The sequence below is a fragment of the Pseudomonas sp. O39 genome (assembly GCF_045447295.1).
In the GTDB taxonomy this organism is placed as follows: Bacteria; Pseudomonadota; Gammaproteobacteria; order Pseudomonadales; family Pseudomonadaceae; genus Aquipseudomonas; species Aquipseudomonas antarctica_A.
On sequence record NZ_JBJGXV010000001.1, the window covers coordinates 344,639 to 402,309 of the forward strand.

Sequence of the window (57,671 nt, forward strand, 5' to 3'; positions counted from 1 at the left end):
ACATCGCCTTCGGCCACGTCGTCACCGCGCGCCACTTGCAGGCTATTGTCGGCAACCGTCAGCTTTTGTTCGGCACCGGCATCATTGCGCAGGGTCACTTCGGCTACGTCGCCTTTACGCACCAGTTCAATGACCGTGGAGATGTCGGCTGCACGCTGGGAGGTTTCGGCCTGATAGGCGAAGTACTGCGGTACGCGGTTCCAGCGCCATTCGTAGGACATCAGCGAGGTGGCGTAGTACAACGCGCCAGCCAGGCCAACCAGCACGACCACGGTCAGCAGGTGCCAGGGCCATTGGGCTTTTTTCTGTTTCATTTCAGCTTCCGGGATTGATGTCGCCTGTCAGGCCGCTTTCGCGAGCAAGCCCGCTCCCACATTTTGACCGCATTCTCATGTTGGAACTCGGTCAAGTGTGGGAGCGGGCTTGCTCGCGAAAGGCGCGACTCGGTATTCAGACTGGCTTATTCCATGTCCTTGAGCCACTCGGAGCTCTTGAACCACTTGTCATGGATACGATCGTAGGTGCCGTCGTTACGGATCTGGTGCAGGAAGTTGTTGATGTAGTTGAGGCTGTCGTAATCGCCCTTTTTCAGGCCGAATGCCAACGGTTCGAAGGTGAAGGGCTCGTCCAGGAACACCAGCTTGCCGTTGCCGACTTTTTTCTCGGCAACCACGTTGTACGGAGCGTCATACACAAAGGCATCGGCCTTGCCATTGACCACGTCCAGCACGCCTTCCTGCTCATTGTCATAGCCGTGGTACTTGGCTTTGGAAATCATCTTTTTGGCGATCATCTCACCCGTGGTGCCGAGCTTCGAGGTCAGGCGGTATTTCTCGTCGTTCAGGTCTTTGTAGGACTTGATGGTGCCTTCCAGGTCTTTGCGAATCAGCAACGTCTGGCCAACCACGATGAAGGGTTCGCTGAAGTTCAGGCGCAGGTTACGTTCCTGGGTCAGGGTCATGCCGCTGCCGATCATGTCGAACTTGCCGGTCAGGAACGCAGGGATGATGCCGTCATAACCGGTGGACACCAGCTCCAGTTTGACGCCCATGGACTTGGCCATGGCCTTGAGGATGTCGACTTCGAAACCGATGATTTCACCGCGCTTGTCTGTCATTTCGAACGGCATGTAGGTCGGGTCCATGCCGACCTTCAGCGTGCCGCGCTTGACCGCATCGTCGATGGCGCCAGCGTGCGCTGCAGTGACGGCGACCAGCGCGGTGACGCCGAGCATCAGCCTCGAAAGATACTTTTTCATCATCAAGTCCCCTGAACGATTTATTGTAAGGTCGGCGCGCAAAAGGGCTGCACCATTTCGGGGTGCGATCCTAACCCACTCGCTCCCCGTCACAAAGGTTTCACGGGTAAATGTTATCGGCGTATGTCGGAAAAGCCCCACAACGGTGCAGCGAAACACGGGGGATAGACACGTCTGCAGAGAGGATCGGCAACTGATTGATGTGTAAGCAGTTATGACGATCAGTCCATCTCCCCGACCCAGGCGGTGTCCTTGAACCACTTGTCATGGAGCCGATCGTAGGTGCCATCCTGCGCTATTTGATTGAGGAAATGATTGATCCAGTTAAGGCTGTCGTAATCACCTTTCTTCAGGCCGAATGCCAGGGGCTCAAAGGTAAACGGCTGCTCAAGTGCAAAAAGTGTGTGGTTTTCCGGCCTGGCCATCGCAATCAGGTTGTAGGGTGCGTCATGAATGAAAGCATCGGCCTTGCCCTCCACCACCTGCCGCACGCCTTCTTCCGGGGTGGCGAAACTGCGCAGGCGAGCGGCGCCCAGAAAACGTTGCGCCGCGGCTTCCCCCGTGGTGCCTTCGATGGCGACGATCCGGTAACCCGCCTCATCCAGGTCTTCTATGCTGGAAACCTTGCCGGCAAGGCTCGGATGCAGCAGTACGGTCTGGCCCACCACAATAAAGGAGTCGCTGAAATTCAGCTTGAGGTTGCGCTCCTGGGTCACCGTCATACCGCTGCCAATCAGATCAAACTTTTTCGCCATCAGCCCCGGCAACAACTCGGTATAGGGCACCGCCACCAGTTCCAGCTCGACGCCCAAGGCATGGCTCATCGCCTGGAGCAAGTCGATCTCAAAGCCTACGATGCGCCCCTGCTTGTCCATCATTTGAAAGGGCACGTAGGTGGGCGTGGTGCCGACTTTAAGCACTCCACGCCGAACGGCATCATCTAGGACGCCGGCATTCACCCAGCCGGTATATGCCAATGCGACAACGCCGATCAGCCACGCCGAACAATACCTTTTGATCATGAATCCCCCTGCGGCCTCGTCAATGTGGGGGGCGATGCTACCCCAGCAAAAGGCACGACAATACGTCTCGAACAAAGGTCTTTTGTTTCGAAATAACAAGGGGTTAGGGCTAAGAGGAAGAAGCGTGAAACGCTGTAGGACCAGCGCTTCGAACACCCCCGAGGTGAGCCCTCGGGGGCGTCTGAATCAGGCCAGTTGGGCCTGGGACGACAGCGGTTGCAGCGGCAGCAATGGCGCGTGCGGATCAGCTTTGATCGATTCACGCCAAGCGCCGAGCCACTCGGCGTGGCCTTCGCTCCACACCTGCTGGTGCAGACGAGCCAGGGCCACCGGGTCACTGAGCAGCGCCAGGCGCTCGCCGTTGTTGAGGCCGGCAGGGCCGACTTTCAACGCGTGGCGGACACGCTCCTGACGCAGGTGCTCGATCGGCTCCGCCTCACGGTGACGCGAGGTCGCCAGGGCGCAGGCCAAGGCGTTTTGCTGCGGGTCGACCACCGAACGCACAAACCCGTCATTGAGGGCGTGCCAACGGTTTTCGTGGGTGTACTTCTCGGTCGACAACAGGGCTTGCGGCGGATTGTATTCCTCGGGGATCAGGAACAGGCTCTCGTCGCGGGACTTGAGGCCCAGCTTGACCCGGCTGGAAATCACCGACACTGGAATCGACAGCATCAGCGAACCCACGATCGGGATCAGCCACCACAAGAAGCTTGGGTTCAACCACACCACCAACAGCGCCCACAGGAAGCCGAGCAGGGTTTGTGGACCGTGGCGCTTGACGGCCTCGCTCCATGGCGTGGAATCGTCGTCACGCTGCGGCGAGTTCCAGGTCGCAGCCCAGCCGAGGAACGCGGCGAGCACGAAACGGGTGTGGAAGATCATCCGCACCGGCGCCAGCAGCATGGAGAACAGCATCTCCAGCAGCATCGACAAGGTCACCTTGAACTTGCCACCGAACTCTTTCGCGCCCTTGGCCCAGATCAGGATGATGCTCAGCAATTTAGGCAGGAACAGCAGCACAATGGTGGTGGAGAACAGCGCCACAGCCTTGTCCGGATGCCATTGCGGCCACAGCGGGTACAACTGGCGTGGCGCCATGAAGTACTGCGGCTCCATCAGGGTGTTCACCGCCAGCAACGCCGTCGACAACACCAGGAAGAAGAACCACAGCGGCGCCGACAGGTAGGACATCACGCCAGTCAGGAACACCGCGCGGTGCACCGGGTGCATGCCTTTTACCAGGAACAGGCGGAAGTTCATCAGGTTACCGTGGCACCAGCGACGGTCACGCTTGAGTTCATCCAGCAGGTTCGGCGGCAGCTCTTCATAGCTGCCCGGCAGGTCGTAGGCAATCCACACGCCCCAACCGGCACGGCGCATCAGCGCTGCTTCAACGAAGTCGTGGGAAAGAATCGCACCGGCAAACGCACCTTTACCCGGCAACGGCGCGAGGGCGCAGTGCTCGATAAAGGGCTTCATGCGGATAATGGCGTTATGGCCCCAGTAGTGCGACTCACCCAACTGCCAGAAGTGCAGACCGGCCGTAAACAGCGGGCCGTACACGCGAGTGGCGAATTGCTGCATGCGCGCATACAGGGTGTCCATGCCCGACGCACGTGGCGCGGTCTGGATAATCCCGGCATCCGGCGTGGCTTCCATCAGGCGCACCAAGCTGGTCAGGCATTCGCCGCTCATCACGCTGTCGGCGTCGAGCACCACCATGTATTTGTAGTCACCGCCCCAACGACGGCAGAAGTCGTCGAGGTTGCCGCTCTTGCGCTTTACGCGACGGCGACGACGGCGATAGAAGATCTTGCCGAAACCACCCGCTTCGCGGCACACGTCGAGCCAGGCTTGCTGTTCGGCGATGCAGATGTCGGCTTCGTTACTGTCACTGAGGACGAAGAAATCGAAGCGATCCAGGTCGCCCGTGGCGGCTACCGATTCAAACGTCGCGCGCAGACCGGCAAATACCCGGGGCACGTCTTCGTTGCAGATCGGCATCACCAACGCTGTACGGGCATCTTTCGGAATCGGCTCGTCCCCGGCACTTTTACCGGAGATCCGGTATTTATCGTGACCGGTGAGCAATTCGAGAAAGCCCATCAGCGCGGTCCAGAAACCGGCCGACACCCAGCAGAACAAGATCCCGAACATGATCAGGATGCTGGTTTGCAGGGCGTAAGGCAGTACCTGGGTGGCGGTTTGCAGCAGGGTCTGATTGCGAACCTCGTCGAAGTCGACCAGCGACCAGCCCTGGTACGGCATGATGCCTTTCATGTACCAGCCGGCGACGATGGTCTGGCCGAGCATCAGCACCAGCAAGATATAGCGACGGATCGAACCCACGGTACGCCAGCGAGCCGCTGGCAATACACGCTCGTCCTTCGGCGGGGCCGGAGGGTTGGTACGACCGGTCATCCGGCGCCAACCGCGCACCAGGATGTTGGTACGCCAAGGCTCGGGCACCACTTTGGTCCGACGGATCGGAGGCGTGGCTTTCAGGCAAACACGGCCACTGGCGTCGAGCGCCAGCATTTCCGCATCTTGCAGCTCTTCAGCGGTGTTGAGGGTCAGCCGACGGCCAACCGACGCTTGGGCAGCGTCGGTAGGTGCGTCGAAGGTTGCGGACGACAAACGTTGGTGCAGCTCGCTGAAGGAAGTGCAGCCCGCCAGTTCGGCGCGCTGCTCTGCGGTCATCGGGAGGTGCGCCAGGTACTCGGACAGAGTCTCGGGCGTAACTTGAGAATTACTCATCGGCAGGCAACTGATAGCTCCAGGTCTCGGTCAGGACATGTTCTGTCTTGGCCTGATCTGGGTTAGAGAGTGGAGTGGCTGAGGCAGCGTCTGGCTGCTTAGCTTCCTTGTCTTTCGCGTCTTTAGCTTCTTTAGCTTCTTTAGCTTCTTTCTTGGCCTGTTTCTCGTGTTGCTTGGCCAAAAGCTTGTCGGCTTTGAGCACCTGGGTCGAGACCTTCTCAGGCTCAGGTTTCACGATGTCCTCAACCAGTGCGGCACGCATTTCGGTCGGCTTGCCTGCGTCCTTGATCTTCATGCGCAGGGTCAGGCGCCAGCCTTTGGTGTGCTCGTTGTAGCGCACACTGTTTTCAACGATTTCGGCGTTGTCGCCAACACTCACCTGGCTGCGAACCGGGGCATCCGCAGGCAGGTTCTTCAGGGCCGGGCCCTCGAAGTCCACCAGGTAAGCCACGCTGCCGTCAGGCTGACGGATCAGGTTGGATTGCTTCACGTCACCCGTGGAACGCAGGGTTTGCTTGACCCAGGCGCTGTCGGCCGGGTGCAGGGCTTTTTCGTCCATGGTCCAGTGCAGGCGGTAGCTGACGTCCAGCGGCTCGCCGACTTTCGGCAGCTCGGCCGGGCTCCAGAACGCAACGATGTTGTCGTTGGTTTCGTCGGCGGTCGGAATCTCTACCAAGTCGACGGAACCCTTGCCCCAGTCGCCTTCAGGCTCGATCCAGGCGCTTGGGCGCTTGTCGTAGTTGTCGTCCAGGTCTTCGTAGTGACTGAAGTCGCGGCCACGTTGCAGCAAGCCGAAACCACGCGGGTTCTCGACGCTGAAGTTGCTGACAGACAGGTGTTTAGGGTTGTTCAGTGGGCGCCAGATCCACTCGCCGTTGCCGGCATGGATCGACAGACCGCTGGAGTCGTGCAGTTCACGACGGTAATTAAGCACTTTCGACGGCTGGTTGGCGCCGAACAGGTACATGCTGGTCAACGGGGCAATGCCCAGCTTGGTGACCTTGTCGCGCAGGAACATCTGCGATTTGACGTCGACAACGGTGTCGGTGCCAGGGCGCAGGGTCAGGCGATAGGCGCCGGTCGCGCGTGGCGAATCCAGCAAGGCGAAGATCACCAGCTGTTTTTCGCCCGGTTTTGGACGCTCGATCCAGAACTCGGTGAAACGCGGGAACTCTTCACCGGACGGCAATGCAGTGTCGATCGCCATGCCACGGGCGGACAGGCCATAGGACTGGCCTTTGCCGACGACGCGGAAGTAGCTGGCGCCGAGCATGGTCATGATTTCGTCTTGCTTGTCGTCTTTGTTGATCGGGTAAAGCACACGGAAACCGGCGTAACCCAGTTGTTCGGTGGACTTTGGATCATATTTCACGTCGCCGAAATCGAAACGAGTCGGGTCGTATTTGATTTCATGAACGCTGTCGGTGGTCACTTCGTTGATTTTCACCGGCGTGTCGAAGTGCATGCCCTGGTGATAGAAGGACAGTTTGAACGGCGTGTTCTGGTCGGCCCATTCGGCTTTTTCGTTACGGAAACGAATCTTCTGATAGTCGGCGAATTTCATTTCGCGAAATTCGTTCGGCAGATTGCTGCGCGGAGCTTCGTATTTCTGCCCGGCCAGCTCTTTTGCCTTGGCCGACACATCATCCAGACTGAATGCCCACAGTTGACCCGCGCCGAACAGGCAAAACAGGGCAGAGCCCGTTACCAGTGCGTTTCGTAACCGTTTGGCAGACAATTTTGGTGCATTACAGGGACTAACAATCACGAGCAACCCTCGCCGAAAACAGATCAAAAAACCAACGGCCAGCTATCTATATGCCAGGTTGGCGAGCATTGTTCCGACTCCCTTGGGTCAAAATGATTCCCCAATGGTCGCCGGACAAGTCTCTACCTAAGTCAAAAATGGACCAAACAACGCTGATCCCCGTAGCGCGCGATTATCTAGTAGCCCGCGAAACAACGCATCAGGGACAACGAAGTATTTGTAGCGAAACCCTGCGTTTTTAGGCATTAAAGTCGTTTTTAATACATTCATGTCTGTAAGAGGAAGGTCACAGGGCCATCATTGACCAAATGCACCTGCATATCCGCGCCAAAACGCCCTGACGCCACCTTGCCATGCAATTGTTGCGCTTGTAACAACAAGTGTTCAAAAAGCGCTGCTCCGAGTGCCGGAGGCGCCGCCGTGGAGAAGCTCGGCCGCAGCCCGCTTTTGGTATCCGCCGCCAGGGTGAACTGCGACACCAGCAACAAACCGCCACCGATATCCTTCAAGGACAAGTTCATTTTGCCCTCGTCGTCACTGAATACCCGGTAGTTAAGCAGCTTGTGCAACAGTTTGTCGGCGCTCTCGGGCGTATCTGAAGGTTCGACGGCTACCAGCACCAACAAACCCTGGTCAATTGCCCCTACGACGTCGCCCGCAACTTCGACCCGGGCGCCACGCACCCGCTGCAACAGGCCCTTCATGCTTCTTCTGGCGGCAGATCAAGCAGGCGGCGTGCCATCTCGCCGGTCGCGCGCACCAACGCATCGGTAATGCCGGGTTCGGACGCGGCATGGCCCGCTTCGCGGATCACTTGCAGCTCACTGTTGGGCCACGCCTGATGCAGCTCCCAGGCATTGTCCAGCGGGCAGATCATATCGTAGCGGCCATGAATGATTACGCCAGGCAGATGGGCGATCTTGTGCATGTCGCGAATCAGCTGGTTAGGCTCCAGGAAGGAGTCGTTGGTGAAGTAGTGGCACTCGATACGCGCAATGGACAGCGCGCGCTGCGGCTCGGAAAAACGCTCGACATGCTGCGGGCTCGGGCACAGGCCCAGCATACGGCCTTCCCAGCCGGACCAGGCTTTGGCGGCGTGCATCTGGGCGATCTGGTCGTTGCCGGTCAGGCGCTTATGGTAGGCCGCAACCATGTTGTGGCGCTCATCCGCCGGGATCGGTGCAAGGTAGTCCTGCCAGTAATCGGGGAACATGCGGCTCGCACCTTCCTGGTAGAACCAGTGGATGTCTTGCGGGCGAGCCAGGAAGATGCCGCGCAGGATCAAGCCATGCACACGCTCAGGATGGCTTTGTGCGTAGGCCAGGGAAAGGGTCGAACCCCAGGAGCCGCCGAACAGCACCCACTTTTCGATGCCCAGGTGCTCGCGGATGCGCTCAAGGTCGGCGACCAAGTCCCAGGTGGTGTTGTTTTCCAGGCTCGCGCGAGGGGTGGAGCGCCCGCAGCCACGCTGGTCAAAGGTAACGATGCGGTAAAGGTTCGGATCAAAGTAGCAGCGGCTCTGGGCGTCGCAACCGGAGCCAGGGCCTCCATGAATGAAGACGACGGGCAAGCCTTCGGGGGAGCCACTTTCATCGACATACAGCGTGTGGGTGTCATCGACTGCCAGATCGTGCCGGGCGTAGGGTTTGATCTGCGGGTACCAAGTCTGCATTGCGCGCTCCGTAGGGTGTCGGTTCATCCCTGGGGGGACGTCTATTATTTTTTGCCGTCTGGCATCATAAACCCGAATTGTGCAATGAGCATGTCCTTGAGCGCTTAGACCTGTGTCAGCCCTTCGCTCCTCAGGTAATGCAGCAGATAGTTGTACAGTTGATCCACCTCCGGCACTTGGCCGCGCGCGCGCAAGCAGCCGTGGACCAGACCCTTGCCCGGATACAGCACGGCGGACACGCCCGCCGCTTGCAGGCGTTCGGCGTAGAGCATGCCGTCATCGCGCAGCGGGTCGAACTGGGCCACGGCGATCAATGCCTTGGGCAAACCGCTGAAATTCTCGGCCAGCAGTGGCATGGCATAGGCCGACGGATTGCCGGCGCCCAGCAGGTAGAGCGCCAGGTAGCAGTCGGTGTCGGCAGTGCTAAGCAGCGGCGCATCCATGCAATCACGGCGCGACGGCAAATCAGACGCGCCGCCCAACCCCGGATAAATCAGCACTTGAGCCAAAGGCAGCGGCTGGCCGTCATCGCGCAAGCCCAGACACAGCGCCGCAGCCAGGTTGCCGCCCGCGCTGTCACCGATCACCGCCAGGCGCTGCAGGTGGATGGCGTGCGGCCCCTCGCCTGCCTGGATCGCCTGCCACACCGCGCGGCAATCCTCGTAAGCCGCCGGGAACGGGTGTTCGGGGGCCAGGCGATAATCGATGGCGATCACCAGCACCTGCAACGCATCTGCCAGCTCGAAGCAAATGAAGTCATGGGAATTCAGCCCACCGACCACCCAGCCGCCGCCGTGCATATAAAGGAGACAGGGCCAGCCCTCCGTCGGCGCCGGAGCCGTGGGTAAGTAACTGCGCACACCTACGCCGCCCAGTGCGAAGTCCGAGACTTGCAGCCCTTCAGGCTTCGGTGGCGTGAAGGCCTGGCACATACGGTTGTAGTTGTGGCGTAAGCCCGCCAGCGACGCGTCGTCACGGGTGAAGGCGTCGGTTTTGGCGACGAAGGCGCGCATCGGCGAAGAAATAGGGTATTCGGACATACGTAAATGTCTCTGACAATGGCGATCAACCTGTGGGAGCGGGCTTGCTCGCGAAAGCGGTGTATCAGCCGCCTGATGAGTTGGTTGACCCACCGTATTCGCGAGCAAGCCCGCTCCCACCTCTGCGCTGTGTTGTTTGATCTACCGTGGCCGGCTTAAGGTTTGAGGCTGGCGTGTACGGCCGCCATACCATCGCTGCCATCAAACGCCGTCACCCCGGCCAACCAGCGCTGCAAATCCTCAGGATGGTCACGCAGCCATTGCTTGGCCACATCCTGCGGCGACTGGCGCTCCATGATCGGCACCATCAACTGACTTTCCTGGGCCGCGGTGAAGGTCAAGTTCCCCAACAAGCGGTTGGCGTTGGGGCAGCGCTCGGCGAAGTCCGGCGCGGTGACGGTAGAGACGGTCGCGCGACCTTCGTCAGCGCCAAACACGTCTTCACTGCCGGTGAGGTAGGCCATTTTCATATTGATGTTCATCGGGTGCGGGGTCCAGCCGACGAACACCACGAACTCCTTGCGATTCACCGCACGCTGCACCGCCGCCAGCATGCCCGCCTCACCAGAGGCGACCAGCTTGAAGTCGCCGAGGCCGAAGTGGTTGGTGTCGATCATTTTCTGGATATCGGTATTGGCACCGCTGCCGGGCTCGATACCGTAGATCTTGCCGCCCAATTTATCCTTGAAGCGGGCGATGTCGGCAAAGGTTTTCAACCCGGCATCGGCCACGTATTGCGGCACGGCCAGGGTGGCCTGGGCGTCAGAGAGGCTGGGCGTGTCGAAGACCTTGACCTGCTGGGCGGCCACGAACGGCGCGATATTGTTGTCCATCGCCGGTTTCCAGTAGCCGAGGAAGATATCCAGGCGCTTGTCGCGGATGCCGGCAAAGATGATCTGCTGCACGGCGCTAGTCTGCTTGCTGTCGTAGCCCAGGCCGTTGAGCAGCACGTCGGCCATGCCCGAGGTCGCGATCACGTCGGTCCAACTGACCACGCCCATGCGCACGGCTTTGCAGGAGGCCGGTTCAGCGGCCATGGCTTGTGCACTCAGGAGTGCGGCGCCGATGAGGGTCAACAGGTAACGGTTGAACGGTCTTTTCATGAAAGAGGTCTCACTCGGCAGGTTTTATTGTGGGGAGTGGCGTCTGGCGCGCCCTACTCACAACCTTACCCAGCGGGACCTCTGTTAACACGACCTGTGGCGACCGGCAGTTGCACTGAGGCGACCGTGAGGCCGCCATCGCGGGCAAGCCCGCTCCCACACTTGATCGAGTTCCAACATGAGAATGCGATCAAACTGTGGGAGCGGCGGTGCGACGGTTCGACTTGCTCGCGAACGCTATTTCAGCAGCACCGAAAATTACCGGTAGTGCTTTTGCCCCCAGTTCAGGAACCCTTCCAGCAATTGCTTCAACACCACCCGCGTCGGCTCGGCCAGATCAGGCCGATAACGAAACGGCTCGAACTCTTCCATATACGCGCTCTGGCACAACTCCAATTGCACGGCATGGATATCCTGTGCCGGGTCGCCGTAGTGCCGGGTGATGTGCCCACCCTTGAAGCGCCCGTTCAGCACATGGGTGTACTGCGGATGCGTGGCGCAGATGGCTTCCAACTGGCTCGCCAGTTCAGGGTCACAGGCAGCGCCATTGAAGGTGCCAAGGTTGAAGTCCGGCAGCTTGCCGTCGAACAGGTGCGGGATCACCGAACGAATCGAGTGCGCATCAAACAGCAATGCATAGCCAAACTCAGCCTTGAGCCGCGCCAGTTCTTCTTGCAGGGCGCGGTGGTACGGGCCCCAGATCTTTTGCAGGTAGGTGGCGCGCTCCTCTGGGGAAGGCTCCAGGCCTTCGCGGAACAACGGCACCCCGTCGAACAACGTCGCCGGGTACAGCCCGGTGGTGGCACCGGCGTACAACGGCTTGTCGTCCGAAGGCCGGTTCAGGTCGATGACAAACCGCGAGTACTCGGCCGACAAGGTGCTGGCGCCCAGCTCCTCGGCAAAGTCATACAACGTGGGGATGTGCCAGTCAGTGTCCGGCAGGCTTTGCGCCTCGGGGATCAACCCGGCCTCCACCGCGGGCGTCAGGCGCAGGCCGGCGTGGGGCATGCTGATCAGCAGCGGCACGCGGCCTTGTTTGAAGTTCAGAACCTTATCCACAGCGGTACTCCTCGTTCACAAAGGCAGCCTTAAACAGTGACATCGACGCCGTGGCGCACGACGCGTTTATCCAGCTCCCCGCCCAGCCAATAGGCCAGGTCGGCGGGACGATCAATCTGCCAGGCGACAAAGTCGGCGACCTTGCCCACCTCCAGCGAACCATGGGTCTCGCCCATGCCCAGCGCGGTGGCCGCATGTTGCGTGGCGCCCGCCAGGGCTTCTTCCGGGGTCATACGGAACAAGGTGCAGGCCATGTTCAGCATCAGGCGCACCGACAACGCCGGTGAGGTGCCGGGGTTGAGGTCGCTGGCGATGGCGATCTTCACGCCGTGTTTGCGCAAGGCCTCCATCGGCGGCAACTGGGTTTCGCGCAGGAAGTAGAACGCGCCCGGCAACAGCACCGCGACGGTGCCGGAAGCGGCCATGGCGATGGCATCTTCTTCGGTCATGAATTCCAGATGGTCCGCCGACAACGCGTGGTAACGCGCGGCCAGGCTGGAGCCGTGCAGCGACGACAGTTGTTCGGCGTGCAGCTTCACCGGCAGGCCAAGTTGCTGAGCGACTTTAAACACCCGCTCCACCTGTTCCGGGGAAAACGCCAGGTATTCGCAGAACGCATCCACCGCGTCCACCAGCCCCTCCGCTGCCAGGGCCGGCAGCATCTCGGTGCAGATGTGGTCGATGTAATCATCCGCGCGATCCTTGTACTCCGGCGGCAACGCATGGGCCGCCAGGCACGTGGCACGCACGCTGACCGGCAGCGCTTCGCCGAGGCGACGAATCACCCGCAGCAATTTGCGCTCGCTGGCCAGGTCCAGGCCATAGCCGGATTTGATCTCCACCGTGGTCACGCCGTCGCGCAGCAGACTGCGCAGGCGCTTATGAGCGCTGGTGAACAGTTCATCTTCAGTGGCGGCACGGGTGGCGCGCACGGTGCTGGCAATACCGCCGCCCTTGGCCGCGATTTCGGCGTAGCTCACGCCTTCCAGGCGCTGCTCGAATTCGCCGCTGCGATTGCCACCGAACACCGTGTGGGTATGGCAGTCGATCAGCCCGGGGGTGACCCACGCGCCTTGCAGGTCATGCACCTGGGCGTAATCCGCCGCTGGCGCCTGGCTGCGGGGGCCGATCCACTCGATGAGCGAACCCGCTGTGACCATGGCGGCATCCTCGATGATCGAGTATTTGCCATGGGCCATGGTTGCGACGTGGCAGTGTTGCCAAAGCGTTTTCATCAACGCCTCCCTAAGTTATCGATGAGACAAAGCCGAGTCGTAATGGACCTTGGCCGCTTGCCCTGCGGCGGGCTTGACCCACAGCAGGTAGGCGAGCACCAGCAGCACGATCCAGACGGCGCCGACCAGCAAAGCGGCCTGGGTGTCCGGGAAGTAACCCAGCACGCCAAACACGAACAGCATGAACACAATGGCGGCCGCTGGCGCGTAGGGCCAGAACGGTACCGGGAATTTCAGCTCGGCGACCTGCGCCTTGGTCATCGAGCGGCGCATCGCGACCTGAGTGAACAAAATCATCAACCACACCCACACCGTGGCGAAGGTGGCAATCGAGGCGATCAGCAGGAACACGTTTTCCGGGATGAGATAGTTGAGCACTACGCCGCCAAGCAGCGCCGCGCCCATCACCACCACCGTCATCCAGGGCACGCCTTGCTTGGACAACTGAGCAAAGCCCTTGGGCGCCTGGCCTTGCTGGGCCAGGCCGTACATCATGCGGCCGGCGCCGAAGATGTCACTGTTAATGGCCGAGACGGCCGCCGAGATCACGACGATGTTGAGGATCGTCGCTGCCGAGCCAATGCCCAGGTTGCTGAAGATTTGTACGAACGGGCTGCCCTGGCTGCCGATCTGCGGCCACGGGTAAATCGCCATCAGCACAAACAGGGTCAGCACGTAGAACAACAGGATGCGCAGCGGCACCGCGTTGATCGCCTTGGGGATAACGCGTTGCGGGTCCTTGGCTTCACCGGCGGTGATGCCGATGATTTCGATGCCGCCGAAGGCAAACATCACCACCGCAAACGAGGCGATCAAGCCGCCGATGCCATTAGGCATGAAGCCGCCGTGAGCCCACAGGTTGCTGATACCGCTGGCCTGGGTTTCGCCCGCCGAATGGATGCCGAACAACATGATGCCGAAGCCGCCGAGGATCATCGCCACAATGGCGCCAACCTTGAGCAGCGACAGCCAGAACTCCATCTCGCCAAACACTTTCACGCTGCACAGGTTCAGGCCGCCGATCAAAAACACGATGCCGAGCACCCACACCCAACGCGCGACTTCAGGAAACCAGAAGCCCATGTAAATGCCGAAGGCGGTGACATCGGCGAGGCAGACGATGATCATTTCAAACGCGTAGGTCCAGCCGAGGATAAACCCGGCCATGGGACCCAGGTAGGTGCTGGCGTAATGACCGAAGGAGCCGGACACCGGGTTATGCACGGCCATTTCGCCGAGGGCGCGCATCACCATGAAGACCGCGGCACCGCCAATCAGGTAGGCCAGCAGGACGGCGGGGCCCGCCATCTGGATGGCCGAGGCGGAGCCATAGAACAACCCGGTGCCGATCGCGGAACCGAGTGCCATGAAGCGAATATGTCGGGCGCTGAGCCCGCGTTTCAAACCCTTTTCTTGCTGGTGCATTTCTCTTCCCTAGTTATTTTTATCCCGAGAAAATTCAAAGCTGCGAACGCTCAAAATGTGGGAGCTGGCTTGCCTGCGATGGCTATCTGTCAGTTGATACATCTTTGACTGATACACCGCTATCGCAGGCAAGCCAGCTCCCACATTGGACAGCGGCGAGCTTAGAGGCTTGGCAGCAACTTGACCGGCACCAGCTCATTCAGGCAGCGGCTGGCGAGCAGCTCCGTGGCGGCGATGATGTCCGGGGCAAAGAAGCGGTCCTTGTCGTAGAACCCCACTTTGGCGCGCAGGATGTCACGGGCTTTTTCCAGCTTCGGCGAAGTCTTCAGGCCGTCACGCAGGTCCAGGCCCTGGCATGCAGCCAGCCATTCAACGGCGAGGATGCCACGGGTGTTCTCAGCCATTTCCCAAAGACGCTTGCCCGCAGCCGGGGCCATGGACACGTGGTCTTCCTGGTTGGCCGATGTCGGCAAGCTGTCGACGCTATGCGGATGGGACAGCGCCTTGTTCTCGCTGGCCAGTGCTGCCGCCGTCACCTGGGCGATCATGAAGCCGGAGTTCACCCCGCCATTGCCCACCAGGAACGGCGGCAGTTGCGACATGTGCTTGTCCATCATCAGCGAGATACGACGCTCGCTCAGGGAGCCGATTTCAGCGATGGCCAGCGCCATGTTATCCGCGGCCATGGCCACCGGTTCGGCGTGGAAGTTACCGCCGGAGATCACGTCGCCTTCGGCTGCGAACACCAGCGGGTTATCCGACACGGCGTTGGCTTCTACCACCAGCACTTCGGCGGCCTGGCGGAATTGAGTCAGGCAGGCGCCCATGACTTGCGGCTGGCAGCGCAGGGAGTACGGGTCTTGCACCTTGTCGCAGTTCTGGTGCGACTGGGAGACCTGGCTGCTTTCGCCCAGCAGGTCGCGATAGGCCGCAGCCGAATCGATCTGCCCACGTTGGCCACGCGCCGCGTGAATACGTGCATCGAACGGCGAGCGCGAGCCCAGCACGGCTTCCACGGTCAGGCCACCACACGCGAGTGCGCCGGCGAACAAATCTTCGCCTTCGAACAGGCCACGCAGGGCGTACGCGGTGGACACCTGGGTGCCATTGAGCAGCGCCAGGCCTTCCTTGGCGGCGAGGGTCAGCGGCGCCAGGCCGGCGACTTTCAGCGCTTCGGTGGCTTCCAGCCATTCGCCTTTGTAGCGCGCCTTGCCTTCGCCCAGCAGCACCAGCGACATGTGCGCCAATGGCGCCAGGTCACCGGATGCACCGACCGAACCTTTGAGCGGGATGTGTGGGTACACCTCGGCGTTGATCAACGCGATCAGCGCGTCGATCACCTGGCGGCGAATCCCGGAGAAGCCACGGCTCAGGCTGTTGACCTTGAGCACCATGACCAGCCGCACCAGCGCATCGCTGATCGGCTCACCGACGCCGGCAGCGTGGGACAGCACCAGCGAACGCTGGAGGTTTTCCAGGTCTTCGCTGGCGATGCGGGTCGAGGCCAGCAGGCCGAAACCGGTGTTGATGCCGTAGGCGGTGCGATTCTCGGCGAGAATCTGCTCCACGCAGGCAACACTCGCTTCGATCTGCGCCGTGGCGCTGTCATCCAGGCTGAGGGTTACCGGCTGCTGGTAGATGGCCCGCAGTTGGGCGAGGCTCAGTTGGCCTGGAATCAGATTTAGCGCAGTCACATTCATACTCCTTGTGAATTGTTCTTGTGAATACTTCTGTTGAATACTTCTTTTAAATAAGTGTTCAGTGCAAATTCGGTAATACGTGGTGCAGCAAAGCGGTGTCGTTGAGCAGCGCGGCGGCGCTCGCGATGTCCGGCGCCAGCCAACGGTCCTGTTCGTACGGCGGGACCTTTTCACGCAGCAAGCGCCAGGCGCTGTCAGTGCCTGCGCCGAAACGCTGATCCTTGAGAAACTCGAACGCCTGGGCCGCCAGCAGGTACTCGATGGCGAGAATCTGGGTGACGTTGGCCAACAGCTGATGCAGCTTGAGCGCGGCATTGGTGCCCATGCTCAGATGGTCTTCCTGCAGGCCCGAGGTGACGAAGTTGTCGAGCACCGCCGGTTGCGCCAGTTGGCGGTTTTGCCCACACAGCGAGGCGGCGACGTACTGCACGATCATCATCCCGGAGTTGACCCCGGGGTTGCTGACCAGGAACGCCGGCAAGCCGCTGACATGCGGGTTGATCAGGCGGTCCAGGCGGCGTTCGGCCACGGAGCCGATTTCGGCCATGGCGATGGCGAGCATGTCGGCCGCCAACGCCACGGACTGCCCATGCGGGTTGGCCTGGGACACCACGCGGTAGTTGTCCGGGGTGCCGAGCACCAGCGGGTTGTCGGTGGCGCTGTTGAGTTCGGTCTCGATCTGGCGCGTGGCGTGTTCAACCTGGTCACGCGCCGCGCCGTGAATCTGCGGGATCGAGCGGATGCTCAAGGCATCCTGAGTGCGAATACCTTTGCTGCTGGCGATCACTTCACTGCCGTCGAGCAAGGCGCGTAGGTTGATACCCACGTGTTGCATGCCCGGGTGCGGCTTGAGGGCGATGATGGCTTCGTCAAACGCGTCGATCTGGCCGCGCTGGGCCTCGAAGCTCATGGCGCCGATTACGTCGGCCCATTGCAGCAAGTGATGCGCGTCGGCCAGGGCCAGGCAGCTCAGGCCGGTCATGCACGGCGTGCCGTTGACCAGGCACAGGCCGTCCTTGGCGCCGAGCACCACCGGCTGCAAACCTTCTGCGCTCAGGGCCTGTTGCGCCGGAACGACGCGGCCCTGGTAGCTCACATTACCAACGCCGAGCAAGGCCACGCCGACGTGGGCCATGTGGGTCAGGTAACCCACCGAACCCTGGGACGGCACTTGCGGTGTGATGCCGTGGTTAAGCAGTGCCAGCAACGAATGCACCACCTGCGGATGCAGGCCGGATTTGCCGTGGCTGTAGTTGATGATGGCCGCGCAAATAATCGCGCGGGTCTGCTCGTCGCGGAGCACCGGGCCGACGCCACAGGCGTGGCTCAGCAAGGTATTGCGCGACAGCTGGCTGAGTTGCTCGCCCTTGAGCGACACATTGCACAGCGCGCCCAGGCCGGTGTTCACGCCATAGGCGCGCTCACCGCTGGTGACGATGCGCTGCACGATGGCCTGGGCATTGTCGATGCGCGCCCAGGCGTGGCCCGAGAGTTCGAGCACTGCGCCGTGACGAGCCACGGCGACCACGTCCTGCCAGCGCATCGGGGCGTCGGCGATGATGATTTTTGCTGCCTGGGACATCTTCATACCTTCTTCAATTCTTGTGCAGCCTTACCGGCCTCTTCGCGGGCAAGCCCGCTCCCACAGGGGAACGCATTCCAAATGTGGGAGCGGGCTTGCTCGCGAAGAGGCCAGCCGGCTCACCACAAAATCCGGATCAGACCACCGCCGCCCGCCGCTGAACAAACCGGTCCACATACTCATCCGCCGGCGAATGCAGAATCTCGCGCGGCGTGCCGACCTGGATCAGCTTGCCGTCCTTGAGGATCGCAATGCGGTTGCCAATACGTACGGCTTCGTCGAGGTCGTGGGTGATGAACACGATGGTCTTGTGCAAAGTCTTTTGCAGCTCCAGCAACTGGTCCTGCATCTCGGCGCGGATCAGCGGGTCGAGCGCACTGAAGGCTTCGTCCATCAGGATGATGTCGGTGTCAGCCGCCAAGGCGCGGGCCAGGCCCACACGCTGGCGCATGCCGCCGGAAAGCTGGTGCGGGTATTTGTTTTCGTAGCCTTTGAGGCCCACGGTTTCGATCCAGTGCAGCGCGCGTTCGGCGCAGACCTGCTTGGTTTCGCCACGCACTTTCAAGCCGTAGGCGACGTTGTCGAGCACACTCTTGTGGGGCAGCAGGCCGAAGCTCTGGAACACCATGCTGATCTTGTGCCGACGGAATTGGCGCAGGGCTTCCATGTCCAGTTGCAGGATGTCTTCGCCGTCCACCAGGATCGCGCCGCTGGTGGGGTCGATCAGGCGGTTGAAGTGGCGCACCAGTGTGGACTTGCCGGAGCCCGACAAGCCCATGATCACAAAGATCTCGCCGGTGCCGATGCTCAGGGACAGGTCGTTCACGCCGACCACGCAGCCGGTCTCGGCCAGCACCTGGTCCTTGGTCTTGCCCTGGCCAACCAGCGCCAGTGCTTCCTTGGAGCGGTTGCCGAAGATCTTGAAGACGTTCTTGACTTCAATTTTGCTGACAGTAGTCATTTGTTCGCCTCATGCCGTGGACGACCATAGGCCTGGGTAATGCGGTCGATGACCACTGCAAGAATCACGATCGCCAGCCCGGCTTCGAGGCCACGGCCAACGTTAAGGGTCTGGATGCCGACGAGGACGTCTTCACCCAGGCCACGGGCACCGATCATCGAGGCGATCACCACCATCGACAGCGCCATCATGGTGGTCTGGTTGATCCCGGCCATGATACTCGGCAGCGCCAGCGGCAGTTGCACGCCGAACAGTTGCTGCCAGCGGTTGGCACCGAAGGCATTGATGGCTTCCATGACTTCGCCGTCGACTTGGCGAATGCCCAAATCCGTCAGGCGAATCAGCGGCGGCGCGGCGTAGATCACCGTGGCGAAAATCGCCGGCACCTTGCCGAGGCCGAACAGCATCAGCACCGGAATCAGGTACACGAAGCTGGGCATGGTTTGCATGATGTCGAGCAACGGCATCAGCACCGAACGCAGGCGATTGCTGCGTGCCGACAGAATGCCCAGCGGAATGCCGATCAGCACCGAGATCACCGTGGCGACCATCATCAGTGCGAGCGTTTGCATTAGCTTGTCCCACAGGCCCACCGCGCCCACCAGGAACAGCAACCCGACGATGACCGCCGTGGTCACCACCTTGCGGGTGGCGTGCCAGGCGATCCCGCCGACGATGGCCAGCATCAGCCACCAGGGCGCCGCGCGCAGCAACCCTTCCAGGTTGACGATGGCCCACAGCAGGGTATCGGAGATGTGCCGGAACACATCGCCGTAGTTGGTGACCAGCGAGTCCACCCAACCGTTGACCCAGTCGGCGATGGAAAACGTAAAACTCTCAGGAAACATAGCGTGCTCTCGATCCAGTGGGTTGTGGCCGGGCGCCCGGTTGCCTGTGAGGGCAACCGGGAACGCTCAACCTACAAGGCCGCGTCGATTTTCTTGGCTGCGTCGTCGCTCACCCATGCGTGCCAGACTTCAGGATGTTCCTTGAGGAAAATTTTCGCCAGTTTTGGCGACTCAATTCGCTCTTTGGCCATGCGGCCCAGGTTCTGGTTCAGCAGTTCGATGGGCAGGTTGACCTTCTCCAGCACGGCCACCAGCTCCGGCGCTTGCTCGTGGAAGGTCTTGGACAAGCCAACCTTGATGCTCACGGTTTTATCCACACCGGGTTTTTCTTCCAGCTTGACCAGATCAACCTGGCCCATCAGCGGGGTGGGTGACCAGTAATAAAAGAGGATCGGCTCGCCACGCTTGTAGCTCGACAGCACCGCCGCATCCAGCGCCGGGCCGGTGCCTGGGCGGAAGTTGGTGTAGGTGCTTTCCAGGCCATAGCTTTTAAGCATTTCGCTGTTGTCCAGCTCACAGGTCCAGCCGGCCGGGCAGTTGTAGAAGCGGCCCTTGGATGGCTCTTCCTGATCCTTGAACACCGAAGCGTATTTGGCCAGGTCGGCGATGTTTTTCAGGTCCGGCGCCTTGGGTTCCAGCTTGCGCTTGGCGTCGCCTTCAATCACGTAACGCGGCACGTACCAGCCTTCGACAGCACCGACAACCGGGGCACCGACGCCGACGACTTTGCCGGCCTTCTCGGCCTTGTTCCAGACTTCGCTGCGGCCGACCCACTCTTCGGCAAACACCTGGATGTCGTTGCTGCTCAGGGCGTTTTCCATGGTGATGGAGTTGCCCGGCAGGCTGTCGGTTTTGCAGTCGTAGCCTTTTTCCAGCACGGTTTGCAGGATGTCGGTGAGCAACATGCCGCTTTCCCAGTTCAGGCCGGCGAATTTCACCGGTTTGCCGGATTCGCACCAACCGGCCGCCTGGGCGCCGGCGCTAGCCAGCAAGCCTGCAGAAAACAGTGATGCCAGCAGGGTTTTATTCATCTTCATTGTTGTGACGCTCCCAATCTTGAAATGGATTACGGCAGTCAGTAGGCGTCCTGCCCTGTCCACGTCCCATCAGGCTTGTGCGGCCAGCCCGTTTGTCGTTGGTGCAGCGCCCTGCTCTCGCGGCAGGATCAGTCGTTCAGGAATTGCGCTGTGCCACTTTTTCGCACAGACGTAATAGAGGGCTGCGGGAAGTACCAGACCGATGATCCAGGAAATATCCACATCACCCAGCGCGGCCACCAGCGGGCCGGTGTAGAACTTGGTGGAGATGAATGGCAATTGCACCAGCACGCCGAAGACATAGACGCTGATACCGAGCAGGTTCCAGCGACCGTAGCGACCGTTCGGGTCGGCCAGCGCCGGCACGTCATAGCGCTCGCGGGTGATGCAGTAGTAATCCACCAGGTTGATCGCACTCCAGGGCGTAAAGAACGCCAGCAGGAACAGGATGAAAGACTTGAAAGCACCGAGGAACGAGTGCTGGCCGAGCAACGCGATCAGGGTCGCAGTACCGACAATGACCAGCACGAAGACCAGGCGTTGCAGACGCGTGACCTCCAGGCGACCCCGAAAGCCGCTGATGATGGTCGCGATGCACATGAAACTGCCGTAGGAGTTCAGCGTAGAGATGGTGACCTTGCCGAAAGCGATGCTGAAGTACAGCAGCGCAGCCGTGGCACCCGTACCACTCAAACCAACGATGTAAGCCACTTCGTGACCTGCGAATTGCCCGTTGGACATGGCCGCGGCAAACACGCCGAGGATCATCGCTACCTGTGCACCAATGACCGAGCCCGCGCCAGCGGCGAGAAAGGTTTTCAGCGAAGACGTCTTGCTCGGCAAGTAACGTGAATAGTCCGCCACGTAAGGGCCGAAAGCGATCTGCCAGGAGGCCGCGAGCGACACCGCCAGCAAAAAACTGCTCCAACTGAAGTGACGGATTTGCAGGAGTGCGCCAACGTCGGTCTGGCTGATCAGGCGGCTGAACAGGTAGACGAAGGCAACCACACCGATGACGCTGGCGACGCGGCCGATCCAATGGATCACCCGGTAACCGAGCACCGTGACCAGCACAATGACACTGGCGAAAATAAGGATACCGACGCTGTCGCTGACGCCAAACAACTGGCCCAGCGCTTGGCCGGACAGTACGGTGCCGGTCGCGGTAAAGCCGAGGTACATCAAACAAACCAGCACGATCGGGATGGCCGCGCCATAAACACCGAACTGTACCCGGCTGGAAATCATCTGCGGCAGGCCAAGCTTCGGCCCTTGCGCCGCATGCAATGCCATGACACCGCCACCGATCAATTGGCCGATCAACAGACCGATCAACGACCAGAACACATCACCGCCCAGCACCACGGCCAGGGCCCCGGTGACAATCGCGGTGATTTGCAGGTTGGCACCCATCCATAGGGTGAACTGACTGAACAGACGACCGTGTCTTTCCGCTTCCGGGATGTAGTCGATCGAACGCCTTTCGATCAACGGTGTGGTGCTTGCACGTGCGTCATTTGCAGCCATGTGTGTTCAACCTCTGATGGATTGTTTTTGTTTGCAACACAGATCAAATGTGGGAGCGGGCTTGCTCGCGAAAGCGGAGGGTCAGCTAACGATTACGGTGACTGGCACACCGCATTCGCGAGCAAGCCCGCTCCCACCTTGCATTACTTGATCATCGGAAGATCGAGGCCCTGCTCTTTGGCGCAGTCGATTGCGATCTGGTAACCGGCGTCTGCGTGGCGCATCACACCGGTGGCCGGGTCGTTGTGCAGTACGCGGGCGATCCGCTCGGCGGCTTCATCGGTACCGTCGCAAACGATCACCATGCCGGAGTGCTGGGAGAAGCCCATGCCCACGCCGCCGCCGTGGTGCAGCGAAACCCAGGTCGCGCCGCTGGCGGTGTTGAGCAAGGCGTTGAGCAGTGGCCAGTCGGACACAGCGTCGGAACCGTCCTGCATGGCTTCGGTTTCGCGGTTCGGGCTGGCGACCGAGCCGGAGTCGAGGTGGTCACGGCCGATCACGACCGGTGCCGACAGCTCGCCGCTGCGCACCATTTCGTTGAACGCCAGGCCCAGCTTGGCGCGCTGGCCCAGGCCTACCCAGCAGATACGTGCCGGCAGGCCCTGGAAGCTGATGCGCTCGCGCGCCATGTCCAGCCAGTTGTGCAGGTGCGCGTCGTCGGGGATCAGCTCTTTGACTTTGGCGTCGGTCTTGTAGATGTCCTGCGGGTCGCCGGACAGCGCCGCCCAGCGGAACGGGCCGATGCCACGGCAGAACAGTGGGCGGATGTAGGCCGGTACGAAGCCTGGGAAGGCGAAGGCGTCTTGCACGCCTTCTTCTTGCGCCATCTGGCGGATGTTGTTGCCGTAGTCGAAGGTCGGGATGCCTTGCTTCTGGAACTCGAGCATGGCTTTGACGTGCACGGCCATCGACTGCTTGGCGGCCTTGATCACAGCAGCCGGTTCGGTTTTGGCGCGGGCGCGGTATTCGTCCCAGGTCCAGCCGGCCGGCAGGTAGCCGTTGAGTGGATCGTGGGCGCTGGTCTGGTCGGTGACCATGTCCGGGCGCACGCCACGCTTGACCAGCTCCGGCAGGATTTCCGCCGCGTTACCCAGCAGGGCGATGGAGATGGCCTTGCCTTCCTTGGTGTATTTGGCGATGCGGGCCAGGGCGTCGTCGAGGTCGGTGGCTTGCTCGTCGACATAACGGCTGCTCAAGCGGAAGTCGATACTGACCTGCTGGCACTCGATGTTCAGCGAGCACGCCCCGGCCAGGGTTGCGGCCAGCGGCTGGGCGCCGCCCATGCCACCGAGGCCGGCGGTGAGGACCCAACGGCCGGTCAGGTCGCTGTTGTAATGCTGGCGACCGGCTTCGACGAAGGTTTCGTAGGTACCCTGGACGATGCCCTGGCTGCCGATGTAGATCCAGCTGCCGGCAGTCATCTGGCCGTACATGGCCAGGCCCTTGGCATCCAGCTCGTTAAAGTGTTCCCAACTGGCCCAGTGCGGTACCAGGTTGGAGTTGGCGATCAGTACGCGCGGAGCGTTGCTGTGGGTCTTGAACACGCCGACCGGCTTGCCGGATTGCACCAGCAGGGTCTCGTCGTCATTCAAATTGGTGAGGCTCTCGACGATCTGGTCATAGCACTCCCAGTTACGCGCCGCACGGCCGATACCGCCGTATACCACCAGTTCTTTCGGGTTCTCGGCCACTTGCGGGTCGAGGTTGTTCATCAGCATGCGCAGCGGCGCTTCAGTCAGCCAGCTTTTGGCGGTGAGCTTGTTACCGCGGGCGGCGCGGATTTCGACGTCACGGTATTTTGTAGACTTGGTCACTGCTAAGACTCCTCGGCGATCGATGCGCGAACATTGATGGTGCGAAGGAGAGTCTTACGCACACATCTTTACTTGTACATACAAGCATATGCAATCAAGCGGCCAACTTTCTTAGCGAGGGCGTGAGATTTTCTGGAAAGTGTGTGAAAGCCTTGGAAATTAAGGCTTGGACGCTTGATGAAATTTCTTGCAGAAGAGTTTTGCAGCGAGGGAGATTGTTCATAACAGCGTGGCTTTGCGCCACGCTGGGGCATTCGGTAACAAATTGGTGCGCTGGCCGGAAACAGATCCCTTGAACAACACAGAAACAAATGTGGGAGCGGGCTTGCTCGCGAATGCGGTGGGTCAGCCAGCCTATCTGGCACTGATACACCGCGTTCGCGAGCAAGCCCGCTCCCACATTTTTAACCGCGCTGGGTCAGTTCGATAATGCAGCAGCGGCCGGTAACCGAGAGGTCCAGCAGGTCGGTGTTACCGTCGATTTGCAGGCAGTCGTGATGACCCAGCTTTTGGTCCAGCACCTTCACTTCATCCGCAACGCTGAACACCAGCACGGTCTGCGCCGTACTGAAAAAACGCTGCACACCATCCATCCACTGCAAGCGTGCGTGGTAACGCTGCGGCGAATAAATCAGGTTGAAATCGCGGATCGGCCCGGTGATCAACCGGCAGGAAACCTCGCTTTCACCACTGAACGCAAACGGCTGCAGTGGTAACAAGCCACGCTGCTCTTCGCCATCCACCGTCAGCACCATGCCCGCACCCTTGATCACGGTGATGATGCGCTGGTAGCCGGCGAAGGTGGAAAACCCACCCGACTCACCGATATCGGCAATCGACAGGCGCCAGCCAAAGCCATCCAGGCCTGTGCCTGCGTCACGGGTAATTTCTTCGGTGCTGCCGCCGCCGTTTTTCCATGGCATGCGGATGTAATCGGTGGCGCGCCAGACTTTCACTGCACTCATTTACTGAAACGTCCTTCCAGGCTATGACGGGAACCGGGGTGGATCAAACGCGCGGCGGTCACCGGCTGGCGACCGGACCAGGTGCGACGGCGGATCAACAGGCACGGCTCGCTGGGCTCGATCTGCAGCAACTTGCACTCTTCGGCATCGGCAAGGATCGCTTCGACCACGTGCTCGCCTTCGGTCAGCGGGGCGACCTGGTTTAAATAGGCGTAAGGCGTTTGTTGGGTGAAATCCTGCTGCAAGTAGTCCGGCGCCACCAGGGCGTTGACGAAACGGTCTTCGATTTGCACAGGAATGTCGTTCTCGAAGTGCACGATCAACGAGTGGAACACCCGCCCGCCTTCGCGCATTTCCAGGGCGACGGCGCGCTCGGAACCGGCAGCCTCTTCGCACAGGTGAATGACCTGGCAGGTATGCCGATGCCCACGAGAGGCGATCTCATCGGCAATGTTGTGCACTTCAAACAGCGCCGACTGGCTCTTGGGTTCGGCGACGAAGGTACCGACGCCTTGCATGCGCACCAGCAACCCTTCAGCGGTGAGTTCGCGCAGGGCGCGGTTGATGGTCATGCGGCTGAAGCCCAGTTGGCTGACCAGCTCGCTCTCCGACGGCACGCGGTAATGGGGCGGCCAGTTGCCGTTGAGGATTTGCTGGCTGATCATCTGTTTGACGCGGGCATACAAGGGCGCCGGACTTTCGTCCATGTGGGCAGCCAGCGAAGACTTGGCGGGCGGAGTCGGCACAGGGAATCCTTGCAGGGGGAAAAGATGCATAGATTGCCGGAGTTTACCGAGCAGGCAAACGTCTGTATATGTATATACAAATAAACACACGACCGGGGTGCCTTGATCATGTCCGCTTTCTTTGCCGAACGCGCGCTGCTGCCTAATGGATGGGCCAACGATGTACGCTTTGAAGTCAGTGCCGATGGCCTACTGACCCACGTTGAGCCCAACGCCAGTGCAGACGGCGCCGAACGGCTTAGAGGTCCGGTGTTGGCGGGTATGCCAAACCTGCATTCCCACGCCTTCCAGCGCGCAATGGCAGGTTTGGCCGAAGTGGCCGGCAACCCGAATGACAGCTTCTGGACCTGGCGCGATTTGATGTACCGCATGGTCGGCAAGATCAGCCCGGAGCAACTGCAGGTCATCGCCCGCCAGTTGTATATCGAGATGCTCAAGGCCGGTTACACCTCAGTGGCGGAATTTCACTACGTGCATCACGACGTCAGCGGCCAGCCGTATGCCGACCGTGCGGAGCTGTCGCGGCAAATCAGCCAGGCGGCCGCCAGCAGTGGGATTGGCTTGACCTTGCTGCCCGTGCTCTACACCCACGCCGGGTTTGGCGGCCAGGCGCCGAATGAAGGTCAGCGACGCTTTATCAACAGCACCGAAAATTATCTGGACCTGCAAGCACGCCTCAAGCCGATGCTTGCCGCACAACCGGCGCAGCAGTTGGGCCTGTGCTTCCACTCCTTGCGCGCCGTCACGCCGCAGCAAATCAATGACGTGCTGGCCGCCAGTGACAAGGCTTGCCCGGTGCACATCCACATCGCCGAGCAACAAAAAGAAGTCGATGACTGCCTGGCCTGGAGTGGCAAACGCCCGCTGCAATGGCTGTATGACAACGTTGCAGTCGATGAGCGCTGGTGCCTGGTGCACGCCACACACGCTGATCCTGACGAAGTCACGCGCATGGCCAAGAGCCGCGCAATTGCCGGCCTGTGCCTGACCACCGAAGCCAACCTGGGCGACGGGATTTTCCCGGCGGTGGATTTCCTCGCCCAAGGCGGACGCCTGGGCATTGGTTCCGACAGCCATGTGTCACTCAGTGTGGTGGAAGAATTGCGCTGGCTGGAATACGGCCAGCGCCTGCGTGACCAGCGGCGTAACCGCTTGTACCGCAACGATCAGCCAATGGTCGGTCGCACACTGTTTGATGCTGCATTGGACGGTGGCGCCCAGGCGCTGGGCCAGACGATTGGCCGCTTGGAAGTGGGCAAACGCGCGGACTGGCTGGTGCTCGACGGCAACGACCCGTACCTGGCGACGGCGACTGAGGACGGGATTTTGAATCGCTGGCTGTTCGCCGGTGGTGATCGGCAGGTGCGCGATGTGCTGGTGAACGGGAAGTGGGTAGTACGGGACGGGCATCATGCCGGTGAAGAGGAAAGCAGCCGCGCCTTCACGCAAGTGCTGAGGGATATGCTGGGCTAACAAACAATGCAAAACAAATGTGGGAGCGGGCTTGCTCGCGAATGCGGTGTATCAGTCATTACATCTGTCGACTGACACTCCGTATTCGCGAGCAAGCCCGCTCCCACATTTTGATTGGCGATGGTCCAGGTTTACTGCGAAGTCTTCGCCATCTGCTTGTCCGACGTACGCCAGATCAACCGCGTGGTGTCATACCCTTGCTGCCGCGCCCTGCTCAGCAGGTCTTCGCGGGTGTCGGCGCTGACCGTCGGCGTGCGCGACAAGATCCACATGTAGCGCCGGCTAGGGCTGCCAACGAGAGCGGTCTTGTAGTCATCACTGACGTACAGCACCCAGTAATCGCCCTTGGCAACGCCCGGCAGCAGCGCCGTGAACCAGTTATTGAATTCCACCCAAAGCTTGTCGGTCTTGCCGGGCACTTGCGGCGTGGCCGTGCCCTTGGCTTCTTCCCACTTCCACTCAGGCGTCAGGCAGCGGTTGAACACCGACATGTCGCCATCCGGCAGCAGGCTGTAGCGGGCTTCGGACTGCGCACAGTTACGCTGGAAATACATCGGCAATCGGGCCAATTCGTACCAGGTCCCCTGGTAGCGCTTCAGGTTGACGTTGCTCGCTGTCTTGGGTTGCAGATCATCGCCAGAATGGCTGGCGCAGCCCGCCAAAAACAGGCTGGCGCAAAGGAACAAAACAAAACGGATCATTCTTCTTCTCCCGCAGGCTCGCGCCCCGGTTTACTTCAGGCCTTGCCCGGAAAACATCAGAACTTTGTCACCGGCGTACTGCACGCTGATAAAGCTGTTTTTATCGCCCCACGTGCAACTGGACATACCCAGTGCGCCGGAACAATCGGTCGGCTTGCCCAGCAACGACTCAACCTCGGCCTTGGCCATGCCAGCCGACAGCTTCGCGTAATTTTCTTGATTGACCTTGCTGCAAGCGGCTAACAGCACGCAAAAAGCCAGCAAGGCGAGACGGCGTAAAGACATGGAAAAGCTCCTGAAGAGACGAAGCAGCTGGGGTATCTGCCAGAAGCTTAGAAGGGAAAAGGGGTGTCTGGTTCCCGACGAGCGAAAACAAAAAAGCCCCGAAAACGCTGAAACGTTTCGGGGCTTTTTAATTACCGCAAGGTTTTACTTCGTGTGGTAACCGGTCACACGCTCAACCTCTTCCTTCGAACCCAGGAACACCGCCACACGCTGGTGCAGGCCTTCAGGCTGGATGTCGAGGATGCGCTGGTGGCCGTCGGTGGACGCGCCGCCTGCTTGCTCAACCAGGAACGACATCGGGTTGGCTTCGTACATCAAGCGCAGTTTGCCAGGCTTGGAGGGCTCGCGGCTGTCACGTGGGTACATGAACAGGCCACCACGGGTCAGGATACGGTGCACGTCGGCCACCATCGCGGCGACCCAGCGCATGTTGAAGTTCTTCTTCAACGGGCCTTCCTCACCTGCCATCAACTCGCCGACGTAGCGAGTCACCGGCTCTTCCCAGTGGCGCTGGTTGGACATGTTGATCGCAAATTCCTGGGTGGAGGCAGGAATAGTGATGTCTTCGTGGGTCAGCACGAAGCTGCCCATTTCACGGTCCAGGGTAAAGCCTTTGACGCCGTCGCCCAGGGTCAGCACCAGCATGGTCTGTGGGCCGTAGATCGCATAACCGGCAGCGACCTGCTCGGTGCCTGGCTGCAGGAAGGCCTTTTCGTTCAGGGCTTCGTTCTGGCTCAGGTATTCGTTCGGGCAACGCAGTACCGAGAAGATGGTGCCGACCGGCGCGTTGATGTCGATGTTGGACGAACCGTCCAGTGGGTCGAATACCAGCAGGTACGCGCCTTTCGGGTACTTGCCCGGGATCTGGTAGGCATTGTCCATTTCTTCGGACGCCATGCCGGCCAGGTGACCGCCCCATTCGTTGGCTTCGAGCAGGATCTCGTTGGAGATGACGTCGAGCTTCTTCTGCACTTCGCCTTGAACGTTTTCAGTGCCCATGCTGCCCAGGACACCACCCAGTGCGCCTTTGGACACGGCGTGGCTGATTTCCTTGCAAGCACGCGCCACCACTTCGATAAGGAAGCGCAGATCGGCAGGCGTGTTGTTGCTGCGGGTCTGCTCGATCAAATAGCGACTCAGGGTAACGCGGGACATGTAAGGCTCCGGAGAATGGGGGGCTTATAAACCCGCGCAGTTTAACGCGAGTCGAGGCGTATTTCCTCTAATCAGAGGATTTAACTCCAATAGAGTTCACGGTTTGCCCGCTGGCGTGCGCAACAAACTGTAGGCCATCGCCCCCAGTGCCGCCACACCCAGCAGGAGCACGGCCCACAGGCCAAGTTTCTTCCAGTCGGTGCCCATTTCGGGCAATGGGGCAACGGCGAGGGGTTTGACCACCGCCTCTCCTGTGACCGTGGCCTGACCCAACGTCTTGAGGCGCTCGGCGCTGTAGTCGGGGATCAGGGTCGACAACGGCAGGTTTGCTGCCTTGACTGAGCCATTACCCAACGCCAGGGTGAACGGCGGTTCACCCCGCGCCAGGAATACCAACTGGGTGGCGCGCACAGCAAAGCGCAAAGCCGGGGCTTCGATGCCCAAGCCGCCGCCGCGCTCATCCACCTGCAGTTTTAGCTCGGCCACGGCCTGGCCAGGCAGCTGCAATTCGTCCTGCACCACGTCCTGGCCGTTCTGGGTCAGGCGGTACAACAAACCGTTGCTCAGCGGCTGCCAGGCTTGATTGGCGTCACGGCGCCCCGCCAACGTTACCGGCGCCAGCGTATTGGGCTGCTTCAACTCAATGCGCAAGCGCTCGACATGCAGCCCCGTCGGCAGCTGCCAGCTGTATTCGCCCGCCTTGAGCCGCGTCCCCGACAAGGGCGGTGACCACACCAACGGCAGCGGCAGGCTGCTGCTTGTGGCGCTCACAAGCTTGGCCGAGGTCAGCGTCGGCGCGACCTGGCCCTGCCACACCAAACGCAGGTAACGCGCCGACTGCCCCGGCAGGCTGACGTCATGCTGTTCGACGCGCTCATCGGCAAACGACAGGCGTGCCACCTGCCCATCGCCCCACGACTGCCAGTGCTGCAAGTCATCACTGGCTTCAATGCTGAAACGCTGGAAGCCATCCTGCTCACGGCTCCAGTCCAGGCTCAGTTGCTGCAACGGCGCCTTGATCGCGCTGGCATCCAGCACCCAGCCACGCAGCACTTCTTTGCCCGCCTTGGCTGGGCGGACTTCCAACAACGTGCCTTCGGCGGTGGATTTCATCACCACGTCCGGCACGTTCTCACGGGTGTCGGCGGCGTACAGCGGGAACCACTTCACGTCAGCCACATCGCGGCTTTCAGTACGCTGCGCCGATTGACGCGAAAGCGCATAAGCTTGGGGCTCACCGGCGGCATTGAACACCCGCACATCACTGAGATCAGCCTGACGCGCACTCAATTGCACCGCCAATGGCAGCTCCAGGCGATACCAGGGGGCGTTGCCGCTCACAGCCAGCGGCACGTGCGTGGTGAAGTCGGCGGGCGTTTCCTGCGCCCACACCGACAACGTCGTACACACGCCCACCGCGATTACGCTCAACTTACCGATCAAGAGGATGCTCCTTCAGTTTCCAACACCGGTTCGGCACGCTTGGGCGGCAGCGGCGCAAAGTAGCCCACCACCAGCAACAACCCGCCCACGCCGATAAACGACACGATCCGCGCCAGCCCGCCACGGTTGCTCAGTTCGACGAAGAACAGCTTGGCGACCACCACCGCAATCAGCGCCGCGCCGATCAGCCACACTTCGCGACGATGGCGCAGATGGCCGCCGATCATCAGGCCGAGAGCGACCAAGGTCCAGACAATCGACAGACCGGCCTGGACCACCATCGATTCCAGCAATGCATCCAGCTGGAAGGGCACGCCAGCCCAATGGTGGGCAGTACGCATCACCAATGCCGTAAAGAAGGCGAACAGCGAAATACCCGCGACACCTTGGGCGATCAGCTCAGTACGCGGCCCGCGTTGCGGCGCCACGCTGCGCGACCATAAATACACACCCAGCAGTGCAAACAGCAGGCCCAGATCCAGCGGGTTGAGCAGCGGTACATACGGCAGCGGTCTGGCCGTACCGTCACTGAAGATATTTGCCAGCCAGAACCAGCCGAGCATCAATACCGCCAGCGGCAACGCGGCCAGCACGCGGTATTCACGCGGATACGCCGACACCGGCCACGGCCAGCTGCGCGGCGCAGCCGCCAGCACCAGGTACAGGCTCGGCAGAATCGCCCAACCCAACCAGCGCCAGGCGTTGTACTCGCTCGACAGCAACAGCAGGCCGTAACGCAGCTCCAGCGCCAACACGCCGATCAACATCCAGCAGCCGAGCACGTGAGCGATGCTCAACACGTTGCCCGGCACCCGCGCAGCCAAACGGCGCAGCGCGATGAAATGCACAACGAACACCGCCAACCAAGCCAGCCAGCCGTACTGCGCCGCCGGGTGGTAGTAGTCATGGGCAGACACCAGCAACACCACGCCCGCCGCCGGCATCAGCAAGGAGCACAGCATGCCCAGCGACGCCCAGCGCAAACGTTCGGCCAGCACTGCCCAGATCGCCACGCTCACCGCCGCGATGCCGAGCAAAAATGGCCCCTGCAGCTCCTGCGGGATAAACCGCAACACTTCACCGATCAGCGCCAGCGTCCACCAGGCCGCGCCCCACACCAGCAGCAGGTCGGACAGGCGTTGCAGCTTCAACACAGCAAACACCGGCGCATGCGGTTCACGCTGCAAGCGCCAGGCGCCCACCATCGCGGCCAAGCCCAGCACCATCGGCGTCCAGAAACCGCTGTGCGCCAAGGGGCGCAAGCCTTCGCTGCTCAGCGGCCCGAGCAACTGCGGCGCCGCCAACAGGAACGAGCCGCCGCCGATCAATTGCAGCAGCAATCCAAACACGAAGCTGACACGCTGTTGCAGGTACAGGCTCAGCCAGATGATCAACAAGCCACTGGCCGCCCACACGCCGCTGGCACTTTCCCAAGGCAGTACAAACAGCACGGCGAGATTGATCAGCACCAAACCTGCGAGCAACACCACTGACAGGCCACGCAGCAGCCGCACATCGCTGCGCACCCTGTCGTCGCGCGCCGCCAGCAGCATGCCGCCGATCAAGGCGAGGCCGATCAGCGAGGCCGTCAACAAGCCGGACCAACCCGCACTGAAGACCGCCGCCCCGTCGCCGCCTTGCAAGCGCAGCAGGAACAACGCCCCGCCAAGCAATTGCACGGCGAAGGCGGTGAACAGGAAGGTACGCGAGCCGATGCGCAGGCCGATAAACAGAGTGACCAGACCGGCTATTGCCCAACTGATGGCGGTGCCTTGGGTCAGTAACAGCAACGGCGCGAGCAGGTACAAAAAGGTCAGGCCCAGGCTTGCTAGCACGGGCAGGCCTTTGCGCTCCCAATCCGCAGCCTGTTCAGTCGGCGCCTTGCGCAACTGAGCGAAGCTGAACAGCAATGCCCCGCCCAGCAGCAGCGCACCCAACGGCGCACCGTCGAGCAAGCTCTGTGCGCCCACGCGCAGCTCGCTGAGGAACGCCAGCGCCGACCCCAACTGCAACAACAGGCCAAAGGCCCGTGCCAACGGCCGCTGCTGACGCAAGCCAAGCCAGAAGATCCCGGCGCCCTCCACCGCCCACGCGGCAGCCGTCCAGCGTGCATCGAGGCCCAGGGGAATCGCCAGGCTGGCAAAGATCACACCCAGCGCCAGGCAGGTTTCCGCCAGCAACAAGGCGCGCCCACCCCTCAACAACCGGGCCAGGCCCATGTAGATAATTCCCAGGCCCAACGCACTGAACGCGGCGGCAAAGTCCAGGTGCTGCACCAGCGCGAACTGCAAGCCAAAGCCCACCAGCGGCGGGCCGAACAGCATGCTGCCGTCGACATAATCGCCCTTGGCCGCCGACCAGCGCAGCAGTGCGTCACGGCCTTCAGGGGCGTCGCCCATCGCCAGCAGTTTGCGCCGGGCGAACAGCAGCCCGATGGCCAGGTACATCAGGAAGAACAGGATCAGGAACGGCTCGGTGCTCCACAGCAGTTCCGGCGTGTAAGCGCGCATGCCCCAGGCGAAACCAATGCCGAAGGTACCCACAAACCCGATCAGGTTGAGCAAGCGCCAGGCCTTGAACCAGGCGATGGCGAGAATGCCGGCGTTGAGCAGTGCGAAGTAGCTGAACAGCGCCACATGGTTACCGGCGCCGGTAGAGGTCAGGATCGGCGCAGCAAAACCACCCAATGCTGCCGCGCAGGCCAGGCCCAGGGCGTCCTGGGTGATCGCCAGGATCGCCGAGAACACCGTGACCGCCACCAGCAGGCCGAGTGCCGCGCTTGGGTCGATCAACGGGTGCAGGCGCATCGCAGCGAACACGGTCAGGTACAACACGGCAATGCCGGTGCCTTGCAGCATCAAGCCGTAATTGCTGTTACGCAGCCGCAGCCACCAGCCCAGGCCAAGCAGGCCGATGGCGGCGGCGGCAACGCCGGCGTAACGCAGCTCGATCGGCACCACCACGCCTTCGGTGGCGTAGCGCAGCAGAAAGGCCAGGCCGAGAAATAGAAGCACGACGCCGACGCGCAGCACGGTGTTACCGCCAAACAGCCAATTGCGCGCGCCACTGATGGCCCGTTCGATCAGGTTGGGGCCTCGGGGAATGGCAGGTGCTTCAGGTTGCGGCGTCGGCGCTGGGGCCCAGACGTCAGCCGGCAGTGGCTGGCTGGCCTCGGCCATCACGGCGACAGGCGCCAGTTCGGCAGGCAACTCCCAGACGAGATCGGGCGCCTTGGCCGCGACCTTCGGCTCAGGGATAGGCGATTCGGGAATGGGGGGTTCGACAAACACACTGCGCGCCAGTGGCGCAGGTTTGGGCGTTTCCAGCTGCGCCAGGCGCTGCTCCAGCGCGTTCAACGCCTTCGACGTGGTCTCTAACTGACGAGCTTGCTGGTCTGCTTGGGCGGACAGCCTCGACAGACGAATCGCTTGGCCAATGCCCAACCCCAGCAGCGCACCGAAGCCGGCATCGGTGAACGACTCATCGAGTGTCCAACCGAGCACCAGGCCAATCAGCATGAAAATCCATTGCATGGTCGATATCCCTAAGCAGCCCGAGGCGGGCAAACCGGGGCCTAGTATATCGACGCGGGGCTAATGTGGGAGCGGGCTTGCTCGCGAAAGCGGGGTGCCAGTCGACATATTTGTTAACTGACCCTCCGCATTCGCGAGCAAGCCCGCTCCCACACTTTTTACTGCGGTGCTTAGTCGAGCGCTTTCCAGATCTCGGTGGCGTATTCGCGGATCGTCCGGTCCGACGAGAACCAGCCCATGCGCGCCGTATTGAGCACCGCCGAACGCCACCACGCCTTCGAGTCGTGCCAATGCGCCTCGACACGCGCCTGGGCATCCCAGTAGGAGTCGAAGTCGGCACACACCAGGAAGCGGTCGTAGTCGATCAGGCCGTCGATCAAGCCCACATAACGGCCCGGATCATCCGGCGAGAACACCCCGCCGCGGATCGCTTGCAACACATCGTTGAGACGATGGGAGGCTGCCACTTCCGGCCCGGCGTGGAATTCACCAGCGTGCTTGCGGGCTTCCACTTGTTCGGCGCTGAGGCCGAAGATAAACATATGCTCGGCGCCCACGCGCTCGTGCATCTCCACGTTAGCGCCGTCCATGGTGCCGATGGTCAGCGCGCCATTGAGGCCGAACTTCATGTTACTGGTGCCCGAGGCCTCAAAACCGGCAGTGGAAATCTGCTCCGACAAGTCCGCCGCCGGAATGATGCTTTCCGCCAGGCTGACGTTGTAGTTGGGCAAGAACACTACCTTGAGCAAACCGCGCACGGTGGGGTCGTTGTTCACGGTGCGGGCGATGTCATTGGTCAGTTTGATGATCAACTTGGCCTGGTGATAACTCGCGGCCGCCTTGCCCGCGAAGATTTTCACGCGGGGCACCCAATCGGTGCCCGGCTCGGCGCGGATTGCCTGGTACAAGGCCACGGTGTGCAGCAGGTTCAGCAGTTGGCGTTTGTACTCGTGGATCCGCTTGACCTGCACATCGAACATCGCCGCCGGGTTCACCGAAATGCCCAGGCGCTCGTGGATGATCTCGGCCAGTGCGCGCTTGCTGTGCAGGCGCTGTTCGGCGAAGGCTTTGCGGAAAACCTGCTTCTCGGCGAAGGTTTCCAGCTCCGTCAGGCGGGTTTCCATGGTGTCGAGAATGTCCGGGCCCAAGGCTTCCACCAGCATCTCGGTAAGCTTGGGGTTGGCCTGGTACAGCCAGCGGCGGAAGGTGATGCCGTTGGTTTTGTTGTTGATGCGCTCCGGGTACAGCTTGTGCAGTTCGGAGAACACCGTGCTGCGCATCAGTTGGGTATGCAAACCGGACACGCCGTTGACGCTATGGGAGCCGAGGAACGCCAGGTTACCCATGCGCACGCGGCGGCCGTTGTCTTCTTCGATCAGCGACACCGCGCGCAGCACGTCGAAATCGTGGATGCCCTTGGCCCGCAGCGAGTCAATGTGCTGGGCGTTGATCAGGTAGATGATTTGCATGTGCCGCGGCAGCATGCGCTCCATCAGGCCGACAGGCCAGGTTTCCAACGCCTCCGGCAATAAGGTGTGGTTGGTGTAGGAAAGCGTTTCAACCGTCACGTCCCACGCGGCTTCCCACGGGATGTCGTGCAGGTCCACCAACTGGCGCATCAGCTCGGCCACGGCGATGGATGGGTGGGTGTCATTGAGCTGGATGGCAGCGTGCTCGCCCAGGCTGAGCACCGAGCCGTGCATGTTTTTGTGGCGGCGCAACAAGTCTTGCAGCGATGCGGAAACGAAGAAGTATTCCTGGCGCAGGCGCAGTTCCTGCCCTGCTTCGGTGCTGTCGGCCGGGTAAAGCACACGCGAGATGCTTTCGGCGCGGGCCACTTCGGCGACGGCGCCCAAGTGGTCACCGGCGTTGAAACGCTCCAGGTGCAGGTCCTCCACGGCCCGTGCACGCCACAGACGCAGGGTGTTCACGCTGGCGCCGCGCCAGCCGACCACCGGGGTGTCATAAGCAACGGCGCGCACGGTTTCGTTGGGCGTCCACACTTGGATGAGCTTGCCGGAGGCGTCCGGCAGGGTTTCGACGCTGCCGCCAAAACCGATCGGGTAAATCACTTCGGCCCGCTCAAACTCCCACGGGTTGCCGAAGTCCAGCCAGCGCTCGGTCTGCTCCTGTTGCCAGCCATCCACAATCGCCTGGCGGAACAAGCCGTGCTCATAGCGAATGCCGTAACCGTGGCCGGCAATGCCCAAGGTGGACATGCTTTCCATAAAGCAGGCCGCCAAGCGGCCAAGGCCGCCGTTGCCGAGCGCCGCATCGGGCTCCAGCAGGCGGATGCGTTCCAGGTCGACGCCCAGTTCGGACAGGGCTTCGCGCGCAATCTCCAACACGCCGAGGTTGCTCAGGCTGTCATAGAGCAAGCGGCCGATGAGGAATTCCAGGGAGAGGTAATAAACCCGCTTCTGGCCTTTGCGGTAAATACGTCGCGTATGGTCCATCCAGTGGTCGACCATCTGGTCGCGGGCGGCCAGGGCAATGGCTTCAAACCAGTCGTGGTCGAAGGCATGGTCGGGGTCTTTACCCACCGCGTAAGTGAGTTTGGTCAAGACAGCATCGCGGAATGCGGCTACCTCTGCTTCTCGTGCAAGCGGTTCCTGAGACATCGGTGCGACCTCGGGCGAGATTGAAGGAGTTGCTAGAGCCTAGTCGGTCTGACAGACGGTGAACGTGCTCGTTCGGCAGTTTTTTAACTCATTCACCTTTGCGGGAAATTGATGCAGGGGTCGTGCCCGATCGGTGGTTGAGCAGCCTTCGGGCTGAAAACCGCAAAATACTGTTCAAAAAATCATCAATCCCGGTATTATCGCGCGCCCAGATAGCGCCCCACCTTGGAACCCTGATGAAGCCTCAACTGATCGCCGCCGCGGAACTCGACCGTCTCGAGACTTGGCAGAAATATTCCGCCCACATGTGCGGTGGCTGCGTGTCCAGCTGTTGCACGCTGCCGGTTGAGGTGAAGATCAAGGACCTGATCCGCATTGGCATCGTCGATGAGTTCGAACGCGGCGACCCGCCGAAGAACATCGCCAAGCGTTTGCAGAAAGAAGGCATCGTCGAGCGCTACAACTCCAAATCCGAGATTTTTACCCTGCAGCGCATGAGCAACAACGATTGCCTGTACCTGGATCGTAAGACGCGCTTCTGCACTATTTATGACAAGCGCCCGGATACCTGCCGCAACCACCCGAAAATCGGCCCGCGCCCGGGGTATTGTGCGTACAAGCCGAAGGAAGTGGTGCGCGAAACCACGTTCAAGACGCTCGACAAGTTCTGATCCGGATTTTGTAGTGCCCTCAAGGGCCTCATCGCAGGCAAGCCAGCTCCCACATTTGAATGTATTCACAGATCCAAAATGTGGGAGCCGGGCTTGCCCGCGATGAGGCCGGCACAGTCACCACAAAAACTACAGGCATAAAAAAACGCCCCCGGCCTTTCGACCGGGGGCGTTTTTCATTCAGCCTGAGTTAACTCAGTTCTTGGCTTTCTCCCACATTTGAATGCATTCACAAATCCAAAATGTGGGAGCCGGGCTTGCCCGCGATGAGGCCGGCACAGTCACCACAAAAACTACAGGCATAAAAAAACGCCCCCGGCCTTTCGACCGGGGGCGTTTTTCATTCAGCCTGAGTTAACTCAGTTCTTGGCTTTCTTGGCAGCGCGGGTACGCTCGCCTTCGTCCAGGATCTTCTTACGCAGGCGGATCGACTTAGGCGTAACTTCGCACAGCTCGTCGTCCTGGATGAATTCCAGGGCTTGTTCCAGAGTGAACTTCACTGGTGGAACCAGAGCGATGGTTTCGTCTTTACCCGAAGCACGCATGTTGTCGAGCTTCTTGCCTTTGGTTGGGTTGACGCCCATGTCGTTGTCACGGCTGTTCAGACCAACGATCTGACCGTTGTAGATCTCTTGACCGTGCTCAACGAACAGCTTGCCACGCGCCTGCAGAGTTTCCAGGGAGTAGGTCAGTGCCTTACCGGTTTCTACCGATACCAGAACACCGTTCTGACGGCCGGACATGTCGCCGGACTTCATGGTGTCGTAGCGATCGAAGATCGAGGTCAGGATGCCAGCACCGTTGGTCAGGGTCAGGAACTGGTTACGGAAACCGATCAGACCACGAGCAGGGATGTTGTATTCCAGACGCACACGGCCTTTGCCATCCGGCACCATGTTGGTCAGGTCGCCGCGACGCAGGCCCATCTCTTCCATGACCTTGCCCTGGGATTCTTCCGGGGTGTCGATGGTCACGTCTTCAAACGGTTCCTGCTTCACGCCGTCAACCTGGCGGATGATCACTTCTGGACGACCAACGCCCATTTCGAAGCCTTCGCGACGCATGGTTTCGATCAGTACCGAGAGGTGCAGCTCACCACGGCCGGAAACCTTGAACTTGTCAGCCGAGTCGCCTTCTTCAACGCGCAGAGCAACGTTGTACAGCAGCTCTTTGTCCAGACGTTCCTTGATGTTACGGGAAGTCACGAACTTGCCTTCTTTACCGCAGAAAGGCGAGTCGTTTACCTGGAAGGTCATGGAAACGGTTGGCTCGTCAACGGTCAGAGGCTTCATCGCCTCGACAGTGTCCGGCTGGCACAGGGTGTCGGAGATGAACAGCGAGTCCATACCGCTTACGCACACGATGTCGCCTGCGAAAGCTTCTTCAACGTCAATACGGTGCAGACCGTGGTGACCCATCAGCTTCAGGATACGACCGTTACGCTTCTTGCCGTCAGCACCGATAGCCACAACCGGGGTGTTCGGCTTGACGCTACCACGAGCGATACGGCCAACGCCGATAACACCCAGGAAGCTGTTGTAGTCCAGTGCCGAGATTTGCATCTGGAACGGGCCTTCACGGTCAACCTTCGGTGGTGGAACGTGGTCAACGATCGCTTGGTACAGCGGGGTCATGTCTTCCGCCATGGCGGTGTGTTCCAGACCGGCAATACCGTTCAGGGCAGAGGCGTAGATCACTTGGAAATCAAGCTGCTCTTCGGTTGCACCCAGGTTGTCGAACAGGTCGAAAATCTGGTCCAGAACCCAGTCCGGACGTGCGCCTGGACGGTCAACCTTGTTGATGCACACGATCGGACGCAGGCCGGCTTCGAAAGCCTTCTTGGTCACGAAACGGGTTTGCGGCATAGGGCCGTCTTGAGCGTCAACCAGCAGCAGAACGGAGTCAACCATCGACATTACGCGTTCAACTTCGCCGCCGAAGTCGGCGTGGCCCGGGGTGTCCACGATGTTGATGTGGTAGCCGTTCCAGTTGATGGCGGTGTTTTTCGCCAGGATGGTAATACCGCGCTCTTTCTCCTGGTCGTTGGAGTCCATCACGCGCTCGTCGTTGAGCTCGTTGCGCTCCAGGGTGCCGGATTGACGCAAGAGTTTGTCTACCAGGGTGGTTTTACCATGGTCAACGTGAGCAATGATGGCGATGTTACGTAGATTTTCGATCACTTGTGTATCTCGATCAGAGGATTCGGTGTGCTGACAGGTCGTGGCAGCGATTAACAGTAGAGTCAGGCCTTGCCGTTACAGCTTGACGGCAGAGTCGGGGGGCCGGTGACGCAGGCCACAGGCAAACAGCCCCGGGCTCTTAGCTCGGTCGATAAACGCGCACATTGGCATGCCCCTCACTGAGCAAATGGTGGGCATGCAGGCGACTCATCACGCCTTTGTCGCAATACAGCAGGTACTGACGGCTGTTATCCAGTTCCTTGAAACGCGCGTTCAATGCGTAGAACGGCAGCGTTTGCACGTCGATGCCAGCGATTTCAAGCGGCTCATCTTCGGCGGCATCCGGGTGACGGATGTCGACGATAATCTGGCCGGCCAGGGCTTCGCTGACTTCTTCGATTTGCACGTCTTGGCCCAATTCTTCGATTACGCGATCGATCGGGACCATTTTAGCGTTCTCGAGCGCACGCTCCAGAATCGCCATGTCGAACTGTTGTTCTTCGTACTCCACGCGGTTGCGCTTGGCGTGGGTCTTGGGGTTCACCGAGATGACCCCGCAATATTCAGGCATGTGCTTGGCGAAATCCGCCGTGCCGATTTCTTCGGCCAGGTCGATGATGTCCTGCTTGTGACTGGCAATCAGCGGGCGCAGCACCAGCTTCTCGGTCACGCAGTCGATCAGCGACAGGTTCGGCAGCGTCTGGCTGGAGACCTGGGAGATCGCTTCACCGGTCACCAACGCGTCGATCTGCAACTGATCGGCGATTCGGGACGCAGCGCGCAACATCATACGCTTCAATACTACGCCCATATGACTGTTATCGACTTTGCCGAGAATTTCGCCCAGCACTTCCTCGAACGGCACGCTTACAAATAGCACGCGTTGGGAGCTGCCGTACTTCTTCCAGATAAAGTGCGCGACTTCCATCACGCCCAATTCATGTGCACGCCCGCCCAGATTAAAGAAGCAGAAGTGGCTCATCAGGCCGCGGCGCATGATCTGGTAGGCCGCTACCGTGGAATCGAAACCGCCGGACATGAGCACCAGGGTCTGTTCCAGGGCACCCAGCGGGTAGCCGCCGATGCTGTTGTGCTGGCTGTGAATCACAAACAACCGTTGGTCGCGAATTTCCATGCGCACTTCAATTTGCGGCGCTTTCAGGGAAATTCCGGCGGCGCCGCACTCGCGACGCAGCTTGCTGCCAACGTATTTCTCGACGTCCATGGAGCTGAAGGTGTGCTTGCCGGCGCGCTTGCAGCGCACCGAAAAAATCTTGCCTTCAAGCTCATTGCCAAAGTGCTGTTTGCACTTCTCGGTGATGTCGTCGAAGTCGCCCAGCGGGTACTCATCCACCTGCAGGAAATGCGCGATGCCCGGCATGCAGCTCAGGCGCTCGGTCATGTCCTTCAAGGCTTTGGCATCGGTGATACGGGTTTCCAGCTCGAGGTTGTCCCACACGCCATTCACCACCACAGCCGGGTCCAGGTCACGGAGCACGGCACGGATGTTCTTGGCCAACTGACGGATGAAACGCATCCGTACCGGTCGGCTTTTGATGGTGATTTCGGGGAACACTTTAACGATTAATTTCATGGAAACAGCGCGCGCCGGGCCTGCTGAAAAAGGGGGGCGCGGATTATAGCGGAAATCGCTCAAGGTTTAACCAGTTAATATGCATCACACGCAGCGCGCACCAAAACGGGTCATTTATGTGAATTAGCGCTACATTGCAGTGCGTGATTTATTCCGTTTCAGCGGATTGCACCGTTATAGGGGCGATTTTGAGGCAAAAAGGCCATGTTGGCGCACTGGCATGCAATTTGCTCTCTTGTGAGGCAGGTTGCCTTGGTCGAGTATTCGCGCCGGCATCACCCACATTCTAAGGGCTAACTCCACTATCCAGCCCGAAGCCACCCGGAGGACACCATGTCGAAGTCGGTTCAACTCATCAAAGATCATGACGTTAAATGGATAGATCTGCGCTTCACGGACACTAAAGGTACTCAGCACCACGTGACCATGCCGGCTCGCGACGCGCTGGATGATGCTTTCTTCGAAGAAGGCAAAATGTTCGACGGTTCCTCCATTGCCGGTTGGAAAGGCATCGAAGCTTCCGACATGATCCTGATGCCGGACGACAGCACTGCCGTTCTCGACCCGTTCACCGAAGACCCAACCCTGATCATCGTCTGCGACGTGATCGAGCCTTCGACCATGCAAGGCTACGACCGCGACCCACGTGCGATCGCCAAGCGCGCCGAGGAATACCTGAAGTCGACCGGTATCGGCGACACCGTATTCGTAGGTCCGGAGCCAGAATTCTTCATCTTTGATTCGGTCAAGTTCAAGTCCGACATCTCCGGCTCCATGTTCAAAATCTTCTCCGAACAGGGTTCGTGGATGTCCGACCAGGACATCGAAGGCGGCAACAAAGGCCACCGTCCAGGCATCAAAGGTGGCTACTTCCCGGTTCCGCCGTTCGACCACGACCACGAAATCCGTACCTCCATGTGCAACGCCATGGAAGAAATGGGCCTGGTCATCGAAGTTCACCACCACGAAGTGGCGACTGCGGGCCAGAACGAAATCGGCGTGAAGTTCAACACCCTGGTTGCCAAGGCTGACGAAGTTCAGACCCTGAAGTACTGCGTACACAACGTGGCTGATGCCTACGGCCGTACCGCTACTTTCATGCCTAAGCCGCTGTATGGCGATAACGGTTCGGGTATGCACGTTCACCTGTCCATCGCTAAAGATGGCAAGAACACATTCGCTGGCGAAGGTTATGCCGGCCTGTCCGACACTGCCCTGTACTTCATCGGCGGTATCATCAAGCACGGTAAGGCCCTGAACGGCTTCACCAACCCGTCGACCAACTCCTACAAGCGTCTGGTGCCAGGTTTCGAAGCACCGGTAATGCTGGCCTACTCGGCGCGTAACCGCTCCGCCTCGATCCGTATTCCTTACGTGTCCAGCCCGCGCGCTCGCCGTATCGAAGCTCGCTTCCCGGACCCGGCAGCCAACCCGTACCTGGCCTTCGCGGCCCTGGTCATGGCTGGCCTGGACGGTATCCAGAACAAGATCCACCCTGGCGACGCTGCCGACAAAAACTTGTACGACCTGCCGCCTGAAGAGGCCAAAGAGATCCCACAAGTGTGCGGCAGCCTGAAAGAAGCCCTGGAAGAGCTGGACAAGGGCCGCGCGTTCCTGACCAAAGGCGGCGTATTCAGCGACGACTTCATCGATGCCTACATCGAGCTGAAAAGCGAAGAAGAAATCAAAGTACGCACCTTCGTACACCCACTGGAATACGAGCTGTACTACAGCTGCTGATCCGGTAGCGCCGCTTAACGTGGCGTGACGAAAAGACCTCCTTCGGGAGGTCTTTTTTTTGCCTGGCGTTTAGCGAGCCGGGGCGTGGCGGTCGAGCATTTTTCCAACCATCAAGGTGCCGAGAGCACTGAGCTGATGAATCGCCAGTACGGTATCGCGGTGTTTGCCTTCCAGCGCCTCGGACAAATCAAGCAACAAGGTGCTGACTGAGGAGAAGGCTTCGAAGCTGTTGACCAGCAGGGACTCGTCATCGCTGCCGGGATCGACGGTGAAGACGGATGGAGGTGGATTTGGAGTTGGTTTGAACATGTCTTAACTTCCTCGAATGAGGCCGCCATCGACTCGCTACTAAACGATAGGGTGGCAGCTATGCGCAGGTTAGTAGACCGGGGAAGTTAAGCAAAAGCCGGCGCACCCGAAGGTGCCCTACGCACAGCCGCCATGAAGGTCGGAGTGGTACGACTTAACTTAACCCTCAGGCTACTAAACCTGATCGCTGATGAGCAGCGACCGAGCAACCTTAGAGACGACAAGCCAGCCGTACAAGCCGGCGGATTCTGGCTCACCTGTAGGCAAGCACGCAAGCTAAGGTAGCCTCTGGCTGACACCGGCCCCAACCTGCAAACCCAATCAAAATGTGGGAGCTGGCTTGCCTGCGATAGCATCAGCTGGGTATACCTGCTGTACCGAGTTGCCCGCATCGCAGGCAAGCCAGCTCCCACAGGAGATCCGCTTTGAAACATCGACTTGTATTCGCTTTGTTATTTATCAGCGCCAGTGCGAGCGCCGCGCCGCCCACGCTGGAGCCTCTGCTCAACAGCATCGCCGAACGCCTGGAGATTGCCGACCAGGTGGCCCTGAGCAAATGGGACAGCCACAAGCCCGTAGAGGACAAGAAGCGCGAAGAGGACGTGATCGCCAGCGTCGTCGCCCAGGCGCCTACTTACAAACTGGACCCCGCCGCCGCCGAGCAATTTTTCTCGGCACAGATCGAAGCCAATAAGTTGGTGCAATACACCCATCTATCCGACTGGCAGTTCCAAGGCAAAGCGCCCGACGACCCGCGCCCAGACCTGGTAAAGCAAATTCGCCCGCAACTGGACCAACTGCAAAAACGCCTGCTCCAGCAACTGGCTGACTTTACCCCCCAGCGCACCGACCCACAGTGCCCGCAGTGGCTGGCCACCGCCGTGCATGAGCCGCAGAATGATCCGCTGCGCCAACTGGCAATGATCCGCGCCACCGCCGAGCTGTGCATCTACAAAGGTTAAAGCCTGCAAACCCAATCAAAACTGTGGGAGCGGGCTTGCTCGCGAAGGCGGCGAATCAGTCGATACATGTGTTGACTGACACACCGCCTTCGCGAGCAAGCCCGCTCCCACATTTGGACTCGGTGGATTCAGTTGCGCCTTCCAAGCCTTCCTGAACAACTTTCACAAAACCGCACTATATTGGTGCGATAGCCTGCACGCTTCCCACCTGTCCAGCCCATTTTGGTTCGATTCTTCCCGAACAAGCTGGCAGAACGCCACAGTTTCGCGCCTTAAATGCCTATTTCAGGGCTTTAACGCTTCTTTTCGGAGCCTTGGTTTGGTTTTTGCATTTTCCTTGTATCAGCGTGTGCCTCAAGCCCGCGCCTTGCTCCAAAAGAGGTCCTGATGACCATTAGCGATGCACTGCACCGTTTGTTACTCGACAACCTGACCACCGCGACCATTCTGCTCAATGACGACCTGCGTCTTGAGTACATGAACCCGGCGGCGGAGATGCTCCTGGCCATCAGCGGCCAGCGCAGCCATGGGCAGTTCATCAGCGAATTGTTCACCGAGTCGGCCGAAGCCTTGAGCTCGTTGCGCCAGGCGGTGGAACAGGCACACCCGTTCACCAAGCGTGAAGCGATGCTCACCGCCCTTACCGGCCAGACGCTGACCGTCGACTACGCCGTGACCCCGATCCTGAGCAACGGCGCGACATTGCTGTTGCTCGAAGTGCACCCCCGCGACCGCTTGCTGCGCATCACCAAAGAAGAAGCGCAGCTGTCCAAGCAGGAAACCAGCAAGATGCTGGTGCGCGGCCTGGCCCATGAAATCAAGAACCCGCTGGGCGGGATTCGCGGCGCGGCGCAACTGCTCGCGCGCGAACTGCCGGAGGAGCACCTCAAGGACTACACCAACGTCATCATCGAGGAAGCCGACCGCCTGCGTAACCTGGTGGACCGCATGCTCGGCTCCAACAAGTTGCCATCGTTGGCCATGACCAACGTGCACGAGGTGCTGGAGCGCGTTTGCCAGTTGGTGGAAGCCGAAAGCCAGGGCTGCATCACCCTCGTACGCGACTACGACCCGAGCATTCCCGATGTATTGATCGACCGCGAGCAGATGATCCAGGCGGTGCTCAATATCGTGCGCAACGCTATGCAGGCCATCAGCAGCCAGAACGAGCTGCGCCTGGGCCGCATCAGCCTGCGCACCCGCGCCCTGCGCCAGTTCACGATCGGCCATGTGCGCCATCGCCTGGTGACCAAAGTCGAGATCATCGACAACGGCCCGGGCATACCTGCGGAATTGCAGGAAACCATCTTCTTTCCCATGGTCAGCGGCCGCCCGGACGGTACCGGGCTGGGCCTGGCCATTACCCAGAACATCATCAGCCAGCACCAGGGTTTGATCGAATGTGAAAGCCATCCTGGCCACACCACGTTCTCGATCTTTCTGCCTCTGGAACAAGGAGCCCCATCGACATGAGCCGTAGTGAAACCGTCTGGATCGTCGATGACGACCGTTCTATCCGCTGGGTCCTCGAGAAAGCCTTGCAACAGGAAGGCATGACCACCCAAAGCTTCGACAGCGCCGACGGGGTGATGAGCCGCCTGGCGCGTCAACAGCCGGACGTGATCATCTCCGACATCCGCATGCCCGGCGCCAGTGGCCTGGACTTGCTGGCGCGCATCCGCGAGCAGCACCCGCGCCTGCCGGTGATCATCATGACCGCCCACTCGGACCTGGACAGCGCTGTCGCGTCCTATCAGGGCGGCGCCTTTGAGTACCTGCCCAAGCCATTCGACGTGGACGAGGCGGTGGCGCTGGTCAAGCGCGCCAACCAGCACGCCCAGGAACAGCAGAACCAGGAAGTCCCTCCCGCCCTGACCCGCACCCCGGAAATCATCGGCGAAGCGCCGGCGATGCAGGAAGTGTTTCGCGCTATCGGGCGCTTGAGCCACTCCAACATCACCGTGTTGATCAACGGCGAGTCGGGTACCGGTAAAGAGCTTGTGGCTCATGCACTGCACCGTCACAGCCCACGGGCGGCCTCGCCGTTTATCGCGCTGAACATGGCGGCGATTCCCAAGGACTTGATGGAGTCCGAGCTGTTCGGCCATGAGAAAGGCGCGTTCACCGGCGCCGCCAACCTGCGGCGTGGCCGCTTTGAACAGGCGGACGGCGGCACGCTGTTCCTCGATGAAATCGGTGATATGCCGGCCGACACCCAAACTCGCTTGCTGCGCGTATTGGCCGACGGCGAGTTCTACCGCGTTGGCGGGCACACGCCGGTCAAGGTCGACGTGCGCATCATCGCGGCGACGCACCAGAACCTCGAAACCCTGGTGCACGCGGGCAAATTCCGTGAGGACTTGTTCCACCGTCTGAACGTGATCCGTATCCACATCCCACGTATGTCGGACCGCCGCGAAGACATCCCGACTCTCGCCCGCCACTTCCTCAGCCGCGCCGCCCAAGAGTTGGCCGTCGAGCCGAAGCTGCTCAAAAGCGAGACCGAGGAATACCTGAAGAACCTGCCATGGCCGGGCAACGTGCGCCAGCTGGAGAACACCTGCCGCTGGATCACGGTAATGGCATCCGGGCGTGAGGTGCATATCAGCGACCTGCCGCCGGAGCTGTTGAGCTTGCCGCAGGACTCGGCACCGGTAACCAACTGGGAGCAGGCGCTGCGCCAATGGGCCGACCAGGCCCTGGCACGCGGCCAGTCGAACCTGCTGGACAGCGCCGTACCGGCCTTCGAGCGAATCATGATCGAAACCGCCTTGAAGCACACCGCCGGCCGCCGCCGCGACGCCGCTGTGCTGCTCGGCTGGGGCCGCAATACCCTGACGCGCAAGATCAAGGAGCTGGGGATGAAGGTGGATGGCGGGGATGATGATGAGGGTGATGAGGCTTAACACCTCTTCCTGATCCACTGAAGATCCCCTGTGGGAGCGGGCTTGCTCGCGAAGGCGGTGTGTCAGTCAGCAGATGTATTGACTGACACACCGCCTTCGCGAGCAAGCCCGCTCCCACATTTGGATCTCCACAAAGTTCCAGGACTGTGCACCGCTTCAATGCACCATGAACTAGCATCGCGCACATCCAGCCAGCCTGAAACACCCGCCGAATCAAGAAAAAATCAAATCGCAAAAACACCAAAGCCCCGTATTCCGGGGCTTTGCGCATTCTGGAAATTTTTTTTGGCACACATTGCAAACTCTGGCACGCGCCCTGCAATAACCCTTGTACTACCCAGTTTCGGGGACCTTGGTACAGGCAGGCCGAGAATCCCCTCTTTACACCCGGGGTGCTTGATGCGAACTGCGTCGTGCCCCACACCCGTTTCGGGAACCTCGGTACAGGCAGGCCGAGAATCCCCTCTTTACACCCGGGGTGCTTGATGCGAACTGCGTCGTGCCCCACACCCGTTTCGGGAACCTCGGTACAGGCAGGCCGGGGATTCCCTCTTTAATACCGAAGCCTTGTAAGGCTTCACCCCGTTTTGGGAGCCCTGGTACAGGCAGGCCGGGAACTCCCTTCTTTACACCCGGGGCTTATGCGGCGCAGCGCCCATAGCCCCAGCCCGTTTTGGGAACCTTGGTACAGGCAGGCCGGGAATTCCCTCTTTTATTGCTCTCGGAGAAGGATCTCCAACCGCCAGCGGCCCTCGGCCTTCTCGCCTTTCCACTCCCCGCGCAACGGCCGAGCCGCCACCAGGTTCAGCAGCAAGCCGCCATCGGTCTTGCGGATGCGCCAATTCACATCGTTGTCATTGACCTTGAGTTGCCCGCTGGCGGCGTTGCCTTGCGCGTCGAACAGCAGCGCCACGGTGCCGTCGATATGTTCGCCGTGCAGCTTGGGCTCGCTGTTGAACCACACCACCACGCTGTCCGCAGCTGTCTCTACCTGCTGCAACTCAACCGGGTCGGGGGTGGTCAGGCGGCCGATCATCAGGCCGATCATCAAACCGACAATCACCAATGAGCCCATGACCTTCGGCAATAGCTTCGGTCTTGGGTCATCTTCGGGGGTAGAATGCAGCGCATCTTTGCCTTCGGAGCCGTGCATGTTTCACGTCATCCTTTTTCAACCAGAAATTCCGCCGAATACCGGCAACGTTATCAGGCTGTGCGCCAACAGTGGCTGCCACCTGCATTTGATCGAGCCCCTGGGCTTCGACATGGACGACAAGCGCCTGCGCCGCGCCGGGCTGGACTACCACGAGTACGCCACTCTCAAGCGCCACGCCGACCTCGCAAGCTGCCTGGAAAGCCTGGGCCACCCACGGCTGTTCGCGTTCACCACCAAGGGTTCGCGGCCATTTCACGATGCCAGCTTTGCCGAAGGCGACGCCTTCCTGTTCGGCCCGGAAAGCCGAGGCCTGCCGGCCGAGGTGCTCGACGCACTGCCCGAGGGCCATCGCCTGCGCTTGCCGATGCGCGAGGGCTGCCGCAGCTTGAACCTGTCCAACACCGTGGCTGTTGCCGTCTACGAAGGCTGGCGCCAGCTCGGTTTCAAATAACACCGCATAACAAATGTGGGAGGGGGCTTGCCCCCGATAGCAGTGGGTCAGCCAACACCTATTCAGCTGACACACCGCAATCGGGGGCAAGCCCCCTCCCACATTTTTAGCGCATCGACTTATTGAACGGTCGACGAACCTTCCTGTTGCATGCGCTGCAGCTCTTGAGCGTACAGGGCATCGAAGTTCACCGGAGCCAGCATCAGCGCAGGGAACGAGCCACGGGTGACCAGGCTGTCCAGGGTCTCACGGGCATACGGGAACAGGATGTTCGGGCAGAACGCACCCAGGGTGTGGCTCATGGACGCTTCGTCCAGGCCCTGGATCAGGAAGATACCAGCCTGTTGCACTTCAGCGATGAAAGCGACTTCTTCGCCGTTCTTGACGGTGACCGACAGGGTCAGCACGACTTCGTGGAAGTCGCCTTCCAGTGCCTTTTGACGGGTGTTCAGGTCCAGCGCAACGCTTGGCGTCCATTCCTGACGGAAGATGGCCGGGCTTTTCGGCGCTTCGAACGACAGGTCACGCACGTAGATCCGCTGCAGCGAGAATTGTGGGCCTTGCTCTTGCGCTGCTTCGGTGTTCTGTTGGTCAGTCATCGCAGATCCTTCTTGATCTTGGGGTCTTTTAGGGTTTTGGAGTCAGACGAGCAGCAGCGCATCGAGTTTACCGGCGCGCTCCAGAGCGAACAGGTCATCGCACCCACCGACATGCTTGGCGCCGATCCAGATCTGCGGCACGGAAGTGCGTCCCGCTTTTTTGGTCATCTCGGCGCGCACCTGCGGCTTGCCGTCGACCTTGATCTCTTCGAAGGCAATGCCCTTTTTCTCAAGCAGGGCCTTGGCCCGAATGCAGTAGGGGCAATAATCGCTGGAATACACGACAACCTGGCTCATATCACTTCACCAGCGGCAGGTTATCGGCCTTCCAGCTGCCGATACCACCGGACAGTTTGGCGGCGGTGAAACCGGCCTTGAGCATCTCGCGGGCGTGGGTGCCGGCGTGCTGGCCTTGGGCGTCGACCAGAATAATGGTCTTGGCTTTGTATTTTTCCAGCTCGGCCAGGCGTGCGATCAGCTTGTCCTGTGGAATGTTCAGTGCGCCGACGATATGACCGGCAGCGAAATCCTTGACCGGGCGAATATCCACGACAACGGCCTCATCCTTGTTGACCAGCGCGGTCAGCTCCGACGTGCTCAGGCTGCGGCCACCGCGGCTCATTTCATGAGCGATCAGCAGCGCCAGCAGGATGACGAAGGCACCCGCGAGCAGGTAGTGGGCAGTGGCAAATGCAATCAGGTGATCAACCATCAAGGAGGTTCCAGGGCGTTAAAATGGCGGTAAGTATACACAGCCGTCAGGGGCGGCCAACCCCCGTAAAGCGGTGACGTGGTCGGAACTTCGCTTTAAACTGCTACTCCCTTTTAGATTGCCTTCCTTTATTACCGCCGCGAGAGGATCTATGACTACTACGCCTAAACCTTTGGTCCTGATAATTCTCGATGGCTTCGGACACAGTGAAAGCCACCACGACAACGCCGTGTACTCGGCCAACAAGCCGGTACTGGACCGCCTGACCGCCACCGTACCCAACGGCCTGATCTCCGGTTCCGGCATGGACGTGGGTCTGCCGGACGGCCAGATGGGTAACTCGGAAGTCGGCCACATGAACCTCGGCGCCGGACGAGTGGTATACCAAGACTTCACACGCGTGACCAAATCGATCCGCGACGGCGAGTTCTTCGAGAACCCGACCATCTGCGCGCCGGTGGATAAAGCAGTCGCAGCCGGCAAGGCCGTGCACTTCATGGGCCTGTTGTCCGACGGCGGCGTTCACAGCCACCAGGACCACCTGGTCGCCATGGCCGAGCTGGCCTTCAAGCGCGGCGCAGACAAGATTTACCTGCACGCCTTCCTCGACGGCCGCGACACCCCGCCCAAAAGCGCGCAATCGTCCATCGAACTGCTCGACGCCACCTTCGCCGCACTCGGCAAGGGCCGTATCGCCAGCCTGGTCGGCCGTTACTTCGCCATGGACCGCGACAACCGTTGGGACCGCGTCTCCCAGGCTTACAACCTGATCGTCGACGGCCAGGCCGAATTCAACGCCGCCACCGCCCAGGAAGGCCTGGAAGCCGCCTACGCGCGTGGCGAGAGCGATGAGTTCGTCAAAGCCACCACCCTCGGCGAGCCGGTCAAGGTCGAAGACGGCGATGCCGTGGTGTTCATGAACTTCCGCGCCGACCGTGCCCGCGAACTGAGCCACGTGTTCGTCGATGCCAGCTTCAAAGACTTCGAGCGCGCCCGCCAGCCGAAGGTCGAGTTCGTCATGCTCACCCAATACGCCGCCAATATCCCGGCCCCGGCGGCTTTTGCCCCGGGTAGCCTGGAAAACGTGCTGGGCGATTACCTGGCGAAAAACGGCAAGACTCAGCTGCGCATCGCCGAAACCGAGAAATACGCGCACGTGACCTTCTTCTTCTCCGGCGGCCGTGAAGAACCGTTCCCGGGCGAAGAGCGCATCCTGATCCCATCGCCAAAAGTCGCCACCTACGACCTGCAGCCGGAAATGAGCGCGCCGGAAGTCACCGACAAGATCGTCGATGCCATCGAACACCAGCGTTACGACGTGATCGTGGTCAACTACGCCAACGGCGACATGGTCGGCCACAGTGGCAATCTGCAAGCGGCTGTAAAAGCAGTGGAATGCCTGGACCTGTGCGTCGGCCGTATCGTCGACGCCCTGGAGAAAGTCGGCGGCGAGGCACTGATCACCGCCGACCACGGCAACTGCGAGCAGATGTCCGACGAATCCACCGGCCAGGCCCATACCGCCCACACCACCGAGCCGGTGCCGTTCATCTACGTTGGCAAGCGCGACTTCAACGTGCGGCACGGCGGCGTGCTGGCAGATGTGGCGCCAACCATGTTGATGCTCATGGGGCTGGAGAAGCCGAAAGAGATGACCGGCACTTCAATCCTGGTCTGACGGTAAAACACACCGCAAAACCTTGTGGGAGGGGGCTTGCTCCCGAAAGCGGTGGATCAGTCGACATCTATTTGACTGACTCACCGCCTTCGGGGGCATGCCCCCTCCCACATTTGATCTCCAGCGTTTGGCAGATGTCTTTTTGCCATAAGCCCGCCACTCGGCACCTATCTTGCCTTCCAGCCCGAATTGGGCGTTTTTTTTGCGGCGCTTGGCGGGCATACTAGGCCGTCCCTTTCCCTGGTGTCGCCCGCCTCTATGCTTCGCGCCTTGATTACCCTCGCTCTAGTCTGCCTGCTCCAACCGGCGTTTGCCGATGAGCGCGCACAAACCCAACAACAGTTGGACGCTACGCGTCAGGACATTACCGAGCTTAAAAAGCTGCTCGGCAAGCTCCAGGAAGAGAAATCCGGGGTGCAGAAAGACCTGCGCGGCACGGAAACCGAGATGGGCAAGCTGGAGAAGCAGGTCCAGGAGCTACAAAAAGAATTAAAGAAGAGCGAGTCGGAACTGGAGCGACTCGACGCTGAGAAAAAAAAACTCCAGAGCGCACGCGTTGAACAGCAACGCCTGATCGCGATCCAGGCCCGCGCCGCTTACCAGAGCGGCCGCCAGGAATACCTCAAGCTGCTGCTCAACCAGCAGAACCCGGAAAAATTCGCGCGCACACTCACCTATTACGACTACCTGAGCAAGGCACGCCTGGCGCAATTGAAGGGTTTTAACGAAACCCTGCGGCAACTGGCCAACGTCGAACAGGAAATAGCCGACCAGCAGTCGCAATTGCTCGACCAGAAGACCGCCCTCGACACCCAGCGCGATCAGTTGGACAAAGTGCGCAAGGAACGCCAGCAGGCCCTGGCCAAGCTTAATGACGATGTAAAAGCCCGCGACGCCAAGCTGCAAGCCCGCGAGCAAGACCAGGCCGACCTGGGCAAAGTCCTCAAAACCATCGAAGAAACACTGGCCCGCCAGGCACGTGAGGCCGAAGAAGCGCGGCAAAAAGCGCTGATAGCCCAGCAGGAAGCGGAAAAAAAGCGCCAGCGTGAGGCCGAGCTGGCCGCCACGAGCGACGCACCAGCGCCGCGTAAACCGGCGCATGCAGCCCCTGGCCCAGTGGTTTCCAGCAGCGGCGAGTCTTTTGGCGGACCTTTTGCTTCAGCCCGTGGAAAACTTCCATGGCCTGTTGATGGTCGACTACTGGCACGCTTCGGTGAAACCCGTGGCGATGACACCCGCGCCAAGTGGGATGGCGTGATGATCAGTGCTGCCGCCGGTAGCCAGGTCCACGCCGTCCACGGTGGGCGTGTGGTGTTTGCCGATTGGTTGCGAGGCGCCGGTTTGCTGGTGATTCTTGACCACGGTAATGGCTATTTGAGCCTTTACGGCCACAATCAGACTTTACTCAAGTCGGCAGGTGATGTTGTAAAAGCCGGTGAATCCATCTCCACTGTCGGTAACAGTGGCGGCCAGGACACTCCGGCGCTGTACTTCGCTATTCGTCAGCAGGGCCGCCCGAGCGACCCTGCACAATGGTGCCGTTCCCAAGGATAGGGCCGCATCTACATTAGGAGTTCGTTCGACATGCTGCATTTGTCCCGCCTCACTTCGCTGGCCCTGACGATCGCCCTGGTGATCGGCGCGCCTCTGGCTTTTGCCGACCAGGCTGCACCGGCTGCACAAGCTGCCACAGCCGCGACCACCAAGGCGCCGCTGCCGCTGGACGAGCTGCGCACCTTTGCCGAGGTCATGGACCGGATCAAGGCAGCCTATGTCGAACCCGTAGACGACAAGACCCTGCTGGAAAATGCCATCAAGGGCATGCTCAGCAACCTCGACCCGCACTCCGCTTACCTGGGCCCGGAAGATTTCGCCGAGCTGCAGGAAAGCACCAGCGGTGAGTTCGGTGGCCTGGGCATCGAAGTCGGCTCTGAAGACGGCCAGATCAAAGTGGTCTCGCCGATCGACGACACTCCGGCGTCCAAGGCCGGCATCCAGGCCGGCGACTTGATCGTGAAGATCAACGGCCAGCCGACCCGTGGCCAGAGCATGACCGAAGCCGTCGACAAGATGCGCGGCAAGCTCGGCCAGAAAATCACCCTGACCCTGGTGCGCGATGGCGGCAACCCGTTTGACGTGACCCTGGCCCGCGCGACCATCACGGTCAAAAGCGTGAAGAGCCAGCTGCTGGAGTCGGGCTACGGCTATATCCGTATCACCCAGTTCCAGGTCAAGACCGGCGACGAAGTGGCCAAGGCCCTGGCAAAGCTGCGTAAAGACAACGGCAAGAAGCTCAACGGCATCGTCCTCGACCTGCGTAACAACCCGGGCGGCGTGCTGCAGTCTGCAGTGGAAGTGGTCGACCACTTCATCACCAAAGGCCTGATCGTCTACACCAAGGGCCGTATCGCCAACTCCGAACTGCGCTTCTCGGCCACCGGCAATGACCTCAGCGAAAACGTGCCGCTGGCTGTGCTGATCAACGGCGGCAGCGCCTCGGCGTCGGAAATCGTCGCCGGCGCCCTGCAAGACCAGAAGCGCGGCGTGCTGATGGGCACCACCAGTTTCGGCAAAGGCTCGGTGCAAACCGTGTTGCCGCTGAACAACGATCGCGCATTGAAGATCACCACGGCGCTGTACTACACGCCGAACGGTCGCTCGATCCAGGCCCAGGGCATTGTGCCGGACATCGAAGTACGCAAAGCCAAGATCACCAACGAGATCGACAGCGAGTACTACAAAGAGGCGGACCTGCAAGGTCACCTGGGCAATGGCAACGGCGGCGCCGACCAGCCGACCGGCAGCGGCGCCAAAGCCAAGCCGATGCCACAGGACGATGATTACCAACTGGCCCAGGCACTGAGCCTGCTTAAAGGCCTGAGCATTACGCGCAGCCGTTGATATGCGTTTTGCCCTGATCATCGCTGTGCTGTGCAGCCTGGCCGGAGTCGCCCATGCGACTCCGGCCGAAGAGCCTCGCAAAGCCTACCTGACCCTCATCATCGACGACCTGGGGCAAAACCTGCCCCGGGATCGTCGCGTGCTCGCCCTGCCCGGGCCGGTGACCACGGCGATCATGCCCGACACACCCCACGCCGCCGAATTCGCTCGCGAGGCGCACAAGGCCGGCAAAATCGTGATCCTGCACATGCCCATGGACCCGGCCACCGGCCCATTTGCCTGGCACCCTGACCTGCCCATCGAAGAACTCGGCAAGCGCCTGGACGCCGCCTTCAAGGCTGTGCCTTACACCGCCGGCATCAACAACCACATGGGCAGCCGCATGACCGCCCAGCCTGCCGCCATGGCCTGGCTGATGGCCGAGCTGCAACGGCGTAACAAGTTCTTTGTCGACAGCCGCACCAGCGCACAAACCGTCGCGGCCGCCGAAGCACAGAAGATCGGCCTGGCCCATGTCTCGCGGGATGTATTCCTCGATGACGAACGCACCGAAGCGGCGATTACCACGCAGCTGCAAACCGCGATCAAGCTGGCGCACAAACAGGGTTCAGCGGTGATGATCGGCCATCCTTATCCACAGACCCTGGCCGTGCTTGAGCGCGAGTTGCCCAAGCTCAAGGCCCAAGGCGTCGACTGGATTGATATCAAGTTGATGATCAGCGTACGCAGCAACCAGGCCATGAGTGCCCACGGCAAAAACGGCATCTACCGTTAGATACGACGGCGAAGAACCAAAGTGGGAGCGGGCTTGCTCGCGAAAGCGGTGCATCAGTCAGCAGATTTAGTGACTGACACAGCGCTTTCGCGAGCAAGCCCGCTCCCACATTTTTGACCGTGTGTATCCAGAGGCTGACGACCGTCGCATGGCCATCCTGCTGATTGCCGTGCACGACAGGGCTGTATTTGAAATGCAGTCAACCCTGTGGGAGCTGGCTTGCCTGCGATGGCGGTGGGTCAGCCGACATATTTGTCACTGAAAGAGCGCCATCGCAGGCAAGCCCGCTCCCACATTTTTGACCCGTGTGTATCCAGAGGCGACGACCGTCGCATTGCCATCCTGCTGATTGCCGCGCACGACAGGGCTGTATCTGGAATGCAGTCAAACCTGTGGGAGCGGGCTTGCTCGCGAAAGCGGTGGGTCAGCTGGCATATTTGTCACTCAAAGACCGCTATCGCAGGCAAGCCAGCTCCCACAATTGCCTCCTGCCAGTTACAGGTAACGGGCCATGATCTCATCAACCACGCCATCTTTACGCAGTTGGTCCAGCGCGGCCTGAAGCTTGGCCACCAACTCGTCCGGTACGTCCTTGTTCAATGCGAGGTAGAGCTGGGCGCTGTTGAAGCGCAGGACCGTCTTCAACCCCGTCACCCCCACCTGGCGCGCCAAATAACGCCCGGCCGGGTCACCGGTGGCCCACAGGTCGATCTGGCCGTCCATGAGCTTTTTCGCGTTGTCCTGGTCGCGTAACACCACCAGTGGGTTGAGGCCCTGCTTTTCCAGGGACTCGGCAATGGCATCGCCCTTGTATGCGCCGATCTTGTAGCGGCGCGCGTGCTCGAGGTCGTCCAGTTGAATCTTGCTGTCGGCTTTGGCCAGCATCACCCAATCGTCCGGGCCGATAGGGCCGACCCATTTGAACAGGGCTTCCCGGTCCGGTAGGCGGGCCATGACGAAGACGCCGTAGCCAGGCTTTTCCAGGGCGAGTTTGTAGATTCGCTCCCAAGGAAAGCGCAGGGTGAGGTTGTAGGAAATGCCGGCGCGCTTGAAAGTCTCCCGCACCACGTCCACAGCGATGCCTTCGATGTTCTCGTCTTTGGCGAAGTTCTTGCCGTTTTTCGCCATGTTGTAAGGCGGGAAATTTTCCGTCAGCAACACCAGGGAGGCGTCGGACGGTTCTTCGGCGTGGGCAGCACCGGCGATGAGCACGGAGGTACTGGCGAGAGCGAGCAGCAGGGTCTTGAACATGAAGGCTACCGGAATCCATGGCAAGCGCAGAGAGTGCCGCGCGCCTGCCATGGTGTCCAGCAGCGTTTAGCGAACGACGATACCGCGCGCCGCCATGTAGGCCTTGGCCTCGGGAACGGTGTATTCGCCAAAGTGGAAAATGCTCGCTGCCAGCACCGCGCTGGCGTGACCTTCGATCACGCCGTCGGCCAGGTGCTGCAGGTTGCCGACGCCGCCGGACGCAATCACCGGGATACCCAGTGCATCACTGATGGCGCGGGTCACACCCAGGTCGAAGCCGTTTTTCATGCCGTCCTGGTCCATGCTGGTCAGCAGGATTTCACCGGCGCCCAGGCCTTCCATCTTCATCGCCCATTCCACCGCGTCCAGGCCGGTCGGCTTGCGACCGCCATGGGTGAAAATCTCCCAGCGCGGGGTTTCGCCCGGGCCAGAGACTTTCTTGGCGTCGATAGCGACCACGATGCACTGCGAGCCGAAGTGCTGCGCGGCCTCGCCGACGAACTCCGGGTTGAACACGGCAGCGGTGTTGATCGAGACCTTGTCCGCGCCGGCGTTGAGCAGGTTGCGGATGTCTTGCACGGTGCGCACGCCACCGCCGACGGTCAGTGGGATAAACACCTGGCTGGCCATGCGCTCGACGGTATGCAGCGTGGTGTCGCGGCCGTCGACGCTGGCGGTGATGTCGAGAAAGGTAATCTCGTCGGCACCTTGCTCATCATAACGACGGGCGATTTCCACCGGGTCGCCGGCATCGCGGATGTTCTCGAACTTGACGCCCTTGACCACGCGACCGTTGTCGACGTCCAGGCAAGGGATGATGCGTCTGGCTAAAGCCATAGACTTAATCTCCGATTAAGAAGCTTCAAGCTATAAGCTGCAAGTAGAAGCGGATTTGCTTTTGCTTGCAGCTTATAGCTTACGACTTGGAGCTGGCCGCGTAGCCATCACAAAACGCTTGGGCTTCGGCCACATCCAGCGTGCCCTCATAAATCGCGCGGCCTGTGATAGCGCCGATGATGCCGGGGGCCTTGGCGTCCAGCAGCGACTTGATGTCGC

The 57,671-nt window shown here is 60.6% G+C and carries 47 protein-coding genes and 1 pseudogene (2 of these 48 running past the window's edge); 11 read left to right on the forward strand and 37 right to left on the reverse strand.

The genetic code is table 11. From position 1 onward, the window contains the following. The 21 genes and pseudogenes from ACI77D_RS01475 to hutC all read right to left on the reverse strand — a co-directional run. A protein-coding gene (locus ACI77D_RS01475) for an amino acid ABC transporter permease (RefSeq protein WP_064450282.1) crosses the window boundary here: on the reverse strand, positions 1-314 show its beginning. The gene continues 646 nt to the left of window position 1, outside the view; only the first 314 of its 960 coding nucleotides appear in the window; the start codon lies at positions 312-314; its stop codon lies off the left edge, out of view. Between the two features lie 146 nt (positions 315-460). Continuing rightward, positions 461-1,258 carry a transporter substrate-binding domain-containing protein gene (locus ACI77D_RS01480; RefSeq protein ID WP_064450281.1) on the reverse strand — a complete coding sequence of 266 codons (798 nt, stop codon included), beginning with the start codon at positions 1,256-1,258 and terminating at the stop codon, positions 461-463. 221 nt (positions 1,259-1,479) lie between these two features. Further along, positions 1,480-2,280: a transporter substrate-binding domain-containing protein gene (locus tag ACI77D_RS01485; RefSeq protein ID WP_064450280.1), complete on the reverse strand. Its 801-nt coding sequence runs from the start codon at positions 2,278-2,280 to the stop codon at positions 1,480-1,482. Between the two features lie 169 nt (positions 2,281-2,449). Then, a pseudogene (gene mdoH, locus ACI77D_RS01490) lies at positions 2,450-5,037 on the reverse strand (glucans biosynthesis glucosyltransferase MdoH); the annotation flags it as partial. Continuing rightward, positions 5,030-6,805 (reverse strand): glucan biosynthesis protein G, encoded by a 1,776-nt coding sequence (locus tag ACI77D_RS01495; protein WP_407015922.1) that lies wholly within the window; start codon positions 6,803-6,805, stop codon positions 5,030-5,032. The gene ACI77D_RS01495 and the pseudogene mdoH, both read right to left, overlap by 8 nt. Before the next feature lie 266 nt (positions 6,806-7,071). Continuing rightward, positions 7,072-7,509 (reverse strand): D-aminoacyl-tRNA deacylase, encoded by a 438-nt coding sequence (dtd, locus tag ACI77D_RS01500; protein ID WP_064450278.1) that lies wholly within the window; start codon positions 7,507-7,509, stop codon positions 7,072-7,074. Then, positions 7,506-8,477 carry a prolyl aminopeptidase gene (gene pip / locus ACI77D_RS01505; protein WP_064450277.1) on the reverse strand — a complete coding sequence of 324 codons (972 nt, stop codon included), beginning with the start codon at positions 8,475-8,477 and terminating at the stop codon, positions 7,506-7,508. Before pip ends, dtd begins: the two co-directional genes overlap by 4 nt. A 104-nt stretch (positions 8,478-8,581) precedes the next feature. After that, positions 8,582-9,517: an alpha/beta hydrolase gene (locus ACI77D_RS01510; protein ID WP_407015923.1), complete on the reverse strand. Its 936-nt coding sequence runs from the start codon at positions 9,515-9,517 to the stop codon at positions 8,582-8,584. A 155-nt stretch (positions 9,518-9,672) separates the two neighbouring features. Next, positions 9,673-10,620 (reverse strand): choline ABC transporter substrate-binding protein, encoded by a 948-nt coding sequence (choX, locus tag ACI77D_RS01515; protein ID WP_064450275.1) that lies wholly within the window; start codon positions 10,618-10,620, stop codon positions 9,673-9,675. A 258-nt stretch (positions 10,621-10,878) separates the two neighbouring features. Next, complete coding sequence (hutG, locus tag ACI77D_RS01520; RefSeq protein WP_128589513.1) at positions 10,879-11,679, reverse strand: N-formylglutamate deformylase; 801 nt, start codon at positions 11,677-11,679, stop codon at positions 10,879-10,881. A gap of 29 nt (positions 11,680-11,708) precedes the next feature. Further along, positions 11,709-12,914, reverse strand: a complete 1,206-nt coding sequence (gene hutI, locus ACI77D_RS01525; RefSeq protein WP_262666804.1) for an imidazolonepropionase — start codon at positions 12,912-12,914, stop codon at positions 11,709-11,711. 15 nt (positions 12,915-12,929) lie between these two features. After that, positions 12,930-14,339, reverse strand: a complete 1,410-nt coding sequence (locus ACI77D_RS01530; RefSeq protein ID WP_407015924.1) for an amino acid permease — start codon at positions 14,337-14,339, stop codon at positions 12,930-12,932. A 161-nt stretch (positions 14,340-14,500) separates the two neighbouring features. Further along, positions 14,501-16,039, reverse strand: a complete 1,539-nt coding sequence (gene hutH / locus ACI77D_RS01535; RefSeq protein ID WP_221293726.1) for a histidine ammonia-lyase — start codon at positions 16,037-16,039, stop codon at positions 14,501-14,503. 58 nt (positions 16,040-16,097) lie between these two features. Beyond that, positions 16,098-17,621 carry a histidine ammonia-lyase gene (hutH, locus tag ACI77D_RS01540; RefSeq protein ID WP_407015925.1) on the reverse strand — a complete coding sequence of 508 codons (1,524 nt, stop codon included), beginning with the start codon at positions 17,619-17,621 and terminating at the stop codon, positions 16,098-16,100. A 136-nt stretch (positions 17,622-17,757) separates the two neighbouring features. Continuing rightward, positions 17,758-18,582 carry a glycine betaine/L-proline ABC transporter ATP-binding protein gene (locus tag ACI77D_RS01545; RefSeq protein ID WP_046034013.1) on the reverse strand — a complete coding sequence of 275 codons (825 nt, stop codon included), beginning with the start codon at positions 18,580-18,582 and terminating at the stop codon, positions 17,758-17,760. Continuing rightward, a complete protein-coding gene (locus ACI77D_RS01550) occupies positions 18,579-19,430 on the reverse strand; it encodes a proline/glycine betaine ABC transporter permease (RefSeq protein WP_064450271.1) in 852 nt (283 codons plus the stop codon). Before ACI77D_RS01550 ends, ACI77D_RS01545 begins: the two co-directional genes overlap by 4 nt. A 71-nt stretch (positions 19,431-19,501) precedes the next feature. Continuing rightward, the gene (locus ACI77D_RS01555) at positions 19,502-20,467 is read right to left on the reverse strand and encodes an ABC transporter substrate-binding protein (protein WP_064450270.1); all 966 of its coding nucleotides are present in this window, start codon (positions 20,465-20,467) and stop codon (positions 19,502-19,504) included. Positions 20,468-20,536: 69 nt separating this feature from the next. After that, entirely contained in the window at positions 20,537-21,994 is a 1,458-nt protein-coding gene (locus ACI77D_RS01560) for a cytosine permease (RefSeq protein WP_064450269.1), read from the reverse strand. Between the two features lie 143 nt (positions 21,995-22,137). Further along, positions 22,138-23,808, reverse strand: coding sequence for a urocanate hydratase (hutU, locus tag ACI77D_RS01565; protein ID WP_407015926.1), 1,671 nt, complete (start codon positions 23,806-23,808; stop codon positions 22,138-22,140). A gap of 404 nt (positions 23,809-24,212) precedes the next feature. Continuing rightward, positions 24,213-24,773, reverse strand: a complete 561-nt coding sequence (locus ACI77D_RS01570) for a HutD family protein (RefSeq protein WP_128589499.1) — start codon at positions 24,771-24,773, stop codon at positions 24,213-24,215. Next, positions 24,770-25,480: a histidine utilization repressor gene (hutC, locus tag ACI77D_RS01575; RefSeq protein ID WP_232000148.1), complete on the reverse strand. Its 711-nt coding sequence runs from the start codon at positions 25,478-25,480 to the stop codon at positions 24,770-24,772. Before hutC ends, ACI77D_RS01570 begins: the two co-directional genes overlap by 4 nt. A 147-nt stretch (positions 25,481-25,627) precedes the next feature. On the opposite strand from hutC, the gene ACI77D_RS01580 reads away from it, so the two are divergent. After that, positions 25,628-26,992, forward strand: a complete 1,365-nt coding sequence (locus ACI77D_RS01580; protein ID WP_407015927.1) for a formimidoylglutamate deiminase — start codon at positions 25,628-25,630, stop codon at positions 26,990-26,992. Between the two features lie 131 nt (positions 26,993-27,123). Here the strand turns inward: ACI77D_RS01580 and ACI77D_RS01585 are convergent, their stop codons facing one another. From ACI77D_RS01585 to ACI77D_RS01610, 6 genes are all read right to left on the reverse strand, one after another. After that, the gene (locus tag ACI77D_RS01585) at positions 27,124-27,693 is read right to left on the reverse strand and encodes a lipocalin family protein (RefSeq protein WP_064450265.1); all 570 of its coding nucleotides are present in this window, start codon (positions 27,691-27,693) and stop codon (positions 27,124-27,126) included. 30 nt (positions 27,694-27,723) lie between these two features. Then, entirely contained in the window at positions 27,724-27,978 is a 255-nt protein-coding gene (locus ACI77D_RS01590; protein ID WP_017849914.1) for a hypothetical protein, read from the reverse strand. Between the two features lie 144 nt (positions 27,979-28,122). Beyond that, positions 28,123-29,133 (reverse strand): class 1 fructose-bisphosphatase, encoded by a 1,011-nt coding sequence (locus tag ACI77D_RS01595; protein ID WP_407015928.1) that lies wholly within the window; start codon positions 29,131-29,133, stop codon positions 28,123-28,125. 96 nt (positions 29,134-29,229) lie between these two features. Then, a complete protein-coding gene (locus tag ACI77D_RS01600) occupies positions 29,230-30,573 on the reverse strand; it encodes a DUF3999 domain-containing protein (protein ID WP_407015986.1) in 1,344 nt (447 codons plus the stop codon). Further along, positions 30,573-34,109 (reverse strand): DUF2339 domain-containing protein, encoded by a 3,537-nt coding sequence (locus tag ACI77D_RS01605; RefSeq protein ID WP_407015929.1) that lies wholly within the window; start codon positions 34,107-34,109, stop codon positions 30,573-30,575. Before ACI77D_RS01605 ends, ACI77D_RS01600 begins: the two co-directional genes overlap by 1 nt. A gap of 170 nt (positions 34,110-34,279) precedes the next feature. Continuing rightward, a complete protein-coding gene (locus ACI77D_RS01610) occupies positions 34,280-36,730 on the reverse strand; it encodes a glycogen/starch/alpha-glucan phosphorylase (protein WP_064450262.1) in 2,451 nt (816 codons plus the stop codon). 236 nt (positions 36,731-36,966) lie between these two features. Here ACI77D_RS01610 and ACI77D_RS01615 point away from each other — a divergent pair, with 236 nt between their 5' ends. After that, entirely contained in the window at positions 36,967-37,401 is a 435-nt protein-coding gene (locus tag ACI77D_RS01615) for a YkgJ family cysteine cluster protein (RefSeq protein WP_064450261.1), read from the forward strand. A 359-nt stretch (positions 37,402-37,760) separates the two neighbouring features. Here ACI77D_RS01615 and typA read toward each other — a convergent pair whose 3' ends face one another. Beyond that, positions 37,761-39,581: a translational GTPase TypA gene (gene typA, locus ACI77D_RS01620; RefSeq protein ID WP_064450260.1), complete on the reverse strand. Its 1,821-nt coding sequence runs from the start codon at positions 39,579-39,581 to the stop codon at positions 37,761-37,763. Between the two features lie 139 nt (positions 39,582-39,720). Further along, complete coding sequence (gene thiI, locus ACI77D_RS01625; RefSeq protein WP_064450259.1) at positions 39,721-41,175, reverse strand: tRNA uracil 4-sulfurtransferase ThiI; 1,455 nt, start codon at positions 41,173-41,175, stop codon at positions 39,721-39,723. Between the two features lie 333 nt (positions 41,176-41,508). On the opposite strand from thiI, the gene glnA reads away from it, so the two are divergent. Then, on the forward strand, positions 41,509-42,915 hold the full coding sequence (gene glnA / locus ACI77D_RS01630) for a glutamate--ammonia ligase (protein WP_017138628.1): 1,407 nt from the start codon (positions 41,509-41,511) through the stop codon (positions 42,913-42,915). A 69-nt stretch (positions 42,916-42,984) separates the two neighbouring features. On the opposite strand, the gene ACI77D_RS01635 is transcribed toward glnA, so the two are convergent. Continuing rightward, on the reverse strand, positions 42,985-43,224 hold the full coding sequence (locus ACI77D_RS01635; protein ID WP_128589494.1) for a DUF6124 family protein: 240 nt from the start codon (positions 43,222-43,224) through the stop codon (positions 42,985-42,987). A 425-nt stretch (positions 43,225-43,649) separates the two neighbouring features. Between ACI77D_RS01635 and ACI77D_RS01640 the strand changes: the two genes are divergently transcribed. From ACI77D_RS01640 to ntrC, 3 genes are all read left to right on the forward strand, one after another. Next, complete coding sequence (locus ACI77D_RS01640; RefSeq protein ID WP_407015930.1) at positions 43,650-44,186, forward strand: chorismate mutase; 537 nt, start codon at positions 43,650-43,652, stop codon at positions 44,184-44,186. 387 nt (positions 44,187-44,573) lie between these two features. Further along, entirely contained in the window at positions 44,574-45,659 is a 1,086-nt protein-coding gene (gene glnL, locus ACI77D_RS01645) for a nitrogen regulation protein NR(II) (protein ID WP_056860661.1), read from the forward strand. Then, positions 45,656-47,092: a nitrogen regulation protein NR(I) gene (gene ntrC, locus ACI77D_RS01650; protein WP_407015931.1), complete on the forward strand. Its 1,437-nt coding sequence runs from the start codon at positions 45,656-45,658 to the stop codon at positions 47,090-47,092. Before glnL ends, ntrC begins: the two co-directional genes overlap by 4 nt. A 712-nt stretch (positions 47,093-47,804) precedes the next feature. Here the strand turns inward: ntrC and ACI77D_RS01655 are convergent. Next, complete coding sequence (locus ACI77D_RS01655; RefSeq protein WP_407015932.1) at positions 47,805-48,245, reverse strand: hypothetical protein; 441 nt, start codon at positions 48,243-48,245, stop codon at positions 47,805-47,807. Here ACI77D_RS01655 and ACI77D_RS01660 point away from each other — a divergent pair. After that, entirely contained in the window at positions 48,244-48,699 is a 456-nt protein-coding gene (locus ACI77D_RS01660; RefSeq protein WP_065930799.1) for a tRNA (cytidine(34)-2'-O)-methyltransferase, read from the forward strand. The two genes, ACI77D_RS01655 and ACI77D_RS01660, sit on opposite strands and share 2 nt — an antisense overlap. A gap of 119 nt (positions 48,700-48,818) precedes the next feature. On the opposite strand, the gene secB is transcribed toward ACI77D_RS01660, so the two are convergent. Genes secB through ACI77D_RS01675 form a run of 3 tightly spaced genes read right to left on the reverse strand, consistent with a single transcriptional unit; the run spans position 48,819 to position 50,010 of the window. Beyond that, positions 48,819-49,298, reverse strand: a complete 480-nt coding sequence (gene secB, locus ACI77D_RS01665; protein ID WP_064450254.1) for a protein-export chaperone SecB — start codon at positions 49,296-49,298, stop codon at positions 48,819-48,821. 42 nt (positions 49,299-49,340) lie between these two features. Next, entirely contained in the window at positions 49,341-49,595 is a 255-nt protein-coding gene (gene grxC / locus ACI77D_RS01670; RefSeq protein WP_064450253.1) for a glutaredoxin 3, read from the reverse strand. A gap of 1 nt (position 49,596) precedes the next feature. Continuing rightward, positions 49,597-50,010: a rhodanese-like domain-containing protein gene (locus ACI77D_RS01675; protein ID WP_064450252.1), complete on the reverse strand. Its 414-nt coding sequence runs from the start codon at positions 50,008-50,010 to the stop codon at positions 49,597-49,599. Between the two features lie 151 nt (positions 50,011-50,161). Between ACI77D_RS01675 and gpmI the strand changes: the two genes are divergently transcribed. The 4 genes from gpmI (at position 50,162) to ACI77D_RS01695 (ending at position 55,364) form a co-directional block, all read left to right on the forward strand. Then, complete coding sequence (gene gpmI, locus ACI77D_RS01680) at positions 50,162-51,688, forward strand: 2,3-bisphosphoglycerate-independent phosphoglycerate mutase (RefSeq protein ID WP_407015933.1); 1,527 nt, start codon at positions 50,162-50,164, stop codon at positions 51,686-51,688. 258 nt (positions 51,689-51,946) lie between these two features. Then, a complete protein-coding gene (locus ACI77D_RS01685) occupies positions 51,947-53,242 on the forward strand; it encodes a murein hydrolase activator EnvC (protein WP_064450250.1) in 1,296 nt (431 codons plus the stop codon). 30 nt (positions 53,243-53,272) lie between these two features. Continuing rightward, positions 53,273-54,589: a S41 family peptidase gene (locus ACI77D_RS01690; RefSeq protein WP_064450249.1), complete on the forward strand. Its 1,317-nt coding sequence runs from the start codon at positions 53,273-53,275 to the stop codon at positions 54,587-54,589. Between the two features lies 1 nt (position 54,590). Beyond that, positions 54,591-55,364 carry a divergent polysaccharide deacetylase family protein gene (locus ACI77D_RS01695; protein ID WP_064450248.1) on the forward strand — a complete coding sequence of 258 codons (774 nt, stop codon included), beginning with the start codon at positions 54,591-54,593 and terminating at the stop codon, positions 55,362-55,364. Positions 55,365-55,859: 495 nt separating this feature from the next. On the opposite strand, the gene ACI77D_RS01700 is transcribed toward ACI77D_RS01695, so the two are convergent. The 3 genes from ACI77D_RS01700 to hisA form a co-directional block, all read right to left on the reverse strand. After that, on the reverse strand, positions 55,860-56,615 hold the full coding sequence (locus ACI77D_RS01700; RefSeq protein WP_064450247.1) for an ABC transporter substrate-binding protein: 756 nt from the start codon (positions 56,613-56,615) through the stop codon (positions 55,860-55,862). Positions 56,616-56,681: 66 nt separating this feature from the next. Then, positions 56,682-57,452 carry an imidazole glycerol phosphate synthase subunit HisF gene (gene hisF, locus ACI77D_RS01705; RefSeq protein ID WP_064450246.1) on the reverse strand — a complete coding sequence of 257 codons (771 nt, stop codon included), beginning with the start codon at positions 57,450-57,452 and terminating at the stop codon, positions 56,682-56,684. A 79-nt stretch (positions 57,453-57,531) separates the two neighbouring features. Next, on the reverse strand, positions 57,532-57,671 hold the 3' portion of the coding sequence (gene hisA, locus ACI77D_RS01710) for a 1-(5-phosphoribosyl)-5-[(5-phosphoribosylamino)methylideneamino]imidazole-4-carboxamide isomerase (protein WP_020299544.1). It continues 610 nt past the right edge of the window; only the last 140 of its 750 coding nucleotides appear in the window; its start codon lies beyond the right edge, outside the window — the gene reads right to left on this strand; its stop codon occupies positions 57,532-57,534.

Bases quoted from the DNA above. Each gene is read 5' to 3' on its own strand.
- ACI77D_RS01480 (WP_064450281.1), bottom strand. From the start codon at position 1,258: ATGAAAAAGTATCTTTCGAGGCTGATGCTCGGCGTCACCGCGCTGGTC.
- ACI77D_RS01485 (WP_064450280.1), bottom strand. From the start codon at position 2,280: ATGATCAAAAGGTATTGTTCGGCGTGGCTGATCGGCGTTGTCGCATTG.
- dtd (WP_064450278.1), bottom strand. From the start codon at position 7,509: ATGAAGGGCCTGTTGCAGCGGGTGCGTGGCGCCCGGGTCGAAGTTGCG.
- pip (WP_064450277.1), bottom strand. From the start codon at position 8,477: ATGCAGACTTGGTACCCGCAGATCAAACCCTACGCCCGGCACGATCTG.
- ACI77D_RS01510 (WP_407015923.1), bottom strand. From the start codon at position 9,517: ATGTCCGAATACCCTATTTCTTCGCCGATGCGCGCCTTCGTCGCCAAA.
- choX (WP_064450275.1), bottom strand. From the start codon at position 10,620: ATGAAAAGACCGTTCAACCGTTACCTGTTGACCCTCATCGGCGCCGCA.
- hutI (WP_262666804.1), bottom strand. From the start codon at position 12,914: ATGAAAACGCTTTGGCAACACTGCCACGTCGCAACCATGGCCCATGGC.
- ACI77D_RS01530 (WP_407015924.1), bottom strand. From the start codon at position 14,339: ATGCACCAGCAAGAAAAGGGTTTGAAACGCGGGCTCAGCGCCCGACAT.
- hutH (WP_221293726.1), bottom strand. From the start codon at position 16,039: ATGAATGTGACTGCGCTAAATCTGATTCCAGGCCAACTGAGCCTCGCC.
- hutH (WP_407015925.1), bottom strand. From the start codon at position 17,621: ATGTCCCAGGCAGCAAAAATCATCATCGCCGACGCCCCGATGCGCTGG.
- ACI77D_RS01545 (WP_046034013.1), bottom strand. From the start codon at position 18,582: ATGACTACTGTCAGCAAAATTGAAGTCAAGAACGTCTTCAAGATCTTC.
- ACI77D_RS01550 (WP_064450271.1), bottom strand. From the start codon at position 19,430: ATGTTTCCTGAGAGTTTTACGTTTTCCATCGCCGACTGGGTCAACGGT.
- ACI77D_RS01555 (WP_064450270.1), bottom strand. From the start codon at position 20,467: ATGAAGATGAATAAAACCCTGCTGGCATCACTGTTTTCTGCAGGCTTG.
- ACI77D_RS01560 (WP_064450269.1), bottom strand. From the start codon at position 21,994: ATGGCTGCAAATGACGCACGTGCAAGCACCACACCGTTGATCGAAAGG.
- ACI77D_RS01570 (WP_128589499.1), bottom strand. From the start codon at position 24,773: ATGAGTGCAGTGAAAGTCTGGCGCGCCACCGATTACATCCGCATGCCA.
- hutC (WP_232000148.1), bottom strand. From the start codon at position 25,480: ATGGACGAAAGTCCGGCGCCCTTGTATGCCCGCGTCAAACAGATGATC.
- ACI77D_RS01580 (WP_407015927.1), top strand. From the start codon at position 25,628: ATGTCCGCTTTCTTTGCCGAACGCGCGCTGCTGCCTAATGGATGGGCC.
- ACI77D_RS01585 (WP_064450265.1), bottom strand. From the start codon at position 27,693: ATGATCCGTTTTGTTTTGTTCCTTTGCGCCAGCCTGTTTTTGGCGGGC.
- ACI77D_RS01590 (WP_017849914.1), bottom strand. From the start codon at position 27,978: ATGTCTTTACGCCGTCTCGCCTTGCTGGCTTTTTGCGTGCTGTTAGCC.
- ACI77D_RS01595 (WP_407015928.1), bottom strand. From the start codon at position 29,133: ATGTCCCGCGTTACCCTGAGTCGCTATTTGATCGAGCAGACCCGCAGC.
- ACI77D_RS01605 (WP_407015929.1), bottom strand. From the start codon at position 34,109: ATGCAATGGATTTTCATGCTGATTGGCCTGGTGCTCGGTTGGACACTC.
- ACI77D_RS01610 (WP_064450262.1), bottom strand. From the start codon at position 36,730: ATGTCTCAGGAACCGCTTGCACGAGAAGCAGAGGTAGCCGCATTCCGC.
- ACI77D_RS01615 (WP_064450261.1), top strand. From the start codon at position 36,967: ATGAAGCCTCAACTGATCGCCGCCGCGGAACTCGACCGTCTCGAGACT.
- thiI (WP_064450259.1), bottom strand. From the start codon at position 41,175: ATGAAATTAATCGTTAAAGTGTTCCCCGAAATCACCATCAAAAGCCGA.
- glnA (WP_017138628.1), top strand. From the start codon at position 41,509: ATGTCGAAGTCGGTTCAACTCATCAAAGATCATGACGTTAAATGGATA.
- ACI77D_RS01635 (WP_128589494.1), bottom strand. From the start codon at position 43,224: ATGTTCAAACCAACTCCAAATCCACCTCCATCCGTCTTCACCGTCGAT.
- glnL (WP_056860661.1), top strand. From the start codon at position 44,574: ATGACCATTAGCGATGCACTGCACCGTTTGTTACTCGACAACCTGACC.
- ntrC (WP_407015931.1), top strand. From the start codon at position 45,656: ATGAGCCGTAGTGAAACCGTCTGGATCGTCGATGACGACCGTTCTATC.
- ACI77D_RS01660 (WP_065930799.1), top strand. From the start codon at position 48,244: ATGTTTCACGTCATCCTTTTTCAACCAGAAATTCCGCCGAATACCGGC.
- ACI77D_RS01655 (WP_407015932.1), bottom strand. From the start codon at position 48,245: ATGCACGGCTCCGAAGGCAAAGATGCGCTGCATTCTACCCCCGAAGAT.
- secB (WP_064450254.1), bottom strand. From the start codon at position 49,298: ATGACTGACCAACAGAACACCGAAGCAGCGCAAGAGCAAGGCCCACAA.
- grxC (WP_064450253.1), bottom strand. From the start codon at position 49,595: ATGAGCCAGGTTGTCGTGTATTCCAGCGATTATTGCCCCTACTGCATT.
- ACI77D_RS01675 (WP_064450252.1), bottom strand. From the start codon at position 50,010: ATGGTTGATCACCTGATTGCATTTGCCACTGCCCACTACCTGCTCGCG.
- gpmI (WP_407015933.1), top strand. From the start codon at position 50,162: ATGACTACTACGCCTAAACCTTTGGTCCTGATAATTCTCGATGGCTTC.
- ACI77D_RS01685 (WP_064450250.1), top strand. From the start codon at position 51,947: ATGCTTCGCGCCTTGATTACCCTCGCTCTAGTCTGCCTGCTCCAACCG.
- ACI77D_RS01690 (WP_064450249.1), top strand. From the start codon at position 53,273: ATGCTGCATTTGTCCCGCCTCACTTCGCTGGCCCTGACGATCGCCCTG.
- ACI77D_RS01695 (WP_064450248.1), top strand. From the start codon at position 54,591: ATGCGTTTTGCCCTGATCATCGCTGTGCTGTGCAGCCTGGCCGGAGTC.
- ACI77D_RS01700 (WP_064450247.1), bottom strand. From the start codon at position 56,615: ATGTTCAAGACCCTGCTGCTCGCTCTCGCCAGTACCTCCGTGCTCATC.
- hisF (WP_064450246.1), bottom strand. From the start codon at position 57,452: ATGGCTTTAGCCAGACGCATCATCCCTTGCCTGGACGTCGACAACGGT.